The sequence below is a fragment of the Ruegeria sp. O4 genome, from assembly GCF_056535125.1.
Genome location: NZ_JBQERO010000016.1, coordinates 1 through 57,671, shown reverse-complemented (window position 1 = coordinate 57,671; position 57,671 = coordinate 1). Strand labels below are relative to the sequence as shown.

The following is a 57,671-nucleotide window of genomic DNA, read 5'->3' as shown; positions in this document are numbered from 1 at the left end:
GATGACCCCGAGATCCCGTTCATCTCATATCCCCCAGATGTTTTCCTGGGGCGCCTGTTCAGCCAAAGCATTCTGCCCCTGTTGCCCGAAGGCGTGATGCTGTCCCCAAAGGCGGAAACTGCACTGACGCTTGCCGCCTGTGAATACGCGCTGGATGGCATTGGGGTGGCGTGGTTGCCGCTGACCCTGGTCAAGCAGCATTTAACCGAAGGGCGGCTGCGGCGGTTACATGACCTGCCGCATCAGGATCTGGGCATCATGCTGATCCGCCTCTCTGATCAACAGGGCGAGGGGACCGCGCAAATCTGGTCTGATCTGACAAATATTCCCGAACCGTCCGTGGGACTATAGCGCGTTCCAGACCTGCTCGCCGGTTTTGTCCAGACGCTCAAGCGAGCAGAACAAGGACAGGGTCAGCGTGGCCGGCCAATTTTCCCCGCCAACCTGTGTCATTACCGGGGATCAACTTAATTGAATTTACGCGTTGGGATAAGGGCGGAGGGTGACGGCATTAACCAGGCGACGTCCTGAGCAGAAAAACGACCGCCCTTTTCGGGGCGGCCGCTGTGATGTGCTTTGTCACTTACGCCCGCGAAACGTCGGGTGATTTTAGCACATGGGGCGTATCGTAGGCATCCAGATCCAGTTGATCTTCGGATTTCGCAATAATAACGGTGCAGGCTGCGTCGCCCGTAATGTTGAGCGATGTACGTGCCATGTCGAGAATGCGGTCGATGCCTGCGATGATGGCAACACCTTCCAAAGGCAGGCCAACCGAGCTCAGAACAAGCGACAGCATCACCAGCCCGGCACCCGGCACACCAGCGGTGCCGATGGAGGCAAGTGTCGACGTCAGAATGATTGTGACATATTCCGACATGCCCAGCTCTATCCCAAAGGCCTGTGCCACGAAAAGAGCCGCAACGCCTTGGTACATGGCGGTTCCGTCCATGTTGATTGTCGCGCCAAGCGGCAGCGTAAAGCTTGCAACCGACCGGTTCACGCCAAGGTTCTGCTGAACCGCCGTCATCGTGACCGGCAGTGTCCCCGAAGAGGAGGTGCTGGTGAAGGCCACGATCTGCGGCTCGATGATGCCTTGGAAGAAGCGAATTGGGTTCAAGCGCGCAAAGATCGAAACAAGCCCGCCATAAACAATGACGGCATGCAGAACGCAACCAATATAGAGCGCAGCAATCACGGTTCCCAAAGGCAACAGGAGATCCAGACCATAGGTTCCGGCGACCCAGGCCATCAGTGCAAACACACCATATGGTGCAAAACTGATCACAATCTCAGTCAGCTTCAAGATGACGGAATTTAGGGCTTCAAAGAAATCCCTGACCGGCTTTCCAGCGTCACCCACCAGGTTGATGGCCAGACCGAACATAATCGCAAAGAAAATGATCTGAAGCACGTTGCCATCCGCGGCAGCGGCGATTGGGTTTTTGGGAACGATCCCGATAAGTTGCTGGATGAAAGGCGGAGATGCTTTGGGTTCCATTGCGGCTGCGGTGCTCAGATCAATTCCTGCGCCGGGTTGCAACAGCAGGCCCAAAGCGAGTCCAATCGTGATCGCGAATGCAGTTGTGCCCAGATAGAATACAATCGACTTCAGGCCAATTCGCCCCATGCGGGCCATGTCGCTGACCGATGTCATACCGCAAACGAGCGATACGAAGATCAACGGGACAATCAGCATTTTGATAAGCGACAGGAACAGGGTTCCAATGTTCTTGATCATGCCCGCAATTGCTGCGTTTCCGGTTGCGTTCAGCAACACGCCCGTAACCACCCCAAGAACAAGCGCGATCACGATTTGCTTCCAAAGAAGCATATTCCTCCAAGGTGCCATAAACCCTGTTTTGCGACTGGTATTCATCAATAGGTCCTCCCTTTCCATGGCAGTCAGTTGGAATGAGCTGCCAGCAGTCGCCGCAAGGTAACACTGTCGTGCTGGTCATGGTCGCGCAAATAGAGAAACGGCGTTGCAATATTTGCAATGCCGTTTCTTTTGTCGGATAAAGTGCCGGTGACGCCTAGAATTTTGCGAGCTGTACACATTTGCGGGCGAGCACATCGGTCGGGTCGACAGGAAGCGCCCCCAATGCGTCTGCGCTTTCAGTCACGATGAGCGGCAATTCCGTACAGCCGAGAATGATTGCCTCGGCTCCGCGCGCAACCAGATGGGAAAAGGCCCGGCTAATCTGTTCTTTGCAGAGGCCGTCGGTATATCCAGCTTTGACGCCAAACGGGCCATAAATTGAATCCATGACCAGGTTTTGATGATCGTCATCGGGAATGATGTGGGCAAGGCCTGCCTCATCAAGTGCTGTCTGGTACAAGCCACTTTGTATTGTTCCATCCGTGCCGAGGACCCCGACCACACGCGTCTCTGGGGCGGTTTCTTTAATGTGTTCAGTGGTCGCGGCAAGGATACTGATGATCGGAATATCAAGGTGGCGCTGAATCCGATCGACATACGCGTGGGCGGTGTTGCAAGGGATGACCAGCATATCAGCACCACCGCGTTCCAGTTTTTTGCAGGTAGAATAGAGGGCGACAGTTGGATCAGTGCCTGCGCGGACCAGATTTTCAGTGCGGTCAGGAATTTGCGGGTTCTGTTCAACCAAGACTTTTATGTGATCCTGATCGCGGGTCGCCTCGGTCCCTTTGACCAGTTTGGCAAGGAAATCTACGGTTGCGGCAGGTCCGACACCGCCGACCACTCCAACTTTGAACCGGTGACGGCGGTCTGGCTGGGTCTCTTGCAGGGCGTAATCCGCGTAAACCGCCGCCGTGTCTATGGCCGTCATGTTGTCTGGCAGGTCAAGCTGGTTGAGCAACAAGGGCAGTTCAGAAAGACCGGGCACAAACACGGTCGCGCCTTGTTCGAATAGGTTGGTCAGGGCGGCATTTATGGGTCTCAGAACGTCTTCATTGCAGTGTCCTGCTTTGAAGCCGATGCGCCCATATACAGCCTCCATGACGGCACTTTCCAGATCTTCCCGGGGATGGAGGATCTGTATCTCCCTGCCAAACAGGTTCTCGAACAAACCAGTTTTCCTGACAAAAGACGTCGTGATGACACCAATCTTTGTCGGCTCGGGACGCAGTCTGTTAACGGCGGCGGCGATCGCCTCTGTCATGCTGACTAGCTTCAGTTCAAGCTCGTCCTGCAGTTCATGCAGAAAGCTATGGGTGACAAAACATGGAAGCAGCGCCACGTCACATCCATCCCGTTCCATGCGGGACAGTGTGTCAAAAACATAGAGTTTTCGGTGTGTTGGGCTGTAGCTCAGCTCTTTGGGGGAGGCTGGTTCGCGCAGCGGTTTCTGGTGAAATATCAATTCCCTGTGGTCTTCTTCCGACCTGACCGGTGTCCCTTGAACAATTCTGTTCAGCAGGTCGGCTCCGGCAAGGGCGCCCAGGCCGCCAACGATTCCTATGCGTAAAGATTGGTTTTTGTTCATTGGGCAATCTCCGGAGCCCTGCCGTGAATGTGCTGCAATGCAGTCTCGGCAAGCTCTTCTGGCAAAGCGGGTTTTGCGGCCTCTTGCAGGTTCAAGCCATGCGCCTGTGCATATTTTGCAAGTTTGGTGGCAGCCTCATATCCGATCACCGGGGCCAGTGCGGTGACATGTACAAGGCTGTTGCTCAGTAACATCTCGCATCTTTTCTCATCCGCAACGATACCGTCCACGCAGCGGGTGCGCAGCACATTCATTGCATTGGTCAGAGACCCCATGGTTTCCAACACTTTATGGATGATGACCGGCTCCATCGCGTTGAGCTGGAACTGGCCGGCCTCGGCGGCCATTGTGACGGTTAGGTCATTTCCGATTGCCTGATAGCAAACCTGATTTACAACTTCGGGAATAACCGGGTTTATCTTGCCGGGCATAATGGACGATCCTGCCTGAACCGCGGGCAGAATGATTTCTCCAAGCCCAGCCCGCGGCCCAGAGGACATTAGGCGTAAATCATTACAGATCTTAGACAGTTTGATGCCAACCCGCTTGAGCGTGCTTGAGAACATCACAAAGGCACCCAGATCAGATGAAGCCTCAATCAGGTCCGGGGCCAGTTTAAGTGGCTCGCCGGTAATGTCGCGCAAATGCGCCAAAGCGACTTCGCCAAACCTTTCGGGGGCATTGATGCCGGTGCCAATGGCCGTGCCTCCAAGGTTCACTTCTGTCAGAAGGCGCGACAGGTCCCTCAACCGGTCGGCATCCTCGTTGATTGTTGTGGCAAACCCCCGGAACTCCGCACCAAGTGGCATGGGTACAGCGTCCTGAAGTTGGGTACGCCCGACCTTCATAATATGCTGAAACTCACATGCCTTTTGGTCGAAGGATTTGGTTAGAAGATGCATTGCTTCAATCATAGGCGCGATCCTGGACAGAACAGCCAGACGGATTGCTGTGGGGTAAACGTCATTTGTGGATTGTGACCGGTTCACATCATCATTCGGATGAAGCTGGCTGTAATCGCCATGATCTGCCCCAAGCTTTTCCAGCCCAAGATTTGCAATGACTTCATTGGCATTCATGTTGGTCGATGTGCCAGCACCACCCTGCATGACATCAACAACAAACTGATCGTGATGGCCCCCGGCAATGATCTTGTCACAGACATCCGTAATGGCCGACGCTTTCCGGTGGGGCAGGACGCCCAGGTCCTTGTTGGCCATAGCACAGGCCTTTTTGACCGACGCCAGTCCGACAATCAATTCCGGATAGTGGCTGATCGCCACCCCCGTAATCGGGAAATTTTCCAGTGCCCGCTGGGTCTGGCTGCCCCAGGTCGCTGCCAGTGGGATCTTTACCGGGCCAAGGCTGTCGGATTCTGTTCTGTGTTGTTTCATGATCTGAGACCTTTTTGTGGTCTTGCGGCCTGCATCAAATGCGAGGGGCCGAGACTCTGTGAGTGTGTTGGTCTGACCGTACCGCCATCAAGTCCGTCCACCCATGACAACTTTCGCAAAGGTGTTGCGAATTTTGCAACATGCTTCTACCGTGTGAAGTTTCTGCAATTGGAGAATTTTGATGGAGATCGATTGGCTGGAAGACTTCTTGGCACTTTCAACTGCTGGGGTATTTGCCCGCGCGGCGGATGCGCGAAACATAAGCCAGTCGGCTTTCACGCGGCGGATCAAAAACTTGGAAAACTGGACCGGTACCCCATTGTTTGACAGGAGCGTACACCCGGTTGAGCTTACGTCAGCAGGTCATGCATTCAAGCAAACCGCAATCGACACGGTTGCCGCATTAAAACAATCCAAAAGCGATATCCGTGGCTTATCTCGCCAGGAAGCATCGGTGCTTGATTTCGTCGCGCTTCATTCTTTGGCAATTTCCTTCTTCCCGAACTGGCTGACACGAATGTCCAGCCATCTTGGTCCCACCAAAACCAGGCTGGTCGCGGAAAACTTCTCCGGCTGCGCCGAGGCAATTTTATCCGGAAGCGCAGACTTTATGTTGTGCTATTCCCATCCGACAGTGCCCACTATTTCAGATGAAAACCGATACCCGTCTTCGACCATTGCAAAAGACCGGATCATAGCCGTCAGCGTTGTCAATGCTGATGGGCGTGCCAAATACAGCCTCGAAGGGAAAAACCCGGTTCCGTTCCTGTCATACACTCCTGACAGTTTTCTGGGCCGCGTGTCCCAGGTTTGTCTGGATCGCGGAGGTCTGAGTCACATTGTGAGCCCCATCTATGAAAACTCCGTTGCCGAGGCGCTTAAGTCCGCTTGTCTTGCGGGAATTGGCGTTGCATTCCTTCCCGAAAGCGCGGCGGATCGAGAGTTGAAAGACGGGAGTTTGCAGAAGATCAGCCAACCAGAATTCGAGCTTTCAATCGACATCAAACTCTACCGTTCGATCGAGAGGTCCCGAGCAGAGTTGGAACGCTTTTGGATGATGGCTCAAAACCTGTAAGGCACATCGCAAGTCTGTAATGGAGAAGGGTGATGCTTACGGCGGGTTTCCTGGCCCTTACTCTGTTTCGGCGACCATCTTTCTGAAGTTCGTACCGCGCGGGTTGGAAACGTGGGTGTATAGAACAATATCCAGCGGCAGGCGGCCGTATTCCGGAGAGAGGATGACAGCATCGCCAGTAATTATGTGATTCTGGATGAGCGAGTGAGGAACCCAGGCAGCGCCGCTTCCTTCCAAAACCATCTGGGAGATCCCCACCGAAAACGCGCTTTCCACAGCCGATCTTCCCGTCCAGGCACGGTCCGCTTTAGCTTGATGCAGTAACACAATCTGCCCAAAAAAGCTGTCTGCGGGGAAATCAATGCAGGGGGCTTCCGGTGGTAGGATCTGACCTTCCAGCAGCTCATATTTTAGTGCGCCTCCGACGACCGGAAGCAAAGTGTCCCGCCGCCAAATGTAACGATCAACGGTGTCATCGAAAGGCACCTGGGGCAGCTCACGGAATTCATAGCTCACCAGAATGTCGCATTCATGGCGCAGGAATGTGGACATTGCTGTCACCTGGTTCTGCGTGCGCAATCGGATTTGCGGCAATCCGCTGCGTGCGCGGAGTTTGCGAAGAATCTCTGGAACGACGGACACCGAAAGCGAGTGCTGCGTCGCCATCACCAGCGGTTCTCCGATGCCTTCCGGGTTATTAAGATGCCCATGCAATTGCCGCAAATGCGCGAGCAGCGACCGGATTTGAGGTTCGCTTTGTAGTAGCGTCGGAGACAGCTCTACCCGGTTGGCCTCACGGACCAGCAAGCTTTTTCCGATCCAATGTTCCAGTGATCTAATGCGCCGTGAAAAGGCGGGTTGTGTTACATTCCTACGCGCGGCAGCGGCGGTCAAGCTGCGCTCTTCCAACAGGATCAGAGCGTCTTCTAGAAGGCGTGTATCCATGCTTACCCATACCTTATGTACGGGTACACTGCAATATTGGCATTATCCAACACGATTTTTTGCGTTTAGCCTTACTTAGAATACGTAAAGGGAATGTACACAATGCAAACCGCAGCGGCAGAAAGTGCTATGGCAGTGGGCGGCAACCTCGCGCTTGTAAGGCGCGCGCTTGAGAACTTTCCACGTGTGCGTTTTGGTCATTTTCCGACCCCGTTGGAGCCGCTGGAAAGGTTGAGTGACGAGCTGGGCGGGCCGCGCATCTGGGTCAAGCGCGATGACTGCACGGGCCTTTCGTCGGGCGGCAACAAGACTCGCAAACTGGAATTTCTGATGGCCGACGCCATGAAGCTGGGTGCTGACACAGTGATCACGCAAGGCGCCACCCAGTCCAATCATGCACGACAGACAGCAGCCGCAGCAGCCCGGTTGGGGCTGAACTGCCATATCCTGCTTGAGGATCGCACCGGGTCGAATGACGAGACTTATAACTTCAACGGTAATGTTCTGCTGGATCAGCTACATGGCGCAACCGTTTCCAAACGAGCAGGTGGTGCCGACATGAACGCTGAAATGGAGGCCTTGGCCAGCACGCTGCAAGATCAGGGCCGCAAGACCTACATTATCCCGGGCGGCGGCTCCAATCGCGTTGGGGCGTTGGGTTATGTGAATTGTGCCGCCGAGTTGGAAGAGCAAGCCGGAAACATCGGTCTCAAGATTGACGCCCTGGTTCATGCCACCGGCAGTGCGGGAACCCAAGCAGGGCTGGTGGCTGGACTTGCTGCCCTTGGCAGCAACATTCACTTGCTTGGGATCGGTGTTCGGGCACCTCAGGGGAAACAGGAAGGCATGGTCTATGACCTGGCCTGCAAGACCATGGATTACCTTGGAATGGGGGCCGTGATTGAACGTACCTCGGTGCGCGCGAACTGTGATTATGTTGGCCCAGGCTACGGCCTGCCGACCGACGGCATGCGTGCGGCGCTTCTGAAACTGGCTCAACTCGAAGGGCTTTTGTTTGACCCGGTCTATTCGGGCAAAGGGCTCGATGGCCTGATTGATCAAGTTCGCAAAGGCTACTTCGAAGGAATGGATAATGTTGTGTTTCTGCACACCGGTGGAAGTGCAGCGTTATTTGGATATTCCGGCATTTTCGATCTGCCGGGCTATCAGGACTAACAAAAGCAACAGAAACTAAGGGAGAAAACCATGAAATATATGAAACCAGCGGCCGTATTGGCTTTTGCCTTGGCCTTTTCTGCTCCGGCTGTGGCTGAGGATCGCACAGGAACTTTGGCCAAGATTGACGCCTCGGGCGAAGTTGTCATTGGACACCGGGAAAGCTCTGTTCCGTTTGCCTATCTGGACGAGAACCAAAATCCGGTTGGGTATTCGATCGACCTTTGCATGAAGGTGGTCGAAGCGGTTTCCGCCGAACTGGGTAAGGAACTGACGATCAAATATGTGCCGGTGAACCCCAAGACCCGGATTGCACTGATGGCCAATGGCACGATTGACCTTGAATGCGGCTCGACCACGAACAACCTGACCCGTCAGGAGCAGGTCGAGTATCTGCCCACGACCTTCATCACCGGTACCAAACTGATGGTCCGTAAAGACTCCGGCATCAATTCGGTTGCAGATCTGGGTGGCAAGGCCGTTGCGTTGGCGCAGGGCACCACCAACGAGCGTGCCGTCAAGGCCGCAATTGAAGAGCTGGGGCTGGACGTGAAGGTTCTTCCGGTGCGGGATCATGCCGAGGGCATGTTGTCTTTGGAAACTGATCGTGTGGATGTCTATGCCACGGATCACATCCTTCTGTTCGGGCTCATTGCAAAATCCAAGACCCCCGAAGATTTCGCGGTGGTCGGCGATTTCCTGTCTTTCGATCCCTATGCGTTGATGGTGCGCCGCGACGACAGCGCCTTTGAACTGATCGGCAAGAAGGCTATGGCAGATGTGTTCCGCTCGGGTGAGATCAACGACATCTATGCCAAGTGGTTCGATCCGCTGGGTGTCGGTCAGACAGACCTGCTGAAGGCTGCGTTCCAGCTTAATGCGCTGCCGGAATAACCTCCTCCTGTAGCAACACTGTCGGGCCTGCACCGTGCGCGGGAGGCCCGGCACCATTTTATCAGGGTAGAAAGCATGAACTACAACTGGAACTGGGGTGTCCTCTTTGAAGAGGAATACCTTGGCTGGCTGATATCGGGGCTGGGGTGGACCTTTGCGGTCGCGCTTGTGGCCTGGGTTCTTGCGCTGGCCGTCGGTGTTCTAATTGGCGTCGGGCGCACACTGCCATCGCGGCCTGTTGCCTTACTTTGCACCACCTACGTTGAACTTTTTCGTAATGTGCCGCTTCTTGTACAACTGTTCCTGTGGTACTTCGTCATGCCTGAGATCGTTCCGGATGATCTGGGTCGTTGGATGAAGCGGGACATGCCAAATCCCGAGTATGTTACGGCTGTTATCGGTCTAGGACTTTACACCGCAAGCCGCGTTGCCGAACAGGTTCGTGCCGGGATCAATGCCGTCGGTCACGGGTTGACCAGCGCAGCCTATGCCAATGGCTTCTCGACTGCGCAGACATATCGCTACGTGTTGTTGCCGATTTCCTTCCGGCTGATCGTGCCGCCGATGACCTCTGAATTCCTGACCATCTTCAAGAATTCCTCACTGGCGCTGACCATCGGCCTTCTTGAACTGACGGCGCAAAGCCAGCAGATCGCGGAATACACTTTTCAAGGATTTGAGGCCTTTACCGCAGCGACGGTCATCTACGTCGTCATCGCACTTGGTGCGACAGTCATCGCGCAGACACTTGAAAAATACACCCGCATCCCGGGTTTTGTCGGAAAAGGCTGAATTATGGGTGATTTTGATCTTTCCGTCATCTGGAACAATCTTCCATTTCTGTGGCAGGGGTTGCAGCTCTCGCTATGGCTTACCTTTCTTGCTGTGATCGGCGGTATCATTTTGGGGACCGGCCTTGCCTTGATGCGGCTATCTGGTATCGCGCCATTGGCTCTGCTCGCCGCAGGTTATGTGAACCTGATCCGCTCGGTGCCGCTGATCTTGGTGATCTTCTGGTTCTACTTCCTGGTGCCTCTTGCTTTGGGTCGGCCGATTGGCGGCTTCTATTCGGCGCTGATCGCCTTTGTCATGTTCGAGGCGGCCTACTATTCAGAAATTATCCGGGCAGGCATCCAGTCAGTCCGCAAAGGACAGGTGCATGCCGGACAGGCCACTGGCCTCAGCTACTGGCAAATCCAGCGCTATGTGGTTCTGCCACAGGCGTTCCGGAACATGATCCCGATCCTTGTGACGCAGGGCATCATTCTGTTCCAGGATACCAGCCTTGTCTTTGTTGTCAGCTTGCGCGACTTCATGACCGCCTCATCTATTGTCGCCCGAACCGAGGGCCGGCTTGCTGAGATGTATATCTTCGCCGCCCTTGTCTACTTCAGCATTTGCTTCGCCGGTTCACTTGTTGTCCGGCACCTTCAGAAGGCCAAAACAGCATGATCAGCATTGAAAACATCTCTAAATGGTACGGCAACTTTCAGGTGCTGACCGATTGCACCACCAACGTCAAAAAAGGCGAGGTTGTAGTGGTCTGCGGTCCGTCCGGATCAGGAAAGTCCACCCTTATCAAATGCGTTAACGGGCTGGAGCCGGTGCAGCAGGGCCGCATTCAGGTTGAAGACGTGGATGTTACCGCAAAAGGCACCAATCTTACCAAGCTGCGCTCGCGCATTGGTATGGTGTTCCAGCACTTTGAACTTTACCCACATATGAGCGTGCGCGAGAACCTTTGTCTGGGTCAGCAGAAAGTCCTGGGCCGGTCACGTGACGAGGCCAACGCCAAAGCTGAAGCTCTGATCAATCGGGTTGGGCTCCTGCCACATATCGAAAAATTTCCCGGGCAGCTTTCAGGTGGACAGCAGCAGAGGGTCGCCATCAGCCGGGCGCTGGCTATGGATCCGATTGCGATGCTGTTTGATGAACCGACTTCGGCCCTTGATCCGGAAATGATCAATGAGGTTCTGGATGTGATGGTCGAACTGGCAAAGGACGGTATGACAATGATGGTTGTTACGCACGAGATGGGCTTTGCACGCAAGGTGGCGGATCGGGTGGTGTTCATGGATGCTGGTCTGGTAATTGAAGACCGTCCCACCGAGCAGTTTTTTAGCAACCCGGAAAGTGATCGAGCGCAGGATTTTCTGAGCAAGATTCTGAACCACTAGGCCTGCGATAGCGTGTATACCACTGAAACTGGTTCAGTTTTTAAGAGACACACAGCGTGTTGATGAGTAAACTTTTCCCCTGCTCTCGCTGGAAAAGAGGTTGAAGATGACAAGGGATACAGCCAGCCAATCAGATATGCGGGACGCGCTGGCAGCACGACTAAACCACCTCGCCAAACAGGTTGGGTCAGTGAAATTCTTGACTGATGTTGCAGGTGTGAACCGTACGCAAATGAGCCGATACTTGGCCGGAACTTCGGTGCCCAGGGCCGAGCTTTTAGCTCAGGTTGGAAAGCGCCTAGCAATCCCCTTGGATTGGTTTTTTGAAACTGGAGAGCCGGGTAGAGACCTTGCAGAGCTCAAATTTGGGATGTCTTTCCGGAACGCAGTTGTCGATAGGAAATTTGGTTGTGTCGCGAATTTTGACCGAGGTTGACGAAATCGCGTGCCCTGGTGCTTGTTGCTTTCAAATCAATCGCGAACAGGTTTCAGAATGGTTTCTTTGAAAGGCTGCCACTTCCCGAAGGATGTGGTTTTGTACGCTGTGTTTTTCTATTTGCGCCACACTGTTTCCTATCGCGACCTTGAAGAAATTATGGCTGAACGGGGCGTTTCCGTCGATCACGCCACGTTGAATAGATGGGTTGTAAAATATTTTCCGATGATCGCTGCGCGGGCGCAATCGAAAAAGCGTCCAACACAGAAATCTTGGAGAATGGACGAAACCTACCTCCGTGTGCGCGGTAAGTGGGTGTATCTCTATCGGGCCGTCGACAAAGCAGGGAACACCCTTGATTTTATGCTGTCTGAGCGAAGAAACGGTCCCGCAGCAACCAGGTTCTTTACCAAAGCGCTGTCATCAAACGGAATCCCAGACAAAGTCGTCATCGATAAGAGCGGAGCCAACGCAGCCGGCATTCGAGAAGTGAACAGGATTCTGAAGCGGTTTGGTTGCCAAGCCAAGGTGCAGACAATCAGGTCCAAATTTTTGAACAATATGATCGAGCAGGATCATCGGTTCATAAAACGGCGTGTTCGACATATGTGTGGGTTCAAATCATTCGCATCCGCGTCCGCTACGTTGGATGGCATCAAAGTCGTCAACATGATCCGGAAACAGCAATTCTTCAGCGCAGCCACCTCTGGCTTTCGGGTGTTTGCTGAGATCGTAGGATAAGTGTGCCTGGTAAGACGCTTACTTTGATCGTTCCAAAAATTTGCAACACAACCGTTCCAGGTTCTGATGGAATGGACATCCCCTGATCTCTCATCTGGTAGGTTTTGGAGATGGAAACCATCAGGAGGGTAGCAAAATGGCGAACTTGGACCTTGTCGGCATAGATCTGGCGAAGAATGTGTTTCAACTTCATGGGTGCAGCTCCACGGGCGAGGTGGTGTTTCGTAAACAGCTGAGACGCCACAAACTTCTGACGTTCATTGCTGAACTGCCAGCGTGCACCATTGCGATGGAAGCTTGTTCTGGGAGCCATTATTGGGGCCGGGAATTTGAAGCACTCGGACACACGGTTCGTTTGATCGCGCCCAAATATGTCAAACCGTTTGTGAAACGCAGCAAGAGTGATTTGATCGACGCTGAAGCCGTTTGTGAGGCAGCCCTGCGACCAACGATGCGGTTTGTGCTGGTCCGCAGCGAAGACAATCAGGCTGCGGCCCTGGCATTCAAAGCGCGGGATTTGTTGGTCCGGCAACGCACGCAAATCATCAATGCCTTGCGCGGCCACCTGTCCGAGTTCGGTTTTGTGGTTGCCAAAGGCCCAACACACGTCCGTAAACTTGTTTCTGCAGTCGAAGACGGCACCATTGAATTGCCGGAGATGTCCCGCCCTCTCCTGAGCATTTTTGTCGATACGCTTGACGCTTTGAATGGCCGCATCAGACAGCTGGAGGCGCAAATCGCACAGCGTGCCAGGGAAGATGAAACATGTCAGAGGTTGACCGCGATACCAGGCGTTGGCCCGATAATTGCGACCGCGCTTGCTGCACTTGCGCCACCCCCTTCGACATTCAGACGGGGGCGCGATTTTGCAGCATGGGTAGGCTTAACCCCACTCCAGCATTCGACTGGTGGCAAGCAGCGCCTGGGGCGCACGTCAAAAATGGGAAACCGGACGTTGCGACGCCTCCTCATTATTGGCGCCAGTGCCGTGGTTAGGTGGGCTGAACAAAAAGGAGCCGTCCCGGGATCCTGGCTCGCAAGGATGCTGGAGCGCAAGCCACCCATGTTAATCAGGGTAGCACTGGCCAATAAAATGGCGCGTATCGTCTGGGCGCTGATGGCACATGGCGAAGAATACCGGGATCAATCGTTACACGTTAGAGCCGTGCAAACGATCTGATCTCGGAGGCGTGGGAAGGTCAAACGGAAGGTAAGGCGCAACAGTCGAAGAGACGAGATCAGGAAAACCAGCTTGCGACACAGTGCCTGCAGCACGTGGTTCTGAATTGGACTTGATCCGAGAACTCCATACGGGCCCGCGGCATGTGTAGGCCGCACTATGAGGCCGCATACATGTCAGCACCCGACTACGCGAATTGCCAACCAAAGATTCTTCTTGCCCAAAGGGGGATGTCCATACATGTCGCAAATTTTGCTCCCAACTGTCAGTTCGAGCGCATTTCTGCTAGCGCTCAAACGAACATATCTTCGGCAACCTGGCTGAAGCCCGAAAGATCATCAAAAACTGGAGGATTGACTACGATACACAGCGACCGCACATTTCTCTCGGCGGACTGGCACCAGCCGTTTACGCTAATCTTAACCGTACCGCCCGGCCTGCTTCGCTTGAGTTGCGCAACGGTTCCGCTCAGCAGGCCTTGACCGCAACCTAATCACGAGAAAGAAACGGGAACGGATTCTACATCCGATCGGCCCGGATCAAGGGGCCGAGTCATTGAATATCACTCTCAGGGCACCTCGAGATCATAGAAGTGTGCGGCGGTTTCTCTGAAAACCGCCGATTGTGCTTCAGCCGGAACCAGATCACGGTAAGCCTTTACCAGCGATGTGTAATTGCCATAGAGTTTGTCGACCGGGAAATTCGAGCCAAACATGACCCTTTTAGGTCCGAATTGTTCAAGGCAAATCTCCACGATCGGGCGAATACTCTCAGGCGCCCAGTTGTGATCGAACATGCCCAGACCTGAGAGCTTGCATGAGACGTGCGGCAGATCGGACAGCGCGCGCAATCTTTGAGCCCAGCTTTTCAGGCCCGCCGGAGTGCGGTCATATGGTGATCCGGCATGGCATAGAGCGACTCGTGTATTCGAGGCTTGAGCGAGAATTCGCGCGGTTTTTACGATCAAATCAGGAATGAGCTGCAGATCAAAGCTGAGGTCACGCCGTCCAGCCTCCTTCAGTCCGTCCAGAAACCGCGGATCGTCCAACAGGAAATTGGTTCCCGTCTGCGCGTCCTCTCCGGGTGCGCGCCCGACGATCTGGCGCACACCGCGTACAGTTGGAAGGGCCTGAAACGTATCAAGCTGGGCGTGTAGGTCAGCCGAGGTCAGGTCACAGAACACAACCTGCGCCATTGGCCAGTCTGGATTGGTTTCGGCGACAGCTTGAACCCACCGGGCTTCGTCCAGACCGTTTTTGGCCCCCACCTGGATATGGATCGAGGCACCGACTCCGCAGGGCGCGGCTTCGGACCGGAACTCGCGCAGCAGATAATCCCGTTGAATCGGCGTCGGGTCGCCAAAGAACCTTTCCACCCCGCGCGCCATCAGCCAGGGGTAGTTTACAGCTTCAAGGTCCCAAAGGTGGTGATGGGCATCGATCCAGCCGGTCATGTTCGCGGTACTTTCGACATGCGCCCCAAAATATCGACACCCTGTTGTTTCCAGAAGTGCAGCAGGTCAATGAAAACCCAGTTCTCGGCCAGCTTGTCACCCGCGCGACGATAGATGTCGATCACACGGAATTCACCGGTCTTGTCTGTGGCGGGCATACCCATGAACCCGCCGGTGGGCCGCGCCGTGAAATTCGGCCAGCCGAAAAAGCCGCCATAGTGACCCTCAGCCAAGCGGCAAATGTGCTTGGTCTTCGAGCGGTCCGTTAAGGATGCGCGGAACGGGCCTGAGTGCTGCTTTGCATAACGCTCAATCGTATAGGTCGCACCGATCCCGGCGGGCCCCCACCAAATCATGTCTTCGCTCCATGTCTGGCGCAATTCTTCCTCAAGGCTCAAGCCGCTGTTCCATTGGCCGAGATCGGAAATCATGGCATTGATCGTGTCGAGAGTTTTCTCGCCTTCTTCGGCAGGCTGCGGGCTGAACATCAACCCGTCATGCGTCATCGGTCCGGGTTGAACCAGATGGGCTGCAGTTTGAGGCGGGAAGGGCTGCAACCCGACCTGCATCATGAAATGCGGGATGTCGAAATACATCGCCGTTTCGGCGATCTTGCCATTCTCGATCTTGTTGAACTCACAATAGCGCAAAAACGCCATCTTGCCCGTGGGGGCGATGCCCAGCCACGCATTGTCGAACAGGCCCATCAGATGCCCCATTGAAACAACCCAGACCGAGGTGAATCCGTCCATCTCGTTTTTTCCGGCCATGAACACGTCCATCCGGCGCTGCATTTTCCTTAGACTTTGCTTCAGGGGACGCCAGAATGCCTGTGCTACGTCATGGGTGCCCCGAAGCTCATCAAACGGGTGGAAACCGCGCCACAGGTAGTCTTCTGTGCAGAACTCAGACAACGTGTTGGCGATATCCGATTCTTTTACGCTGCTGAGCGCCGTGTAGTAATCCAAGATGATCGATTTTTGGATTTCATAGGACATTATTATTTTCTTTCAGTTCTTTAGTCGCTGCCAAGGGGCGAATTGTGAGGAAGATGAAGTCGGCTTTTGCACACGCATGCAAAAAAAGCTTGCCAGATGTTTCTTTTGTTGTCTATGGTTTTGCAAGCGTATGCACTACGAGTGCAGCAGGGAGGACAGAATGGCCGAAATTCAACTTCGCAATGTTGGAAAGCGTTGGGGATCGTTTGTCGGAGTTGACAATTTTGACCTGACAATAGCCGACAAGGAATTTCTGGTACTTCTTGGGCCGTCAGGTTGCGGAAAGACCACGACAATGCGCATGATAGCTGGTCTCGAGGACGCGTCTGAGGGCGATATCCTGATCGATGGCGCCCGAGTAAATGACATGGAGCCCAAAGACCGCGATGTTGCGATGGTGTTCCAGTCATACGCGCTCTATCCGAATATGAATGTATATGAGAACATTCGCTTCCCGCTGAAAGTTCGCGGTATTGACCCTGCTACCCATGACGAAAAAGTGCGGCGCGCTTCGGCGATGGTTGAGTTGGATGACTTCCTGCACCGCAAGCCAGCGGAATTGTCTGGCGGTCAGCGTCAGAGGGTTGCCTTGGCTCGTGCCATAGTGCGCGAGCCGAACGTGTTTCTTATGGACGAGCCACTATCCAACCTTGACGCAAAACTGCGCGTTTCCACCCGCGCACAGATCAAGAACCTCAGCCACGAATTGGCGGTCACCACGATCTATGTCACCCACGACCAGATCGAGGCTATGACACTGGCTGATCGGGTGGTGATTATGAAGCAGGGTGTCGTGCAACAGGTCGGTACTCCGGTCGATATTTACGACACCCCCGCCAACACCTTTGTCGCCAGCTTTATCGGCAACCCGGCAATGAACCTTGTCGATGGCGAGGTTCAGGGTGGCGTGTTCCGCGCCAAAAGCACTGAGGTACACGGGTTGAACGCGCCCGACGGTCCTATCACGCTGGGGTTTCGCGCCGAGGACGCCAATGTTGTAGAAAGCGGCGGCGAGATCAATGCACCGATCTATACACAAGAGCTGTTGGGCGACAGCACCATGGTTTCGGTTCGGATCGGTGGAGCGCTGGTCTCTGTCAAGGCCGACAAAACCTATCGGGCCGAAATCGACGATCAGGTCTCGATTCATATCCATACCGATCACTGCCATCTGTTTGATGCGAAAACCGGGGCTCGCCTGGAAGGCTGAGAACCGCAAACAACACCCGTTGGGACGGGGTAACTAGGGTGCAGACTTCGAAGATGCACCCATCCATCTAGGGAGGAATATTGATGTTTCTGAAGAAAATTGCATTGGCCGGCTCGGTAGCCGCCTTTGCCGCAAGCGCGGGATATGCCTGCGAAATCGGCGCACGTGTCAACATAGTCGGCAATGAATTTGCGGCCATCCAGGCCGTCGCAGCCGGAGCGAAGGAATGCACCGGGGCGTCGGTAGAATCCAACCTGACATCCGAGCACCAGACCATCAACGTGGCTGGCCTGTCGGGCAATCCGTCGGAATATACGACCGCAATCATCGCCAATAGTTCGGTTGTGGCACTGATGAACGAAGACGTTATTCGTCCGCTCAATGATCTGGTGGAAAAGTATGGCCAGGACCTGCAGCCTGGGCAGCTGATCAAGATTGGCGACAACATCATGGCTATCGCCTTTATGGCGAACGCGCAGCATCTGATGTTCCGCAAGGACATCCTTGAGCAAGCCGGTGTGGAAGTCCCGACTACCTATGAGGAAATGCTCGAGGTGGCCGAGGCCATTCGTGCGCAGGGCATCATGCAAAACCCGGTTGGTGGGGCCTATGCATCGGGTTGGAACCTGGCGCAGGAATTCAACAATATGTTCCTTGGTTATGGCGGCAGCCATTTTAAACCCGGTACGGCCGAACCCAACGTGAATTCTGAGGCCGGTGTCAACGCCCTGAATATGATGAAGGCTTTGTCGGAATACATGAACCCCGACTTCCTGACTCATGACTCCAACGCCACCAATGCCGAATACCGTGCTGGCAACGTTGCAATCATGAATATGTGGGGTTCGCGCGCATCGCAGCAAACCACCACCGAAGGTGTGTTGCAGGAGGTAATCGACGGCCATGCGATTGGCGCGCCGCTGACAGTTGGTGGCGGAGATATCCCTGCAACGACCCTGTGGTGGGACGGTTGGACAGTCGGAAAGAACATCTCAGATGAAGAGGCCGAGGCCACCTTCATCGCAATGAAACATGGCATCCGTCCTGACATGCTGAACGATGAAACCACTCCGTTGGCGGTCTGGCTGATTGAAGGCTACCAGCCGGGAAAAGATGCCGAGGGCGTGTTTGCTGCGGCCAAAATGGGCACACCACCCTATCCGATGCTACCCTACATGGGGCTCATGCACAGCGCACTTGGCAACGAACTTGCTGATTTCATGCAGGGCAAGGAAAGCGCGGAACAAGCGTTGGCTGATGTAGAAGCCGCCTATCGTGCCGCCGCCATCGAGCAAGGCTATCTGCAATAAGAAGCCCATTGCGCGGGTGCCTTTGATACCCACCCGCGCAATCCCACTGACACGAGGATTGCAACATGCGCCATAAGACATTCCTTTGGTTCTTCCTGCCCACAGGACTCGCGATGCTGCTGTTCATTGCAATGCCAATTGTCTCGGTGGTGACTCAATCGATCTTCGCACCCCATCCGGCTGTTCTGTTAGAGGTCGAAAACTGCACCCCGCTTATCGGATGCACAACTGAGACCACTGTTGATCAAGAGGCCACCGCGGCGCTTCGCGCCGAGCAACCTCTGGGCCGGTTTGTGGGATTGGACATTTACTTTAACCGAGGCCATCTGGCGATACAGGAAATTGGTCAAATCTGGGCCGCGAATGAAACATGGGGCGGCTTCTTCACCGAGCTTGGTAATCTGCCCTTCTACCGGGCGATGGCATTCACGCTGACCTTCGTCGCTATCGTGACACCGCTCACAATTATTTTGGGGCTGGTGATTGCGCTGGCAGTAAACTCCCTGCACAGGCAACTCAAAGGTCTGATGATCTTTTTCTCTCTTCTGCCCATGATCGTGACCCCGCTGATCGGCTCGCTCATCCTGTTTTGGATGATTGACAGTCGCGGGGTGATCGGCAACGCCCTCGTATATCTTGCTGGAGATCCGGATTTCAGCCTGAAAGCATCAACAGGGCTGATGTGGGTAGCGCTGATGGTCTATGGTGTTTGGCACGCTGCGCCTTTTGCCTTTGTCGTGTTCTATGCTGGCCTGCAAACCTTGCCCCAAGACCAGATTGAGGCCGCCCAGATAGACGGGGCGACGCGCTGGCAGCAGGTCAAATTCGTGGTTGTTCCCCATCTCATGCCCCTGGTCACATTTGTTGCACTGATCCAGTTGATGGACAATTTCAAGGTGTTTGAACCTATCATCGGCTTCAGTGCACAAGCGCATGCGCAATCACTCAGCACCTTCATCTACTACGATCTCGGTGGCGAGACTCGGCAACTGTCTTCCGCTGCAGCTACCTCTGTGATGACGATTTTTGGGGTCGCAATTCTTCTGTCGCCCGTGCTTGTCCGCACCTGGCGCGATTTCAAAGGAGCAAGATAATATGGCCAGCCGCGCGCAAAGAATGCCTACAAGCCTTCGGATCGCCTCATCCCTGTTTGTGCTCCTATGGTTTATCCTGGCCGCCTTTCCGTTCCTCTGGACGGTTTGGGGCTCGTTCAAGGTCGAACTGGATTTCTTCTCGATCGCTGACTGGACCAATGCCCTGACTGGTGCCCGAACCGAAGCGGTTTATGGCTCGCCGTTCACCACCACCGGATATGAGGGTGCTTGGATTCAGGAAGAGTTCTGGCGCAATGTTCTGAACACCGGGATCGTCTGTTTCTTTGTTGTTACCATCTCACTGACTATCGGGACGCTAGGAGGCTATGCCCTTTCGCGGTCTACTTACAACTACACATTCTGGCTGTTGATCACGGCGCTTATCTTCCGCGCGATGCCGCCAATCACTCTGGTCTCGGGTTATCTGTTACCCTTCTTTGAATGGAATGTTTGGGGAATTCTTCCAACCACCATTATCGTGCTTGTGGCGATCAACCAGCCGTTCACTCTTTGGATGTTGCATTCCTTCTTCAAGAACATCCCGAGCGAGTTGGATGAAAGTGCCAAGGTCGACGGATGCAACCAGTTTCAGGCTTTCCGACGTGTGATCATTCCGGTGATGTGGCCAGGCGTCATCACGACCGGGCTGTTCTCGTTCCTTCTGGCCTATAACGACTTTGCCGTCGGGGCGATGCTGCTGTCCGAAAGCAACCGCACCATGGTGCCCGCAATCGCCGCCTTCCTTGGTACAACACAAACCGAGGGCAACGTGATGTTCGCCGTTGCGGCGGTGGTTTCAGCCACAGTTCCACTGTTCATCCTGGTGATGTTCTTCCAACGCCAGATCGTCGGCGGCCTGACCGCCGGGGCTGTGAAAGGCTGACATAAATGGGGCGCACTCATCCTCAGTCCGTATCTGCCCATGCGCACGCAGCCAGCCTGAACTTGGCTGCGCGCCGGGCCCGACGGCCGGGACGAATTCCATTTGCCTTGATGCGCGCGGGTCCTCGTGCCTGCACACCGCCACAGCGAATAGGAAAACGTCCTAAAAAGGAAAGCGCCATGAACAAGCGCGTAAATCGCCCAGCGATGGGTATTGCCACCGGAACCACGTTTGAAAACAAACAGCTTTATCGTCAGTTTCTCGAAAGCTTTGATAAGGGCCTAGACGAGACCATGGAGACGGCCGCCAGCGAGATTTTCGCCGCAACGGCCACTACCGAAGCGAGCCATCCGATCAATGCAGCCCCTGATGGCAACGGCTACGTCAGCTCTGTCATCTTACCGATTTCAGAGGCGTTCGAGGGGCTCACCCGTCAGAACTATGTGGTCACAGGTGGCGAATACCTGGGAAGCGAGTGGGTCACCTCGACCGGGTATTTCCACGGTCATTTCAAGCGACCGCTTTGTGGTATTCCACCCAGCGGCAAACTGGCATTTCTGCGATTTGGTGAATTCCACCGAATGGAAGATGGCAAGATCGTCGAATCCTATGTCTTCCTCGGCTTTGCCGAGTTGATCATCGCGCTTGGCCTCTGGCCGCTGGAACTGCAGGGCTATGAAGGTGTCGTGCCAGGTCCGGCAACGCATGACGGCATCGTCATTGGGCCTTCAGACCCAGCGCAGTCACGCGCCACAGCAGATCTGGTCGAGGACATGCTAAAACAGCTAACGACCGAGGACCAAAGCTGGCGGCCTTATTGGGATGACCGAATGGTGTGGTACGGTCCCGGCGGGCTGGGATCCTATGCCACGGTCGATGCCTTCGCCGAATTCCAATCCCCCTTCGAGGACACGTTCGAAGGCTGGGGCGACGGCAAGGACGCAGGCGTCACCGGCGTCGGTTCGAATTGCAAAGCCGGGGATGGCGACTATGCATTCCTGTGCGGCTGGCCGCAGATCACCGGCGTCCACGTCAAATCCTTCCTGGGCCTGGAGCCAACGGGAAAGCGCGTTTTTATGCGTGACTGCGACTGGTGGCGCTGCGCAGAAGGCAAGATCATCGAGAACTGGTGCATGCTCGATATTCCACATCTGCTGTTGCAACTGGGTTACGACCTTTTTGCCCAAATTTCTGAACAGACCCGATGAGCTGTTCCGCCAGACATAACGCCATTGCGCGCCACCCGGCGCTCAACCGGATGCCAAGGGATTTTCTGACGGCCGACCAACCCTCCCCGTCCAGACAGAAAGCCCCTTGGTAACCATAAAAGGAAAAGACACATGAAGGGCTCCCGCCCCGAACAGGCCGTGCTGACACGTAACACGGACATGAGAAAAACCGACGAGACCCGCGCCGTGATCGAGGGGATGGTCGATGGTTTGAACGATCACCGCATCGACGATATCGGCGAATTCTTCGCAGAAGGGTTCCGCTGGATCGGCAACCGGGGCTGCGGCACCAAAACTGGGCTCAAGGAGTTTCAGGAAAACTGGCAACGCCCGTTTCAGGCGGCGTTCTCGGACAAGACCTGCATTGATGAGGCCCGGCTTTATATGGGCGAATGGGCTGCGGCCTTTGGCCGCCAGGAGGCAACCCACTCGGGCGAGTTTCTGGGCATCGCGCCCACCGGCAAGCGGGTCGAGATCCGATACATGGATTTCTGGAAAGTCGTCGATGGCAAGATCGTTGACAACTGGGTGAACGTCGATTTCGCCCATGTCGCCGCGCAGCTTGGCGTTGATCTGTTCAACGGCGAAGGCTGGGAAGCATTTGACCGGGGAGAAAAAACTCCACCCCGGCCCGAAAACTGAGGATAGAGACAATGGCTATTGATTACCTGAAACGCGGCAAACCTGAAGCTGACCGGGCGGAAGACGATGCCAAAACCCGAGCTGTTGTCGAAGAAACGCTGGCGGATATCGAAACCCGCGGCGATACCGCAGTGCGCGAGCTGTCTGAGAAGTTCGACAATTACTCGCCGGAAAGCTTCCGCCTGAGCCAGGATCAGATCGACGAGTTGATCAACTCGCTGACTGAACGCGAACTGGCCGATATCAAATTCGCGCAGAAGCAAGTGACGAACTTTGCGCAGGCACAACGCGACTCGATGCTGGATATCGAGGTTGAAACTCTGCCAGGAGTGATCCTTGGTCACAAGAACATCCCTGTTCAGTCAGTGGGATGCTATGTCCCCGGTGGCAAATTCCCGATGGTGGCTTCGGCGCATATGTCAGTGGCAACTGCCAAGGTCGCCGGTGTTCCGCGCATCATAGCTTGTACCCCACCCTTCCAAGGCAAACCCAATGCGGCCGTGATCGCAGCGATGCATCTAGGAGGCGCGCATGAGATCTATGTTATGGGCGGTATCCAGGCCATCGGTGCCATGGCGATAGGGACTGAGACCATTGATCCGGTTCACATGCTGGTTGGCCCCGGCAACGCCTTTGTGGCCGAAGCCAAGCGCCAGCTGTTTGGCCGGGTGGGCATCGACCTGTTCGCGGGTCCGACCGAGACGATGGTCATCGCCGACGAAACCGCAGCGGATGCGGAGCTCTGTGCGACCGATTTGCTGGGACAGGCCGAGCATGGCTATAACAGCCCCTGCGTTCTGGTCACCAACTCGCGCAAACTGGCCGAAGAGACACTGAGCGAGATCGACCGTATCCTCGAGATCCTACCCACCGCCGGCACTGCCAAGGTCAGTTGGGAGGAATACGGCGAGGTCATCGTCTGCGACACCTATGACGAGATGCTTCAAGTGGCCGATGACATCGCGTCAGAGCATGTGCAGGTCATGACTGACCGCGACGACTGGTTCCTGGAAAACATGACCTGCTATGGCGCGCTGTTCCTTGGTCCGCGCACCAACGTGGCCAACGGCGACAAGGTGATCGGTACCAACCATACACTGCCGACCAAAAAGGCCGGGCGCTATACCGGCGGGCTCTGGGTCGGCAAATTCATGAAAACCCACAGCTATCAGAAGGTCGTCACTGATGAGGCCGCAGCGATGATCGGCGAATACGGCTCACGTCTGTGTATGCTGGAAGGCTTTGTCGGCCATGCCGAACAATGCAACATCCGTGTCCGGCGTTATGGGGGCATCAACGTGCCCTATGGTGAAGGCGCACCATACCGCGAGACGGCCGATGCGACTTCGTAAGCGTGACGAATCTTGCGCAGGGATTCGACCGGGGCCCTACAGAATTTTTTGGATAAGAAGTTAAAATAATGCGAGATTTCGCAATGGATACTCACTCTACCCACAAGGTCCTGATCGCGCCCCTGCGCGAGGCAATGTATAAATTCGACGAAGCCGGAGTACGAGCGGCGCTGGAGGCGGTGATCGCGCCCGATGCTGCCATCCACATGTTGTATCCATTCGGAGATCTGACCGGCCCGCAGGAACTCTATGACACCTGTTACGCGCCACTTCTGAAATCCATGCCCGATCTTGAGCGTCGCGATTGGATCGTCATGGGTGGTCGGACAGAACAGGGCAACGACTGGGTTGGCTGCGGCGGCCACTACTTCGGCACCTTCGTCGCCCCCTGGCTGGACATCCCGCCGACCGGGCATCTGACCCACATGCGGTTCCACGAATTCTACCGCTTTGAAAATGGCAAGGTTGTCGAGATTCAGGCACTCTGGGACGTTCCCGAAGTCATGATGCAGGCGAATGCCTGGCCAATGGCCCCGTCTCTGGGGCTGGAGTTCTGCATTCCCGGCCCGGCGACTCTGGATGGCGTTGTGTCCGGACCGTGGGATGAGGTGAAATCTCTGGCCTCGTGCAATCATATCGTCGACATGCTGAAACATCTTGAGAAACACCCCAGCCAGGGTGGGCCCGAAGTGATGGAGATGGAGCGGTTCTGGCATCCGCGCATGAACTGGTACGGTCCCGCAGGGATCGGGACAGCGCGCGGTATCGCGGGATTCCGCAACTGGCACCAGATTCCCTTCCTCAACGGAATGCCCGATCGTGGTCAGTATGCCGACGAGATCACCTTTCACTTTTTTGGTGATGGCGACTACGCCGCTGTGACCGGCTGGCCGAACATGATCCAGACCGTCATCCATGACGGCTGGATGGGGATTGCGCCTTCGGGCAAACGGATCACTTTGAAGTCACTTGATTTCTGGCGTCTGGAAGGTGGGCTGATCCGCGAGAATTGGGTGTTGGTCGATCTGCTGGATGTGTATCGGCAATTGGGCGTAGATGTTTTTGCCCGACTGCGTGAGTTCAATAAGGCACGTGTACCCGGCACCATCCCATTCCCGGTCGGCGAGGTCTGATATGCCACATTTTCCCAGCACCCCCAGTTTCGACCTGAGCGGCAAGCGAGCTTTGGTCGCCGGAGCCTCGTCGGGCATAGGCATGGCCTGCGCTGTGGCGCTGGCGGAACATGGTGCTGAGGTCACTTTGGCGGCGCGCCGTGCTGGTGCGCTTCAGGATATTGCAAAAGATATGTCGGCGCAGGGATGGTCTGCCAGAGTTCTGGAACTGGATGTTTCGGACGTGGCGGCAACCGCTGAAGCCGTAGCGCAAAATGGGCCGTTCGATATTCTGCTGAACTCAGCCGGGCTTGCCCGACACAGCAAGGCCGTGGAAACACAGCCGGAAGATTTCGATGCGGTGATAGGCGTCAATGTCAAAGGTGCTTATTTCCTGACCCAGGCTGTTGCCAAAGGCCTGCTCGACGCTGGCCGCCCCGGTTCGCTGATCAATATCTCTAGCCAGATGGGCCATGTTGGTGGTCGCGAACGCGCGGTTTATTGTGCGTCGAAATTCGCGGTCGAAGGCTTCACCAAGGCGATGGCGCTTGAGTTCGGACCGGCAAAGATCCGGGTTAACACGATTTGCCCCACCTTCATTCTGACGGATCTGACAAAGTCGACTTTTGACGATCCGGACAAGCGGGCCTGGATTCTGGACAAGATAAAACTGGGTCGCCCCGGAGAGGTTGAAGACATCATGGGGGCGGTGGTTTATCTGGCATCGGATGCGTCGGCGCTGGTGACGGGCACGGCATTGATGGTTGACGGAGGTTGGACGGCAGACTGATGGCGACACAAAAAGTTACATCACTGGAAGTTGCCCGTCTCGCCGGGGTCAGCCAATCTGCGGTCAGCCGTGTGTTCACCCCCGGCGCGTCTGCGTCGAAAAAAACCGTTGAAAAGGTGCGCAAGGCGGCCAAGGAACTGGGCTATCGCCCGAACGTTCTGGCCCGCGCTGTAGTGTCCGGGAAAAGCCGGATCATCGGGCTTGTCGTGGCCTATCTGAACAACCAGTTCTATCCCGAGGCGCTGGAGAAGCTGACAAACACGTTACAGGAACGTGGATACCACGTGCTGATATTCATGGCCTCGCATGAGTCTGGAAACATCGACAATGTGGTCGAAGAAATACTCGACTTTCAGGTCGAAGGGATTATCGCCGCTTCGGTGGCTTTGTCCTCAGATTTGTCAGACCGCTGCCGAACGGCCGGTATACCGATGGTGTTGTTCAATCGGGCACAAGACGACACGGCGATGTCGTCAGTTACATCTGACAACGTTGCCGGTGGTCGAAAGGCTGCCGAGTTCTTGTTGGCAGCTGGGCACCAAAAGATCGGATATATCGCCGGGTGGGAAGGAGCTTCGACCCAGCGTGACCGCGAAACAGGGTTTGTTGCGACCTTGCAGAAAGCCGGGGTTACGCTGCACGCCCGCGAAGTAGGAAACTTTTCGACGGAAGAAGCCCGGCAAGCCACGCTGCGGATGTTCGAAGCCGATCCGCCTGATGCGGTGTTTGTCGCCAACGATCACATGGCCGTTTCCGTGATGGACACGCTGCGGTTCGAATTGGGGCTGAATGTTCCGGGGGACGTTTCGGTCATCGGGTATGACGATGTCACTGTCGCCTCATGGCCAGCCTACAACCTGACCACCATTCGACAGCCCGCCAATCGCATGGTCACCGAAACTGTCGATATTCTGCTCGGCAAGATCGAGGACCCCGATGCCGGCCCGCGTCGGGTCGAGATTGACGGACCGCTAATTGTGCGCGGCTCCGCCCGCATACCTGAAGGATGGAAGACATGAAGGGATTTGATCCCAAGTTTAAAGATTTCCCCGACTACATAATCGGGATTACCAAAGAAATCTGGGAAGATCGTGGCATTGCCACGCTGCACGACTATTACGCCCCGGACATCGTCGTGCGATCACCTGGGTCGGTGGTTGTCGGAAACCAGAATGTCATTGCTGCCACTATGGCAACTCTGGCAGAATTCCCTGATCGAACGCTGTTGGGTGAGGATGTGATCTGGTCGGGAACGCCGGAAGAGGGCATGCTGTCGTCGCATCGCCTTTTGTCCACAGCGACCCATCTAGGTGACGGTGTGTATGGCAAGGCGACCGGCAAGAAACTGGTCTACCGCATTTTGGCCGACTGCCACGCCATCAACAACCAGATCAACGATGAGTGGCTCATCCGCGACCAGAGCGCGATCGTGCAGCAGATGGGTTGGGACCCCAAGGAATATGCCCGCGATCTGATCGCGCGCGAGGGTGGGGCTGACGCCTGCGTGCAACCTTTCACACCGGCGAACGATCAGCCCGGCCCCTATAAAGGCCGTGGCAATGACAATGAATGGGGCCAGAAATACGCGGATATCCTGACCCGGATCATGAATGCCGATATGAGGGTGATCGAGGCTGAATACGACCGCGCTGTTCTGTCAGAATATCCCGGGGGCAAGACCGGCCACAGTTGGGGGCCGGTTGATCGGTTCTGGATGGGCCTGCGCGCGGCGTTCCCACTTGCCGAATTCAAGATCCACCACCAGATCGGCCGTGATGACCCGATGATGCCGCCGCGCGCCGCGATCCGCTGGTCTTTGCATGGCACACATGACGGCTGGGGCGTGTTCGGTGTGCCCACAGGGGCCGAGGTCTTTGTGCTGGGCATCAGCCAGGCCGAGTTCGGTCCATGGGGTCTGCGCAAGGAATACACCTTGTTTGACGAAACCTCGATCTGGAAACAGATTCTTCTGAAAACCGGCGATCTCTAGAATGTCGCACCGTATCTCAAATCTGGATGCCGGGCAGGCGTTGCGGCGGTACCACGCCCATCGCGCCAGCCTACGCGCCCGGCGACTGAACAATCGTCCGCCGGGTGGTTTGGTTTGATCCGATCAAACCCAAATCAAAAGGAGAAAAGATATGAGTACCATCGAAAGCCGCATCGTCCGTTATGGCGAACTGAAGCCATGTAAAACCGCGTTCATCGACGCGCACACTCCGGGCTCGAACCAGAAAGAAAATTTTACCATCATTGGCGGTGGAGTCAGCGAAAGCCCGGATCAGCACGTCCACATCACCGACAAGATCGGGTTCAACATCGGTGCAGCGGGTCAACCGCCGAAATGCCGCAACTCGCTGCACAGCCACACCACCGCCGAGGTGTTCTTTGTTGCTAAAGGTCGATGGCGGTTCTTCTGGGGTCGTTATGGCACGGCTGGCGAGTTCATCGCCGAAGAAGGCGACATCTTCAACATCCCGACCGGGATCTTCCGCGGCTTCGAGAATGTCGGCCAGGACTATGGCATGATCATGTCGATGCTGGGTGGCGACGATGCCGGTGGCGGCGTGACCTGGGCTCCGCAAGTCATTCAGGATGCGCAGGCCCACGGCCTGATGTTGGGCAATAACGGCGTCTTGTACGATAGCAAAAAGGGCGAGGAACTGCCACACAATGTGCAGCCGATGCCGCTACTGACCGAGGAAGATCTGAAAGCCTTCCCCGAGGTTCCCATTGATGCAGTGATCGGCAAATACGTCGCTCGCTACTGGGACCTGATGGCGCTGGCAGCGGACAAGCCTGCGGTTGTGATCGGTGAAAATGGTCTGATCAAGGACAAGCCCGGTTTCGAGGTTGATTTTATGACGCGCGGTTCGGCAGTGGCTGAACTGGTCAAGGCGGACAAACCCGTGGTTCTGATGCCGGCGAGCGGCCATTGGCGCATCAAGATCAATGAGGTCGAGGTTACCCTGTCCAACGGCGATACCGCTCTGGTTCTGCCCGGTGAAAGCTACAGCGCTGAACCGTCTATGACCGGGCAAGCGGGTCTGTACCGGATCACCGCAACCGACGACCCTGCTGGGGCGACTTGGACAGGAGCATAACGTCGAAATTACACGTCCCGGTTTCAATCGGGGCGCGCGCAGCACATCCATCGCCGGCTTTCCGGCCCGGCGATGGACCTAGATTTGAATGGAGATCCTAACATGACCCGCGTTTCAACCACCCATGTGGGAAGTCTGCCACGAAATCAGGAGGTCGTTGACTTCATCTTTGCTCGCGAGCGAGAGGAACCGTTCGATCAGGCTGCATTTGACGCCTGCATGACAGCGGCCGTGTCCGAGACCGTGCGGAAACAAGTCAAGGCTGGGGTAGATATCGTCTCGGACGGTGAGACCTCAAAGATCTCTTACGCCACTTACGTCAAGGACCGCTATACCGGCTTTGCAGGTGACAGCGCGCGCAATGCGCCAGCTGACCTCAAGATGTTTCCGGGCTTTCTGCAACGATTGGCCGATGACGGTGGAACGCCCCAGTATGCTCGACCCATGTGTGTGGGCGAGGTGCGCTCAAAAGGGCAAGGTGAGCTGCAGAAGGACATCGACAATCTCAAAGCCGCGATGGCCGAGCACGGGGTCGAGCGCGGTTTTATGAACGCCGCCAGCCCCGGAGTTATTTCCCTGTTTCTGCAAAATGATTTCTATCCGACGCGCGAGGCCTATCTGGCCGCGCTGGCCGATGCGATGAAGGAAGAATATGAGACCATCGTTGGTGCGGGTCTGGATCTGCAATTGGACTGCCCCGATCTGGCCCTGTCGCGCCATATGCTGTTCACCGATCTGTCCGACGACGAGTTCGTGAAAATCGCCAACATGCATGTTGAGGCATTGAACCACGCATTGCAGAATGTCCCATCTGACAAAGTGCGTGTCCATATCTGCTGGGGCAACTACGAGGGGCCGCATTGCTGCGACATCGGCATGGACAAGGTGTTTTCGACGCTGATGTCGACCAAATCGCGCTATGTGCTGTTCGAAACCTCTAACCCGCGACACGCGCATGAATGGACGGTGTTCCGTGACCGCAAGGGTGAAATTCCGGGTGACAAGGTTCTTGTGCCCGGTGTGGTGGACACCACGACGAATTTTGTCGAACACCCGGAACTGATTGCTCAGCGTACCGAGCGGTTTACGAACATAGTTGGAAATGAGCGTGTAATCGCCGGATCAGATTGCGGCTTTGGCACCTTTGCGGGCTTTGGTGCGGTAGATCCGGATATCGCCTACGCCAAGCTGGGCGCGCTTGCCGAAGGGGCTGCCCTGGTCAAATGACGCCGCTTATCCTCCTGCCCGGAATGATGTGCGATGCGCGGTTGTTCGCACCGCAGATTGACGCTTTGTCAGGCAAATACCCGATCCTGTGCGCACCAATCGGAGGACAGGACACAATGCAGGCGCTGGCCGCCGATGTGTTAGCCTATGCGCCCGAACGCTTTGCTCTGGCGGGACTCTCGATGGGTGGCATTGTGGGGATGGAAATCCTGCGTCAGGCACCGGACCGTGTGGCTGGTTTGGCGTTGATGGACACGAACCCGCTTGCTGATTTGGACGAGGTCAAAGCCAGGCGCGGCCCTCAGATCGATGCGGTCGGACGTGGCAACCTACGCAAGGTCATGGCCGAAGAGATGAAACCGAACTACCTGACTGAAGGTCCGCGCCGCGCCGCCATTCTGGACCTGTGCATGGATATGGCCATGGATCTTGGCCCGGACGTTTTTGTCAATCAATCTAAAGCTCTGCGTGATCGCCCTGACCAGAGCAACACTCTGCGCAACTTCACCGACGCAGCACTCATTCTCTGCGGGCGCGACGATGCCCTGTGCCCTGTTTCAAGGCATGAATTGATGCACGATCTGATGCCACAGAGCCGGTTGGAAATCATAGAAAACGCCGGCCACCTGCCGACACTGGAACAACCGCGACAAACAACGGCGGCTTTGATCCGCTGGCTGGAGTTGATATGAACCAATCCTTGCTGGACCTGCTGAAAAAGATCGACACGCCGACTGTTTGTAACGCAATCGAAGTGGCGCAGGGCAAGCGCGGATTCAATGAATTCACCCGGGGCACGATGTTATGTTCTGATCCCGATGCGGGCGCGATGGTTGGATATGCCCGTACCGCGAAGATTGCCGCCGTGAACCCGCCGTCAGAACCGCCTGAGGAGATCCGCCAACGTCGGATGGATTATTACAGGCATATGGCAACTGGGAGCGGCCCGGCTGTCACCGTGGTTGAGGATTTGGATTATCCAGATTGCATCGGCGCCTTTTGGGGTGAGATCAATACGACGATCCACAAGGGCTTCGGCATCAGTGGTGCGCTGACCAACGGGGTAATGCGCGACCTGGGCGATCTACCCGGTAACTTCCCGGTTGTTGCCGGGTCAATCGGGCCCAGTCACGGGTTCGTACATGTGCGCAAAATCGGCACCTCGGTTTCTATCTTTGGTCTGAAGATCCAAAACGGCGATCTTGTGCACGCGGACCGTCATGGTGCGCTGGTTATCCCGCCCGAAGTCGTGGGCAAGCTTGAACGGGCGATCATCAAATTGCTTGAAACCGAAAAACTGATTCTGGATCCCGCCCGCGCAACCGGGTTCGATTTCGATGCCTTCGAAAAAGCATGGGCGGCGTTTGAAGCCTCTCGGACTTAAACTTGCGATCTGTATTCCCCGGTTCTGAAGGTGTAGACCCCGCTGGGATCTGTTGCAAATCTTCGACTTCAATATTCCGATATCCATTCACTCGAAGCACTTATGAGCGTCAACAGTCAAAGGTTTGCAACAGATCCCCGCCCCTGCGCATGGGACGCACTGCTAGCTTCTGTTCCTAAATCGTACCAACGCCGCGAATTGCAGCTTTGGCAACCTGTTCAAACATCGATCGATCGTTTGACGCTGATGCGACGATCATGCCCCCTTCAAGGGCGGCGACGATGAGGTTTGCCTTGTCAGCGGCATCCTTGACCCCATGCTTGACGAGCAGATTTTGGAGCCATGCCTTGTTCATCTCGAAGAAGGCTTTTGTGCGTTGGTTGATGTTTTCCGGCAGTCCGATGGCCTCGGCGCCCATGACGGCGCAAAGGCATATCGATTCGTTCAGCACAAGCGCTTTGGAGTAGAGCGAAACGAAGCAGTCCAGAGCGGTTTGCAGATCGTTCAGGTCAATCTTGTCCAGTTCTGCCTTGAATTGCTCGGCGTAGCGGGTGACGAGAGCCTCCCCGAGATCCGGTTTGGTGGGGAAATGGTAGTGTACGCTGGCACTTTTGATTCCCACATCGTTCGCCAGGTCACGGAAACTCATCTCCGAAAAGCCCGCACTGCGCACGCGTTTCTCGGCGGCGATGAGAATTTTTTCTTTCATTGTCAGTGGCATGACTACCTCCAATCTACCGATTGATAGATAAACGTTGACAGCCCAGGAATCAACTTCTAACTGTTATCTACCTAGTGATAGATAGATATTGATGAAAGGATCACGCTGATGGCTACTGGAAACAAACAAAAACGCGTCTTGCTGGTCATGTCGTCCGTTGACGAAATGGGCATCTCGGGCAAGCAAACCGGCACCTGGTTCGAAGAGGTCGCAACCCCGTATTACGTCCTGACGGAAGCGGGCTATGAGGTTGTCTTTGCCTCGCCCAAAGGCGGCAACGCGCCGATTGACCTGCTGTCGATGAAGGCTCCGTTCACTACCGAAAACACTGACCGCTTCTTCAACGATCCGGTGGCCATGTTCGCGGTACAGAATACCCGCAAACTGCGCGAGATCGACTATTCGACCTTCGATGCGCTTTTCGTACCCGGCGGTTATGGATTGATCTGGGATCTGGCGTCGGACAGCCATGCTATCAAGATGATCCGGGAGTTCTACGAATCCGAACGGCCTGTCGCGATGGTCTGCCACGCGCCGGCCATACTGCGGGATATCAAGAAGTCAGACGGCAGCTACCTGGTTGAGGGCCTCAGCCTGACCGGTTTCAAGAACGACGAAGACAGTGAGATCGAGCTTCTGCATCACCTTCTGTTCTCTCTCGAAGATGAACTGAAACGCCGTGGCGCCACCTACGTCAGCAAGGCCAACTGGGAGGCCAACGTGGTCGAAGATGGCGCCCTGATGACCGGCCAAAGCCCGGCGTCGGCACCACCACTCGCGGAAGCGCTCAAGCAGCGCCTGGCTGCCTGACGCCTTACGTCGGGGCGGGCACCTGTCCGCCCCGGCAATTCGAAATGGAGAAGTCCCATGTCCGCCGATCTGCAACCCATCGACAGTGTCGAGATTCTCGTTCTCATCGACAACCGGACGGACAGCCTGTCCAGCGTGCCCGAGGGGTTCACCCATGAGTGGATCAACCTCCACAACGTCGGGATGAAGCAAATCTCGGGCGCCGGTCAGTGTTGTGCCAATCACGGCTTGGCGTTGATCATCACAGCCCGGCGCGGTGTGACGGAACATACATTGCTCTTTGACGCCGGGCCGGTGGATTTTGCCGTCGAGTTCAACGCATCACGCCTTGGCAAATCCTTTGCAGCCATCGAGGCGATCGCCCTGTCGCATGGGCATTGGGACCATGCAGGCGGCATTCCAGCGGCAATCGACCTGATCCGCAAGGACGGCCAGACCGGCGAGTTGCCGGTTTATCTGCATCCCGGGATGTTTGCCAAACGCGCCTTTCCGCTTTCATCGGGGGAACTGATCGAAATTCGCGAAATCGCCACGCCCGAAGCCCTGGCTGCGCAGGGGGCTACACCCGTTGTTACGGATCAACCGGTCAGCGTGCTGGACGATATGTTCTATATTTCGGGCGAAATTCCCCGTGTCACGGATTACGAGGTCGGATTTCCGGGTCATGTCCGCCGCACCGAAGACGGCGCGGGTTGGGAAGACGACCCGTTGCTCATGGACGAACGCTATGTGGCGGTGAACATCGCGGGCAAAGGGCTGGTGGTGTTTTCGGCCTGTAGCCATGCGGGTATCGTCAATGTCCTTCATGCCGCTCAAAGGGATATCCCCGGAGTGCCGATCCATGGCCTAACCGGCGGCTTTCACCTTGCCGGTGGCAACGAAAAGATCATCGACCGGACCGTCGCCGACTTTGCGCAGTTCGACATCGACCTGATCATGCCCGGCCACTGCACAGGTTGGCGTGCGACAAACGCGCTGGAACGCCAATACGGCGAACGGGTTGTGCCGATTGCCGTCGGCATGAAGATCAACCTTTGAGAAAGGGAATGAGCCATGGAAATCAATGCAAACTTTGATGAACGCGCTGTCGTCCACTCGGAGAACGAGCCCTGGGTCCCCTCGCCAATGAAGGGTGTCGACCGTCGCATGCTCGACCGGATCGGCGACGAGGTTGCACGGGCAACAACGATTGTCCGCTATGCACCAGGCAGCGCCTTTTCGGCCCATACCCATACCGGTGGCGAAGAGTTTCTGGTGCTTGACGGCGTCTTTCAGGACGAGCACGGGGATTTTCCCGTCGGCACCTATGTGCGCAACCCGCCGACCACGTCGCATACGCCAAGCGCGGCGGATGGGGCAACGATCCTGGTCAAGCTTTGGCAGTTCGACCCGGATGATCGCACCCAACTGACCATCGACACTACCGCTGAGGCGCCGCGCCCGGTCACTGAGGGCGTGTCCGAAATCCCGTTGTTCGAGGATTCCCGTGAAAGGGTTCGGATCGAGCTTTGGGATGCATCGGCCAATGTGAATGTGACCGACCACAAGGGGTTCGAGGCACTGGTGATCGAAGGCAGCTTTACCGAAGGCGGAGAGGTCTTCGGGAAAAACTCGTGGCTGCGTCTGCCGCCGGGTATGGCGCTCGATGCCACGGCCGGGCCGGAAGGTGCCCATCTATGGGTCAAATCCGACCACCTGGCAGAACCGCCGGTCATCCCGGGCAAAGGATAGGATCATGGGCAAACCCCTTGCAATTGTCGCTGGCGCCGGTCCGGGGCTTGGGCAGACGCTGGTTTCGGCATTTGGTCAGAATGGCTATACGTCATTTGGTCTGAACCGGACGATCCCGTCGGGTGCCGACCAAATTCTGCAAGTCGACCTGGCGGATCCGAAACACACAAAGGCCAAGCTGCGCAACATTATCTGCACCCATGGCGCGCCGAAGCTTGTTGTTCAGAACACCGCGAAACTTGTGATTTCGCCGTTCGAGGACACCAGCATCGAGGATTTCGAGGCCACCTGGCGGGCCATGGTCCTGTCCACCGTCAACCTGGCAAACCGGGTCCTGCCGGCGATGGTCGATACCGGGGGCGGCACTTTCATCGTCTCAGGCGCTACGGCCAGCCTGCGCGGCGGCAAGAACTTTGCAGCCTTCGCTTCGGCAAAGGCAGGTTTGCGGGCGCTGACCCAATCCCTGGCCCGCGAATATGGGCCGCAAGGCGTGCATGTGGTGCATGTGATTCTGGACGGGATCGTCGACACCAGGGCCAGCCGGGATCTGCACAAGATGGATCCGGCGCGGATGATGAAACCTGTGGACATCGCTCAGACCTATCTGGCGCTGGCCAACCAACCGCAATCCACCTGGACCCACGAATTGGATCTCAGACCCAAAGGGGAGGCATTCTGATGCAAACCGATACTCTGATTGTTGGCGGAGGTCTCTCCGGCCTTGCCCTTGCCGATCAGCTGACACGAAACGGCACGGATTTCCTTCTGATCGAAGCGCAGGACCGCCTGGGCGGGCGCATCCTGACCAAAGACCTGTCGGGCGGAAAGTTCGACCTTGGCCCGGCCTGGTTCTGGCCCGGCCAGCCGCGAATGGCCGCCTTGGCCCGGCGTTTCCGAATCCCGGTGTTCGAACAGTTTGCCACCGGCGATCAGATGTATCAGGACCAGTCCGGCGCCGTCCAACGTGCCCGCGGCTATGCCTCGATGCAGGGCTCCTACCGGCTTGCCGGGGGCATGGGCGCCATGATCGACGCGCTTGCCGGATCTCTGGATGCCGGTCACGTCTTGACACAGGCGAGCCTCAAATCGGTCAATCATTCTCCGGGCATGATCACTGCATCTCTCGACCATGACGGCACGGCCCTTTCCGTTGAAGCCCGGCAAATCATGCTGGCGATCCCGCCGCGGGTGATTGCGGAAACCGTCAAATTCGAGCCGGCGCTGGATGCAGCACAGATCCAGGCCTTGAAAAACGTCCCGACCTGGATGGCGGGGCAGGCCAAGATCCTCGCGGTTTACGATGAGCCCCACTGGCGCAATGCCGGGCTTTCGGGTGACGCCATGAGCCATCGCGGCCCTATGGTCGAAATCCACGACGCCTCTCCCATGAAGGGCGGTCCCTACGCGCTGTTCGGTTTCGTCGGCTATCCCGCCGACACGCGCGAGGCACACAAGGACGCCATGATGGACGATGCCCTGGCGCAACTTACGGCGATGTTTGGCCCCAAGATGGCGCAGCCCCTCGATCTGGAACTGCAGGACTGGGCCACAATCTCGGAAATCTCCCGCACGCAGGATCGCGTTCCGGTGCGCTTCCACCCAAGCTACGGCTTGCCTTCTGTCCTTGGCAGCCTTGCGGAAAGAGGTGTCCATTTCTGCTCAACCGAAACCGCACGCGGGTACGGCGGATTTCTCGAAGGTGCCCTGGAAGCTGCTGAGAGAGTTGCAGCATTCGCAGATGAAACCATCATAGCTGAGGCCTGACCGAGCTTTCACTGTCGCCCTTTGTCTTGAATGATCGCTCACGTATGGAAGATGGTTCGATGGCGGGATATCACGGCGCTGCTACAAAGACCGCTCACAACCGCAGTTGGAGGTGGTTAAACATCAGATCGAATGCCTACTATATTTCGGCCCTCGTGGACGGCCCAAACCAGACCTGCGTTGTACCTTCGGAACGCTGCAGCGCAGCCCGCATTGCCGACATTCGCTGCACCGCCAAAGTTTGGGTTGTCATAAACTAATAGTCTACGGGTTAACCAATCATTTATGCCTGTGGAACGAGCAACCGCTTCTTGACCAAAAAATTCCCAAAAGGATGACAGGATACGGATATCTTTTTCGACGGCGATCAATGGTTTCCCCCATCGGAGGCTTGTAAATAAGCGATATTCACGCCGCCTTTACATAGGGCTACGTTACATAGGTGCGCACCGGAGCATATCATACATAACGTTTCGATCCTCTTACACACGCGCATAAAGGGCAGATTCTTCAATCTGCCCTTCTCTATTGCACCAATTAATAAGAAACGGCGCAATTCTGTTCTCTTGTTCCGAATTAGGCTGCTAAGGCTTTCTTTGCAGCGGCGGATTCTTTGGTGATGTCTCTGCCGGCGGTCATCAGCAACTCGACAGTGTCTATCAGGGCTTTCTTGGCGATCTCGGCAAAAGCAAACATCATTTCAGTGGCGTCTTCGGTAGCGCCCGACAAAAAATCTGTGGCAGCTTTTGCGTACTCAGTTGGCTCCGCCTTGGCTTTTGACACTTCGGTCAGCTTGACAATGGTATCTTTGGTCCACACGCTGGAAATATCCGTTGATTTTTCAGCCGCTTCTAATGAAATGCGCGACAGTTTTTCGCTCAGCGATGTGGAAGTTCTGAACGCATTTTCGAAGACTGCGGCTTTGAGGGGAAATTCGCCCATCGCATCTTTCCAAATCGCTGTGAAGTTCTGGATTTTTTCCATTGTCTTAAGTCCTAGTGTTTTGCGGGCCCACCCCGCATTATCTCCAATTGAGATTTTATCCTTTCTGCGACACAGCAATGCAAGGAGATAAGTTTACGCTAGGGAAAGCAGTGGAACGGAAGCGTTTTCAAAAACTTGCTTGCAAGCAACTTAGTCTCCGATGCCGGTGTCAACGGCATGGAACCCGAATCGCTAGTATCACTGGCCGCGGGTGCTTGACCGGTGCTGTCAGACAAAGGTGCTGTCAGACAAATTCGAACCTGTCTCCGTTAGGCCAAAAGAACTGTCCTTTATACAGCACCAATATACAGCACCAAGTTTGCGCAACTCGGCAAGAGCGGCGGACCGTGTCAGCTTGAGGGTGTCTCGGCTGGTGAGCGATCTTTCCTGGTTGAAATGGTTTTAGACGGAGGAGTGGACGGAGGCGAATTTCAGCAAACTTCGCATACGCTTGAAACGTTGCATGGTGCGTTCTCTTCGTCGGAACGGCAGGGGCATTGCTAACTTGATTGCACGCGGCTGATGGCTGTCTGGCCCGCGTCCGTCAAGCGGTCATTTCGAGAGCGTACGTTCACCCCCGTCGGCCAGCATCCATCTGCCTTCCGGCCAGAAGGCGTGGAATGCAAAGGCGAACATGACATCATGGGCGATATCCTGTCCCGATGCGTTACGCACCCGGACTGAGCCTACATCGCGCCCCTTGGCGATGCGCCCGGTGTCGAGGGCCGAGGCCTGCCCCGCGCGCCAGGAGAGCGTTATCCCGGCCTCAGAGATCTCGCCCTCTGCTCTCAGCCTCTCCAGAGTCCAGGCTTTGTCGCCGACGCGGATCACGCGCGCCAGTGGGTTGATGCCATGGGGCGGGTTTTCACCGGAATAGAGAAAGGGCCGCGACAGGGTGTCATAGCCGCGATAAGGGTTGCGCCCATAGTCGCGAATATAGGCCGGTTCGTTCATCACCAGCCCATCCGGGTTACGGCTGCTGAACTCCTCCCAGCTTTCCATCCAAGTGGGCAGGGTCTTCAATTCGGTGCCTGTCAGATCGCCGACGATGGCCCGGCCGATGGCCTGCTGCCACCAGCTTTCAGTTTCGCGGTCATACATCACCATGTCGGAATGGCGCAGCTTACCTGAGACGCCGAATGTGAGCGTGCCCGCAGCGGTGCGCCGATCGAAGCTCATGCCGGAATTGCACAATGGGCAAAAGGTGACGGCCACCGGGATACCGCCGACGCTGTCATTCACGATCTCGTGCCATACCAGATAGCGTATCGGATAGGCTCGAGGCTCGGCCCCGTCGATCTCAAGCGTGATTACTGGCTCGCGTTTACCCAGTCTCGTTTCGTCAGAAACGCGCAGGAAATTGGGATCGCTGATCGCAGGGATTCCGTCCTTGGGCGGACCGCCGGACTGAATCTCGGACCAATCCGTGACCGCACTGCGGCTGAAATTGGTCTGCGGCCACTCAAGTTCCCAGCGGTCGGGGCTGGCGAGCGCTGTACCGGCGACGAAGAGAAAGGCGAACAGGACAGGACGGCGCATTGGAATCTCCGGTCGGGGGATGCGCAATCCTGACGGCTGGACACCTGTCTGCAAAGGGCTGGCACAGGAATGTGAAGAGAATTCATGCCTCCGGTATCAGGTTGCCCCCTCGGGGCGTCGGCAAACCAGGGTGGAGGCAAGGGCCGAGATTCCGGCTAGGGCCTGCCCCGCATGGTTCACTGCACCCCGAAACCGGCAAAGCGCCAGCACCGCAAAGCCCGACCGGGTCGTAAAAACTACGTTGCCCGTCCGTACCATGGGCCACGTTTGGAACTACCACCGCCGCCTCGTAATAGCGGATTGTATCGATTTTGGGCCCTGACCGGGAAGCGGCTTCCGAAATACGCACAAAGGATGCCCTCCAACCTCCAAAGCGGTACCGGCCTCAAGTAACTCAACGTCGAAAGGAAACTTGGAGAACGGCCCAATCCGGATGAGGTGGGTGGTTCCTGCTCCACCGGCATCGAATGTGCCAAAGTGCAGTTGTCAAAGACTGCTAGGAAAGGAGCCACCCAATGACAGTAAAGACCGTCGGCCTCGATCTGGCCAAGGATGTTTTTCAAGTACACGGCATTTCGGAGAGCGGCTGCGTCATCTTCAACAAGGCGATCAAACGCGCGAAGCTGCTGGCGTTTTTTGAGACACTGCCACCGTGCACGGTTGGCATGGAAGCCTGCGGTTCATCCCATCATTGGGGTCGTCAGCTGCGCAAGCTCGGGCATGATGTGAAGCTCATGCCTGCCGGATATGTCAAACCATATGTTAAGCGCGGAAAAAACGATGCTGTCGACGCAGAAGCGATTTGCGAGGCGGTCCGCCGTCCGACAATGCGTTTCGTAGATATCAAGACGGAAGACCAGCAGGCCATATTATCCATTCACAGAACGCGCGACCTGGCCGTCCGACAGCGCACACAGTTGGCCAACATGATCCGCAGCCTATTGCGCGAGTTTGGGCAAATATTGCCCATCGGGATCGAAGCGGTGACGGCTTTTGCGAAGCGCCATCTGAGCGGCGATCATCCCGACATGCCTGAAATCGCGAACGGCATGCTTGGCATACAGTGCTATCAGTTCATCGGCCTGAATGAACGCATTGACGGCTATTCGAAGATGATCGAGCAACATGCATTGCTGAGTGCAGATGCACGCCGATTGATGCGCATGCCTGGCATCGGGCCGATCACAGCGTCAGCAATTGTCGCCACAATCGGTGACGCGCATCAGTTTCGGACAGGAAGAGATCTGGCCGCATGGCTGGGCCTCACCCCGCTCAACAAGTCGAGCGGCGGCAAGGAGAAGCTGGGCAAGATCACAAAGCAAGGCGATCGTTACATTCGCAAACTTTTGGTCGTGAGCATGACATCGCGCGCGGTCATGGCGAAACGCTCACCCGAGAAGGTCGATCTCTGGACTGCCAAAATCATCGCTGACAAGCCGTTCCGGCTGGCAACAGTCGCCATGGCAAACAAGGCAGCGCGGGCCATCTGGGCGATGCTCACGAAGAAACAGGAATACCGGCAGCCGGCGTTCTAACCACACCGACTGCCCACGAGATGCAAGACGTTGAAGTGATGATGCGGAAGTAAGTCAACCAAGAGCAAGGACACTCCGGGAATGGCAGCGGCCCTCTTCCGAGGCCGATAAGCCGATTGGAACCTCGCTCGCGGAATTCATCAGGGCCAGCGGAACACCACCGCACGAACAGGCCGGACAGACGACAGTACTGACGAAATCGACCGCAGAAATCGCCAAAAAACTCTTGCAATGCAGGAGCCACCCACAGATGCCGTTCGACCTTAGTCCTGAATTCTGCGGTTGCAGCCCGCTTTCCGGACATTCGCCGCAAGCGCGAACTCCGGGCCTCGTCGAACTCACAGATTGCGGGACTTAGCTGCCAATAGCGTTCACCGACGCAGTGTCCGCACCCAGACAATTAGGGAACATTCAAGTTCGCGACCCAGGGCTGTGTATGTCTATCTCAGCAAGTGCAGTACTTGTACGCCTAAAAATAGGAAAGCGGACGTTAAGAGTTGAACTTTAGGAAAGTGTCTGCGTCCGCTTATGCATGCTTCGCGAGGTTGGTGTGGTGTTAAGTCCCTGCGCTAGATGCTCCACAGATCATTGACCAATGGTCGCTCCCAGATCACTGTCAGTCATGACTCATGAGTCATGAGTTAGGCAAAGCGCAAGTTGCGACCAGACTCCACCGACCAAACAGCTTGAGCTTGCGCGAATGGCGCACTGATCCATCGGTTGCGAGTGTTTTGGGCATTTTGCATGGCATGCGGACAAGACGGAGGGACTGTCAGGCATCTGCACTTATCAAGTCGCTTGCCTTTTCGCCTATCATAATTGCTGGCGCATTAGTGTTGCCACTGACGATATCCGGCATAATGGAGCAATCAGCTACCCTTAGGTTCTTTATTCCATGCACATTTAGTTTTGCGTCGACAACGGACATGCCATTGCTTCCCATCGCGCAAGTTCCGGTTGGGTGATAGATTGATGCGGTGTTGGATCTGGCCCAATCTAGCGTGCCTTCGTAATCGTCGCAACTCAGCTCTGCCGTCGGTCGAAATTCCTCGGAAATTTTTGAAGCCAGAGGGGCCAGTTTGGCAATCCCACGTGCGATATTCACGCCATCGACGATCGTTTTGCAATCCGTTTCCGTGGACAGGTAGTTAGGGACGATTTTGACGTGTTTAGACGGATCGGGACCGTTCAACCGCAATTCTCCGCGGCTTTCCGGGCGCAGTTGGCACACCGACATCGTGAACGCTGAAAACGGATGCACTCCCTCGCCAGGACTGTCAGCGGACCAGGGTTGGACGTGAAACTGAATGTCGGGGGTTTCAACCTCGGGGCGGGTTTTCATGAAACCGGTGGCAAGGCTGGCGGCCATGGTCATCGGGCCTGCGCGGAACAGCGCGTATTTCAGGGCAATTCGCGCCTGATTGAACAGGCTGCGGACTTCGTCATTCAAAGTCGGCTCGTTACATTTAAACACAAGCCGCGCCTGTAAGTGATCCTGCAAACCCTTGCCGACACCCGGCAGGGCGTGCAGCGGTTCGATACCGTTTTCCTTTAGATGATCTGGGTCTCCGATTCCCGACAACATCAGAATTTGGGGGGAATTGATCGCCCCACCGGACAGAATGATCTCGCGCCGGACTTTTAGAGTTTGTTCAGCACCCGAACGATCCCGATAAACCAGTCCGGTTGCCTTTTTCCCTTCTAAAACCACCCGCGCTACCAAGGCATTGGTAATGATGTTGAGGTTCTGACGACCCCGGATAGGTTTTAGATACGCCACGGCTGCGCTGCAGCGTCGACCATTGCGGGTGGTCAACTGAAAGTACCCGACGCCCTCTTGTTCGGCCCCGTTGTAGTCTGGATTGAACGGATAACCTGCGGCCTGCGCTGCAGCGACCCATGCGTCGCAGATGGGACGTTGGATGCGCATGTTGGACACAGACAAAGGTCCACCGACACCGTGGAATTCATCCTCGCCGCGCTCTTGATCCTCGCAGCGTTTGAACAGTGGCAACACGTCCTCCCAGCCCCAACCTTCGTTGCCCATCTGACGCCAACGGTCGTAATCCTCTTTCTGGCCGCGCACATATAGCAACCCATTCAAAGAGGATGACCCACCCAGCACCTTACCGCGTGGCCAATCGATGGATCGACCGTTCAGGCCGGGATCGGGTTCGGTCCGATAACACCAGTCGACCGATGGATTGTGCATTGTTTTGAAATAGCCAACAGGGATGTGAATCCACGGGTTCGTATCGCGGCCACCAGCCTCAAGCAGCGCAACCGTCGTATTGGGATCAGCGCTTAGCCGATTGGCAATGACACAGCCCGAAGACCCCGCGCCAACAACCGCATAATCCACCTCCATGACTGCCTCCTCCGAAAGTTGCTGAAAAAAACTCTATGCAAGTTGATCGAATTATACTAGCCTTTTTTGATACAAAACGTCTCAATAATTGTGATCAGGGAGGTAAGCAATGGAGATTGGTCGGAAACTAAGTGGTATTTCGCGTCGGAATTTCTTCCGAGTTGCGGGCCGTTACGGCATGAGCTCGACCTTATTGGCAGCAGGCGGGTTCGGTGGCGCAATGAGCCTGGCGAATCTGGCACAGGCTGCCGAATCAACTTACGAGAAACGCTTTTCGAAAGAACCGAAGCACACGCTGAAATTCGGCGCGTCGGGCTTCAACACCCGCAACCTGCTGATTGAACGCGCAGGCGCAATCGAGTTCGCACGGGATCTGGAAGAGCGAACGGATGGCGAGATTCGGATTGAATTCATCGGTGACAATCAGATCTGCGGACAGTTGAGCTGTGTTGAGAAGACACAGCAGGGTATCGTCGACATCTATGCGGCATCGACCCAGAACTCTGCCGGCGGTGCGCCCTATCTGAACGTGCTGGATTACGCGTATATGTTCCCCAGTCGCGCGGCACAGTATCATTTCTTCTACAGCCCGGCGAGCCAGCGCATCCTGCGTGATCCGCTGGAGAAACGGCATGGGCTGAAGTTCCTGTTCACTCATTGCGAATTGCGCGGTCTGCAAATGGGATCGACCTTTTCAGACAAACCGACCGTCACCAAACTGGAAGAACTGTTTGGCACCAAAAACCGCGTGACCGGCACGCAGTTGGGCCGGATTGCGATGCAGTTATTGAACCTGAACCCGGTGCCGGTGGCATGGGAAGAGACTCTGGACGCGCTCAAGACTGGTCTGATCGACGGGGCCGAAACATGGGCCTCGGCCGTTGCCTATGCCAACATGGCGCCGGTGGTCTCGCAGTCAGTGAACCTGAAATTCTTCTGCGGAACCGAACATACCTCAATGTCAGCAAAGGTGTTTGATGGGCTGAGCGGCGAGTTACAGGATGCTGTGATGGAATCTTCGTACTTTACGCAGGCGCTGATTCAGGGCGCGAATGAGGCGGCGCTGTTGAACACCGTGGGCTTCTCGGACCCGCAACTGCCTGACACGATCTTTGCCGAAAACGGCGTGCGCCCGGCATTTCTGGCGGATGATCAGATCAAACTGGCCGAGGAAATGTGCGCCCCAAACTACAACCCCGAGCCCTGGGCGCAATGGCGTGAACGCCTGAACAAATGGGCAGGTGGCATCGATACCTATCAGGAAATCTATGACATCGCGCGTGAGATTCCAGCCGATACACTACCGGAAAATGTCGAGCCGCGCCGTTGGTGGAAAGGCCAGGCCTGATAGACTTACCGAACCGGCCCCGCTGGGCCGGTTCAACAAATACCGATTAGGAGGACGGGGTAGATGTCATTTTGGGCAGATATCGGCGCGATATTCAGCGCCTTTCTCAGCCAGGATTCGTTCGAGATTCAATCCGCACTGGAATCCAACGCAACCTGGGTGTTAGGCGCGATTGTCTCGGCCCTGGGCGGGTTCGTCATCATGCTGATCTATCGGGCCGTGCCCTTCATCGAACGGCATCTGGAACGATCGGTGATGGTGTACTCCTACCTTGCCATTGCCTTGATCATCTTTTGGGGCGTGATCGACCGGTTCGTATTCAACGATCAAGAGCCCTGGTCGACTACTATTCCACCGCTGCTGTTCATGGTGATGGCGTGGTTCGGGGCCTCGTACAACGTCCGTCTACGCACACATTTGAGCTTTAGTGAATTCCGCTCTGCCATGCCGCGCGGCGGGCAATTGGCCTGCCTGATCCTTGACGCCGTGCTGTGGTTCATATTCGCAGTGATCGTCATCGTGACCACGTCCAGGCTGGTCGCCCTATCGGCATCGAACTTTCAGATCGTTCTGGGGACCGACAACATCATGCAGTGGTGGTTCCTTCTGGCCGCACCACTGTCGTTCTTTCTGATGGTCGGGCGGGTGTTTCAAAACCTCGCCGACGATCTGCACAACTGGAAAACAGGTGAGCCGCTGATCAAGCAGGCAGTGATCGGAGCAGACTGATGACAGATGGAACCATGGTCACACTGATCTCGCTTGGGGTCACTTTTCTGTTCATGTTGGGCGTGCCGGTCCTGTTGGTGATCGGCTATTGGGTCATAGGCTGTTCATTTGTCCTTGGTCTGACGCTGGACAACATGGGCGCCGAGTTGCTGAACGTGTTCAACAAGGGTTTTGCCCTACTGGCAATGCCCCTGTTCATCCTGACCGGAGACCTTATCAACAAATCGGGCATTGCGCGGCGTCTAAGCGATTTTGCCTATGCCTGTCTGGGCTGGATACGCGGCGGGTTGGCGATGGCCTCGCTTGGCGCCTGCGGGTTATTCGCAGCAATCTCGGGATCCAACTCGGCGACGACAGCCACAATTGGTTCGATGTTACATCCTGAGATGGTGAAAGGCGGCTATGACGAACGATTCAGCGCGGCCACAGCGGCGGCGGGCGGCACGGTGGGCATCATCATTCCTCCGTCGATCATCTTTATCGTCTACGGGTTTCTTATGAACCTGCCGATTTCCGAACTGTTCGTTGCGGGCATCCTTCCTGGCGCACTGATGGTCTTTGGCATGCAGTTCGCGTGCTGGATCATTTGCCGCCTTAATGGTTGGGGGCATCTGATCCCGCTACAGCTGAACCGAGTGTTGAAAACCGCCTTTGGCGCATGGCTTGGGTTCTTCGCCATCGGACTGGTGCTTTGGGGCATCTACACGGGCAAATTCTCTCCGACCGAAGCAGCGGGCGTGACAGTTGGCTTCTGCGTGATCGCAGGATTGGTCAGCTATCCGATCAACCGGATCATGGGCGCGCGGAATGATATATCGCCAACCGAGAAGAGCTATGCCGAGATGTTCGTAGTCGAAGGGTTTACGATCCCTGAGATCCCATCGATCGTTATCCGTTCGGCCCAGATCACCGGAATTCTTGCACCGCTGATCGCGATTTCGGTGGTGATGCAGCAGATCCTGTCATTGCTTGGCGCACAGCAGACCATTGGGGATTTCGTGACCTCAATGGGTGGGTACCATGCGGTGCTGTTCACCTCGATGGTGATCGTCTTCTTCTCGGGCATGGTGCTGGAAAGCCTACCTGTGACGATCATCCTGGCCCCGATCCTTGCCCCGATAGCGGCGTCAGTCGGAATTGATCCGATCCATTTCTCGGTGATCTTCCTTGTTGGGGCATCTATCGGGTTCATCACTCCGCCATATGGCTTAAACCTTTATGTGGCTTCAGGCGTGACCGGCGTGCCCTATTTCCGGCTGCTGCGGTACACTGTGCCCTATCTGGTCGCATTGCTGTCAGTGTGGGTTTTGGTGTCGCTAGTACCCGATCTGGCCTTGATCCTGCTGCCAAATAACTAGACTGTTACGGAATGGCCGCGACGGAAACAAAAGACAAAGAAACTCAGATACCGACCAACTTGCGCCTTCTTCTCATCCTTGAGGAGGTGGCGCGACGCGGGGTCGCCGTCAAACCGTCAGACCTGATCGAGTCACTGGGCCTGGCCAAGCCAACCATCCACCGCCTGTTGCAAACCGCAGAAGCCGAGGGCTTCCTGCAGCGCGATCTGGATGGGCGTTCATACGGCCCTGGACACCGACTGCGATTGCTTTCAGTTAATACGATGTCTTCCGAGCACCTGCGTACGGCGCGTCTGGCGATCTTGCGCAGCGTCGCCGAGCAGGTTGGTGAAACCTGCAATCTCGCCATTCCAGACCGCGAGGGGATGATCTATCTGGACCGGGTGGAAACGAAGTGGCCACTGCGGATTCAGCTTCCGGTTGGTACTCAGGTACCTTTCCATTGTACGGCCAGCGGCAAGATGTACCTGTCCACACTGCGGCAAAAAACGCTGGACGGTTTTCTTTCAGCGGGAAATCTACAACCACAGACGGAGCGCTCGCTGACTGATCCCAAGTCGCTGCGAGCGGAGATCCAACGTATCTCTGAGAATAGTTATTCCACCGATGACGAGGAATTCATGACCGGAATGACTGCCTTAGCTGTACCCGTTCAGGATGGGCAAGGCCGATTGGTAGGCACGCTTTCGGTTCATGCGCCGACACAACGTCATGACGTCAACAGTCTGATGTCGTTTCTGGGAATACTGCAAAAAGGGGCGGATGAGCTTTCGGCTCTTTTGACCGAGTGACTAGTACCGGAGATGACAGTCAAAACGTAAACTATTTTACCAACTGCGAATTCGGCAATCGACCGGTTTGGAGAATTCTGCACCTCAGTGAGTGAGAGTGTGATCAAAGTCCAGTGTGCGCCGTTCGTTCAGCGTTGTAGAGTCAACATTTTGCGCACTGCTGCCATTCCTGGCTGGTGCAGCATCTGCCGCTCTGGGCTCACTGCCGCCGTAAGATCGACTGCAGCATCTTCGGACTAGGCCAAGATTACAACGATGAGGACGGCCCGAAGCGGACGTTCATCGACACATGTCGCCGCTGCGGTGCGGCCCGTCGAACCGGCCGTTCGCTGCAGGCGCAAATTTTCAGGGTGCACGAACTCACAGTCTGCAGGACTTTGCTGCCATTCGAGGGGAGCCTGCCAACGGCCGGTTTTGCACGTGCCGATTGGTGAAAGCCACGCCCAGCGGAGCTCGAAAACGCGTCGTTCGAACTTTGGGGCGTTTCACCAAAGCGTAGGCAGGAATGGTCACAGATTTGTCTTACGATCCTGAAGCGGATCGGATGCGAAGTTCTTACGCAGGCTACGCGTCAGCGTGGTCGCATTCGCAAAGCCGCAACGCAGAGCGATTTGATCGAGTGAGAGGTCGCTGTATCGAAGCAGTTCGCGGGCGCGGGCCAGACGAAGAAGCAAGTAGTATCGCCCCGGCGTGGTCTGCAATTCCGTCCAGAACAGACGGCGCAAGGACCGTTCGGATATGTGTGCCTGTTCCGCGAGGGCGGGGATAGACCGTGATGTTTCGAGCGCTTCGGACATGAGCACGACAACGCGTTTCAGCTTTGGGGACACCGCTTGCGACAATGCCTGATCGGGATAAGAGGCACCGTGCCGCCGGGAGTTGTCGTGCAGGAACATTGCACCGGCGTCGAATGCGATGGAAGCGCCGAAACGATCCCGAATGAACTGCAAAATCAGATCGAAAGCCGCGGCCGCACTGCCACATGTCCAGAAACGGCCATCCTGCACATGGCGATCGGAAAGGACCTCGACCTTGGGAAACTCCTCGGCGAATTCCTCGAGAATCTGCCAGTGTAACGTGGCCTTCCGACCGTTCAGGAACCCGCCTCGCGCGAGCACCCAGGCTCCGGTATCGGCGGCAATCACAACGGCCCCCTGCATCAGCCGGCCAAGGATGCGAGGCGCTGTTGCTTCCTTCCTGTCGCGAAAGGTGTCTCCACCGATGATGATGACCAGATCGGGAGCAGGCGCCGCGGCTATGGGCATTTCGGGAGAAACGCTGAGCCCGCTGGAACTTGCGACGGCGCGGTCACCCTCAGTTAGAATGCTCCAGCTTATGTTGGCGCCCGTCTGATCACGGACAACGCGCAGGGGCTCAAGAAGACATGCCAGCACCATGTTGGAAAAGGCATCGCACAGGAAGACACAGACATTGATGGAACGCATTGGCAGAACTAATCCGGTTTTTGGCAGTATGAGTATGATCTTTGGCGGCTCAGGTTTCTAGAGTGCTTGGTAGACACATCCAGATCAGGAATCTGCGACAATGCACAATCGCCCCCTTTCCCACATCCGTGTCCTTGATTTCGGGCATTACCTTGCAGGTCCGCTGGTTGGCATGATGCTGGCCGATCTTGGCGCCGAGGTGATCCGGATCGACCCGCCCGGCGGGCCGAAATGGCAGGACCCGGCCTTTGACATGCTGTCGCGCGGCAAACGGGCGCTGACACTCGATCTCAAGACAGAGGCCGGGTGTGACACGGCGCTCGAGCTGGTGCGCCGTGCCGACGTGGTGATCGAGAACTTCCGACCCGGCGTGATGGAGCGGTTGGGGCTAGGCCCGGAGGCCCTCAGGCAGGCAAACCCAAGCATTGTTTCGCTCTCGCTGCCCGGCTTTGCCTCCACCGATCCGGAGTTCGCGGGTCTTGCCGCATGGGAGGCCGTGATCGCGGCGCGCACGGGACAATTCACCGACATGGGCCTGAACCGGCGGCTGATGGGGATCAACCCGTCCTTCACGCCGCTTGGGCTGGCCTCTGCCTATGGTGCAGCATTCGGTGCGATGTCCGTGCTGTTTGCCCTGACTGCAAGAGAGCGGATGGGGGGCGAGCATATCGAGGTGCCGCTGGCCTCGGCCTTGCTGGAGGGGCTGGTCTACAATTGCGAGCAGATCGAGGACTATCCCGATCGCTACAAATCCCCGCGCGAGCTGGAGCTGGAGCGCCGGGCGCGCGAAGGGCTGCCCAACGATCTGAGCTTTGCCGAGCTGTCGGAATTTCTCGATCCGTTCTACAGCACCTATACCTGTGCTGATGGGCGGGGATTCTACATCGTTTCCTGCTCGATTGTGAACCATCCCCAACGGGTGCTGGAGGTTCTGGGGCTGGCCGATCTGCTGAAGGAGCTGCCGGATTTCGATGTCTATGTCGATCGTTCGGACTGGCCCGCTGACTGGGCCTTGCGCAGCTATCCTGTGGGCAAAAATGATCGCAAGCGGCTTTCGGACGCGATGAAGGCGGCGTTTCTGACCCGCCCGTCGCATGAGTGGGAAGCGTTGTTCGGGGCCGCCAAAGCTCCTGCCACGGCACAGCGGAACACCGCCGAATGGCTGTCGGACGACCATGCGCTGGCGTCAGGGCTGGTGATCGAACTGGACGATCCCCGCCACGGGCGGATGCGTCAGATGGGCAATGTGGCCTGGCTCGCTGATGATCCGGGCGCGATGGACAAGACCGCAGGACCCGTGGCCGATGAATTTCGCGGCGCGCTTGCCGGCGTTCTTTCGGAACCGCCTCGAACTCCCACTGGCGGCGATGGCAAGAGCGGTTGGCTCGATGGGCTGAAGGTTCTGGACCTTACAAACGTCATTGCCGGGCCGACCATCGGTTCGACGCTGGCGCGCTTTGGGGCGCGGGTCACGCTGGTTCAGCCTGTAAAGCCCTCTGTCGATCCGTGGAACGCGGTGGTGTTCGGGCTGCACGCGCAGCGCGGGAAAGAGAGCGTCTTGCTCGATCTGCGCTCGGAGAAAGGACGGGAGGTGTTGTGGCGGCTGGTGGCCGAGGCGGACGTGATCACCATGAATGGCACCGATCAGCAACGCGCAGCTTTGGGCCTGACCGAAACGCGCCTGAACGACATCAATCCACGCCTCATTCTGGTGCAGCTTGATGCCTGGGGCGGGCCGCGGAGGGGGCCGAAATCGGATCATCTTGGCTATGATGATCTGGCGCAGGCGGCGACAGGGGTAATGACCCGCTTTGGCGGCGGGCCGGAGACACCGGAGGAGCACGCCCATTTCGGTACAATCGATGCGCTCACGGGGCATTGCGCCTGTGTGGCGCTAGGTGCTGCGTTGGAACGGCTGCGGCTGACCGGCAAGGGCGGCATCGCCCGCGCCTCTCTTGCTGCGGCGGGCGAAATGATCCAGGCGCAATTCATGTATGATTTCGATGGCCGGCCCGCGTTTGACGAACCTTCGGGGCGCGAAACACGCGGTTGGGGGGCCTTCTATCGCTGCTACGCCGCATCTGATGGATGGATGTTCTTTGCCGCGCCGACGGAACGTGAAACAGCCTTGGCCCGCGTTCCGGAATTGTCCGATCTTGCAGCAAGCGCAGACGACATCGAGGCCGCGCTTTCCAGCCGGTTTGCGCAAAGACCAGCCGCCCACTGGGCACATGCCTTTGCCGGCAGTTCGGCCGGAGTTACGCCGCTGGGCTCGCTGCATGACACCCGCGATGTCGGGCTCCAACGGGAAAGCGAAGGCGCGATCGACATTCGCAACGCAACCTTCCGCGCCGTCCGCCACGACCGCCACCCAATGGGCCGTTGGGTCGATCTAGTTGCGCCCAATGCGGTGCGCCCGGGCAACGCGAAGATCACTATCCCCGGCCCTGCGCCGAAATACGGACAGAACACGCGCGCGATCCTTGCGTGTCTGGGTTACGGTGACACCGACATTCAAGACATGATCGACACAGGCGCCGCCGCCGAGAGCTGGTCGGAACGCTATCTGCCGGAGTAGACACATGACCCAGGATCAGATCAGCCCCGTCATCACACCGCGTACACGGGCAAGGGCGCGCCATATCCTTGATCATTATTACATAGGACCAGCCCGCGATGACCGGGTGCTGGAAATCTGGGGTTACACGCCCGAGATGAGCTATGCCCCGGGCGACCGCGTCGCGCTTCATGTGTCTACAACGGCTACGGAATGGGATCTTGAAATCGGACGCGACGGGCTGGTCTATCAACCGCTTCTGACGGAAACGGGCCTTGAGGGGGTGCACCATCCCACACCGGCTGACTGCTCGGTCAATGGTTGCGGCTGGCCCGAGACTTTCACCTTCACAATCCCCGAAAGCTGGACGCCCGGCGGCTATCTGATGACACTTCGCGCCCGTCGCGGTGATGATCTGGTCGAAGAGCACCATATTATCCTGGTCAGAAGCGCGTCCGACGCCCCGCCACCGCCCTACGTGCTGGTTTGCGCAACGGGCACATGGCTGGCCTATAATTGCTGGGGCGGTTCGAATCATTACGAGGGCATCACAGGACCGGACGGCAACTCCTTTTCCCCAGTTGTCTCGACCCAGCGTCCCTGGACGCGCGGCTTTTGCAAGTTGCCCGAGGGCGCCCCCCGTGCGCTGCGCGAACAACCGACCAGACCCGGCGAGATGGTGCGCTATCCCTACATGGAATGGGCCTATGCCTATGGCTACTCCAAGAAATACGCCTCGGCGGGCTGGGCCAGTTACGAGCGTCACTTCGCCCGCTGGGCCGAGGGTGAAGGTTATGACTTCGACGTGATCACGCAGCATGATCTGCATCGCGAGCCAGACGTGCTGAACCGCTACGCCTGCGCCGTGTTCGTCGGCCACGATGAATACTGGAGCGCGGAGATGCGCGATGCGGTCGACGCCTATGTCGACGGTGGCGGCAATGTCGCGCGGTTTGCGGGCAATTTCCTGTGGCAGACTAGGATCGAGAACGAGGGTCGCACGCAAGTCTGTTACAAGTATATCGCAGATCAGGATCCGCTGATGGGCACGAATCAGGAGCATCTCGTCTCGGGCGCCTTCGAGGTCGCGCCGGTGGGCCGCCCCGGTGCCCTGACCTTCGGGGTCAACGCCCTTCGCGGTGTCTATGCCGGTCTTGGCAATTGCGTGGGCGGCGGAGCGGGCGGTTTCACGATCTATCGCGACGATCATTGGGCGTTTGACGGAGCAGGTGTCGGCTATGGCGACGTGCTGGGTGCCCGGTCGCGGATATTCGGGTACGAGGTCGACGGGCTGGACTACCGCTTCGAAGATGGGCTGCCATACCCGACTTGTACCGACGGGGCCGTTCCAGAGATCGAGATCCTTGCAATGGGGCTGGCCACCAACATCGAGGCGGATCACGGCATCTGGGGCGAGACGCCTTACATCGGGTCAGCCGACGCGGCGTTCAAGGCGCAGGTGCTGTTCGGAGCGGTCACACCCGAAACTCTGGACGCCTGCAAACGCGGCAACGGAATGATCATCTCGTGGCCGCGTGGCAAGGGTGAGATATTCACCGCTGCGACCTGCGAATGGGTAGCGGGCCTGATCCGACAGGACAGACAGGTCGAACAGATCACACGCAACGTGCTAGGCAGGTTTGGCAAGTCGACAGGGTGCTCACGATAGCTTCTGCATCTTGTCTAAAGCGGACCTCTGTTCAAACCGCAGCATCCGGTCAAACGGGCTCAGTGTTGCCGTTCTCCGCAGCAAGCATGATTGGCTGGTCCCAGCCTGAAGCAGGCATTCACAATCACGCTTTTCAGTTTTGCACCAAGCCATTGACTAGGACATGCGCGACGTTCAGGAAATCATGTTGTCTGCTGTAAACGACTGAATTGGGCTCGGTGCCATCGTTGTCTGCTGTTAGCATGATTGGCCGCACGCAGCCCAAAGCGGATATGCCCGGCCTGAAGGCAGGACGGGAAGCAGTCCATCGTTTTTGGGAAACAAAGCGCAGACTTCTGAGTTCAAGCATACTTCCAGGCGCACATATATCGTTACTCGTCAGACACTTCTTCTAGCCTCACAATATTGGGATAAAAGAGAAGACTATGAACTAGGACAAACGCGAGATTTGTCGCAGTAAACCAAAACCAAAGCCCCCAAGATAAAATCTCTGATCGTAAATTTAAACTCACCCGTTTGCGCATTGTACAGTGATGGTTCAGCGGGATCAGCGGCACAAAAGTTGCCCAAATCATAAGAATCGCGCTAAAGTTGCTTTGGCGAAAGCTACAGCTTCTTTATTTTGTTACATTTTCAATGGCTTGTGCGTTTTTTGGGGAGGTAGGCTTGAGTAATATTAATAGAAAATTCTTTTTTGATACGGTGCGCCTCACACTATTCGATGGCTTACTTCGCAAAAAACAAGTCCAGGGTTTGATTGCCCTTCTGGACTATTGGGAGAAGCACCATGCTGCAAAAGATGACAGATGGTTGGCGTATGTTTTGGCCACCGCCCATCATGAAGTTGATCGCAAGATGCAGCCAATCAAAGAGTATGGCAGCGATAGCTATTTTTTTCGAATGTATGACATAGAAGGGGACCGCCCTAAGGTGGCGAAGCGCCTAGGGAACTTAGCCAAGGGAGACGGAGTTAAGTTTCATGGGCGAGGTTTTGTGCAGATTACTGGGCGTTACAATTATGCAGATTGGGAAAACCGGCTAGGGACAGATTTGACCAGCAGCCGCGCTAAAGCAGATAAAGTGCTTAATCTGCCCCGCGCAACTGAGATTATATTTGAGGGAATGATCAAGGGAACATTCACTGGCAAGAAATTATCTGACTATTTTGTTAACGTGAAACAAGATTGGGAAGGCGCTCGGCGGATAGTGAACGGAACCGACAAGAAAGCCCTAATCGCATCGTACGCAAAACGTTACTACGCAGCGATTTCGTATACCACAGCGTAGCGACATTCAATTTGGCTGACCGCGAAGTTAGGAAAATGCTGAAAAGATCACGTAAGCGTCTGGAGAGATAGAATGAAGTTAGAACTTGAGGTCCAAGGCAATTCAACCAGAGAACAAGATGTTGCGGATGCTAGAGATTTACTGGCTTGGCTAAAGGCCTCTCGGATTCAGAGCTTAAACGACCTCTCATTGAAAGAAATACCTCCGCAGCCAGGCGAGATGGGTCCAACTGTACTAGCGATTCTTGGAGCGATTCTTGGAGCTGAGGCTACCGTCGAACTAGTCAAGCAAGTTTTCTCATGGCTCGAAGCGAAGAAAAAAAAGATTGAGATTTCTGTCACACGAGGTGACGAACAGGTAACTGTCAAGTCAGATAACCTGACACCGGAAGAGTTGGTCCGCGTCGCCAATACCTTAGGCTTGGGTAGTGAATAATGCTATCCTTTCAACCCGGTAGTAAGGCGATATTGATTGGGACATCGGTCTCGGCATCGGACTCTGAAAACCTCCCGGAAATCCCTCAAGTATCAGCCAACTTGGCCGACTTTCAGGAAATTTTGTCTGATGTCTCAGTTGTAGGACTAGAACCTGGGGACATTGAAGTCGTAGAAAACGTAGAATCGAGAGAGGTTTTTCTCAAGAAGCTGAAGGACATAGCGCAATCCGCAAAGGACACTCTTCTGGTTTACTATTGTGGGCACGGACTATATGGAGATGCAAAGGAACCGCTCTATTTCTGCACTACGGGAACTACTTCTTACGACAAAGAAATAGATGGTGTGCCAATATCAGCCGTCAAGTCTGCCATTGCTGAATCTACTGCAAAGAAAAGAATTTTCTTGCTGGACTGCTGTTATGCTGGCCAAGCCATCGAAGGAGAAATGGATGCTGTTGACGGCATCGAGGCTCAGCTGGATGTTGAAGGTACTTATGCAATAGGTGCTGTTCCACGAGACAAGAAAGCCATCGCTGAGCCAGAGGCGAGAAACACCGTTTTTTTTGAGCACTTCAAGGAAGCAATAAGTTCAGGAGTGGATAACGGTAAAAATACGGTATCAATTGCCGAACTGCATCAAGAAACAGAGAGGTCGATTTCCAGAACAGCGAAGTATTCACTTCCGGTAAAGAGAGTCTGGGAAGATGGTGACAAGTTTGAGTTTTGCATTAATCAATTCAACAATACAAAGCTCACTAAATCAGATATTGAGAAAATCATTGAAACACGTTTGCAAGGGATCGTGGCAAGAAAGGCCAAGGGGTTAAGAAGATTCATCTTCCCATCATTTGTCGGAGCGGGAGCGATAGGTGCAGTGATCGCTATTGTGGGACTAATTTGGCTAAGCAATTTGTCGTTTAAACACTCAAGCCTTAGTAGCAACGTTAGCGGTTTATCCACCAGTGTTGGTGAACTGGACGGCAGCGTCAAATCGTTGTTTGAAACCGATACGTCCCAATCTGCGGTTTTGGGGGCTATTGGAAATACGGTGGACGGAGCCTTGCGGAACTTAGAGGTTCTTCTAGGCTCGGAAAAAGAGAAAGAAGAGCGTATAAGTCAACTGGCGGGTGCGGTTGTTGAGCCAGATGATCAAACAGAATTTAGTCTATTTCGAGTAAACACCTTTTTGAAGCACGAAGAATTCCCTTTGAACCAACTGCGTATCGTCCTGTCGCCCGAACAGTTTCGAAGAACCGAGGTGCATCAGTTTAAAGACAACGACGGGCGGGAAGTTACCTACATTCAAAAAATCTCACATCGGGTAATGTACAGATCTGGATATAGGCTGCATTTGTTTCTCCAACCTGAGCGGCGAAATCCATACAAAAAACGCGATAACCTCTACGATGTACAGGAAAATGAGGTTACGTATGGGATAAAAGTGGCTGATGGACAGCCAAAGGCTTTCGATCCCACAAACACAAACCGGTTGCGAAAACACTTTGATTTCACGCAAGACGCTTGTGCACACCTGGCACACGAAGAGAGCGAATGGGGTTACATACCGATAAACCTTTGCTTTGGTGGGAGCGACAGTAGTAACCCTTGCCAAGGTCCTGGTATCGACCAACAGACACAGTTTGAATTTAGGGTTACTGCCGTTTTGGAGAAGTCGCTCGCAACAGAAGAGGTTTGCAAGAGTGAAGAATAAACTAATCAACCTTCTGGTTGGGGCACTGTCATACGCATTTCCAGCGAGCGCAGAGACAGTTTGGAGTAGTTTGTATCCTGGGGTGGATGTAGCTCGCAATCAGTCATTCATCTCTGCTCAAGGTGAAATGTTACAATGGTCCGGCATTCGAATAATAACTGGTAACGCACAACTTGAACTCGTTGATACGCAGCAGTTCTTGGAGCGGCGAATTTCATCAGAGGCGGGCGGTAAGACAGTCTCCGGCGATGAGTCCGGGCTTATATCATCCTTTGGATACTCGCTGGACGAGATATGGGATGAAGTCCAAGCGGACTCCAACGTCAAAGCGATAGTACCGATTGGCTACATTGAGGAAAGCGGAAATCCCCAAGTCGCTGGGTTTTTTAAAAGACTTGGCGTTGTTCGCAATCCATTGATGAACGCGCCGAATCTGACGGCTGTCTTCTGCTTGAATGCAGAAGCATTTAGGACATCCAGCAACCCCGAGCGAACCTTAACCGAGACTGGTGTAGCACCATACTTGTTTGACGTTAAAACTCAGGATTCACGACGATATCAGTATCTGAAGGGATTAGATCAACTTGAGCTAAAGGAACACTACACGGACGACAGGATTCAGAGATATTTCGACTCGTGTCGTGATGCTGTTCAAGTAGGGCCCAAGGTTGTTTTTCCTCGCCGTCAAGAGCTATTGGCAGGACATGAACCAAGTCTTGCTGGCACACGACGTTCTGTAGACACAGATTATTTCCGTGGTGGACGGAATGCTTACCGAACTTACTTCGTCTGGGACCTTCGTGGCGACATCACGATATTCACAACACACACCCGTTCTTCTTTGGATGTTGTATGGGAACTGGTGTCTAATAAAGACTTCTTCAGGTCAAATGCGAGTTGTGGGGGCGCAGATGATCTAAGTCAGGCGTGTGAATACTGGGCGGTTGCACTTACCTCCTTTGAGCACAGTGGTCTAATTTATCGAGATGATACAGGTGACCGTGTTACCTTGCAGCGAACAGACTCCATTATCCCGGCGGCATTGATAGTTAGGGTGAAGTCAATATCCGAGTGATCAGCCAGAGCTTGAGCGTAAACGGTCGTTTTTCACCGTTCCCGCCGTTAAACGTTATCTCCGAGGCTTGGCACTGACAAAACCCTCGGGCGAAACCTCATTGGTTTAGACAGGATTTTGTCCTTATCCGCGAAGGAGAACCGCTACTTGCCAGTGTCCGCTTCTGGGAAGAAGCGGTGCAGCACCAAATGCAAAACTCAATGCCTTGTTTGGGCCTAGCTTGACTTTGCAAAGTCTGCTTTCTGCGCATCGCTGACCTTAAAGCGCGTTGAAGCATTTTGTATTTTGGGCTCGTTCCAGACCTCGAATGCGGCGCAGCATCCTGTGATATGTTGCCTCGGTCAACGTCGGGTTGTCGTTGTGGGAGGGCATGGCGGATCGGAGGATCAGTCATGGAAACACCAAACTTACCTGCCATTCGTGCGCTTCGTCCCGCCTGGAACAAATGGACCTGTCCCGTTTTTGTGCCGCCCCAAGTGCTCGTTTAAGCCACTTTCCTTTCGAATGCGACAGGGCTTTTCCAGCCCAATGCTGAGT

At 55.7% G+C, this 57,671-nt stretch carries 52 protein-coding genes and 1 pseudogene (1 of these 53 running past the window's edge); 41 read left to right on the top strand and 12 right to left on the bottom strand.

The genetic code is table 11. From position 1 onward, the window contains the following. Positions 1-351: the final stretch of a LysR family transcriptional regulator gene (locus ACR0J7_RS16040; protein WP_480914899.1), read on the top strand. The gene continues 546 nt to the left of window position 1, outside the view; only the last 351 of its 897 coding nucleotides appear in the window; its start codon lies beyond the left edge, outside the window; its stop codon occupies positions 349-351. A 232-nt stretch (positions 352-583) separates the two neighbouring features. On the opposite strand, the gene ACR0J7_RS16035 is transcribed toward ACR0J7_RS16040, so the two are convergent. From ACR0J7_RS16035 to ACR0J7_RS16025, 3 genes are all read right to left on the bottom strand, one after another. Beyond that, complete coding sequence (locus tag ACR0J7_RS16035) at positions 584-1,834, bottom strand: dicarboxylate/amino acid:cation symporter (protein ID WP_480914897.1); 1,251 nt, start codon at positions 1,832-1,834, stop codon at positions 584-586. A 202-nt stretch (positions 1,835-2,036) separates the two neighbouring features. After that, a complete protein-coding gene (gene cuyB / locus ACR0J7_RS16030; protein ID WP_480914895.1) occupies positions 2,037-3,470 on the bottom strand; it encodes a cysteate racemase in 1,434 nt (477 codons plus the stop codon). Further along, positions 3,467-4,864 (bottom strand): aspartate ammonia-lyase, encoded by a 1,398-nt coding sequence (locus ACR0J7_RS16025; RefSeq protein WP_480914893.1) that lies wholly within the window; start codon positions 4,862-4,864, stop codon positions 3,467-3,469. The genes cuyB and ACR0J7_RS16025 overlap by 4 nt, the downstream gene beginning before the upstream one ends. A 181-nt stretch (positions 4,865-5,045) precedes the next feature. Here ACR0J7_RS16025 and ACR0J7_RS16020 point away from each other — a divergent pair, with 181 nt between their 5' ends. Further along, positions 5,046-5,939, top strand: coding sequence for a LysR family transcriptional regulator (locus ACR0J7_RS16020; protein ID WP_480484730.1), 894 nt, complete (start codon positions 5,046-5,048; stop codon positions 5,937-5,939). Between the two features lie 57 nt (positions 5,940-5,996). On the opposite strand, the gene ACR0J7_RS16015 is transcribed toward ACR0J7_RS16020, so the two are convergent. Beyond that, positions 5,997-6,884 carry a LysR family transcriptional regulator gene (locus tag ACR0J7_RS16015; protein WP_480484729.1) on the bottom strand — a complete coding sequence of 296 codons (888 nt, stop codon included), beginning with the start codon at positions 6,882-6,884 and terminating at the stop codon, positions 5,997-5,999. A gap of 129 nt (positions 6,885-7,013) precedes the next feature. On the opposite strand from ACR0J7_RS16015, the gene cuyA reads away from it, so the two are divergent. The 8 genes from cuyA to ACR0J7_RS15975 all read left to right on the top strand — a co-directional run bounded on the left by cuyA (position 7,014) and on the right by ACR0J7_RS15975 (position 13,981). Next, positions 7,014-8,060, top strand: a complete 1,047-nt coding sequence (gene cuyA, locus ACR0J7_RS16010; RefSeq protein ID WP_480508395.1) for a D-cysteate sulfo-lyase — start codon at positions 7,014-7,016, stop codon at positions 8,058-8,060. Positions 8,061-8,090: 30 nt separating this feature from the next. Continuing rightward, positions 8,091-8,954, top strand: a complete 864-nt coding sequence (locus ACR0J7_RS16005; protein WP_480914891.1) for an amino acid ABC transporter substrate-binding protein — start codon at positions 8,091-8,093, stop codon at positions 8,952-8,954. A gap of 75 nt (positions 8,955-9,029) precedes the next feature. Continuing rightward, complete coding sequence (locus ACR0J7_RS16000) at positions 9,030-9,746, top strand: amino acid ABC transporter permease (protein ID WP_480484727.1); 717 nt, start codon at positions 9,030-9,032, stop codon at positions 9,744-9,746. A gap of 3 nt (positions 9,747-9,749) precedes the next feature. After that, positions 9,750-10,406 carry an amino acid ABC transporter permease gene (locus ACR0J7_RS15995; RefSeq protein ID WP_480484726.1) on the top strand — a complete coding sequence of 219 codons (657 nt, stop codon included), beginning with the start codon at positions 9,750-9,752 and terminating at the stop codon, positions 10,404-10,406. After that, entirely contained in the window at positions 10,403-11,131 is a 729-nt protein-coding gene (locus ACR0J7_RS15990; protein ID WP_480508367.1) for an amino acid ABC transporter ATP-binding protein, read from the top strand. The genes ACR0J7_RS15995 and ACR0J7_RS15990 overlap by 4 nt, the downstream gene beginning before the upstream one ends. A 493-nt stretch (positions 11,132-11,624) precedes the next feature. Beyond that, entirely contained in the window at positions 11,625-12,308 is a 684-nt protein-coding gene (locus tag ACR0J7_RS15985; RefSeq protein WP_480773478.1) for an IS6 family transposase, read from the top strand. A gap of 136 nt (positions 12,309-12,444) precedes the next feature. Then, complete coding sequence (locus ACR0J7_RS15980) at positions 12,445-13,488, top strand: IS110 family RNA-guided transposase (protein ID WP_480871577.1); 1,044 nt, start codon at positions 12,445-12,447, stop codon at positions 13,486-13,488. A gap of 304 nt (positions 13,489-13,792) precedes the next feature. Then, entirely contained in the window at positions 13,793-13,981 is a 189-nt protein-coding gene (locus ACR0J7_RS15975) for an integrase core domain-containing protein (protein ID WP_480484748.1), read from the top strand. 75 nt (positions 13,982-14,056) lie between these two features. Here ACR0J7_RS15975 and ACR0J7_RS15970 read toward each other — a convergent pair whose 3' ends face one another. Both ACR0J7_RS15970 and ACR0J7_RS15965 read right to left on the bottom strand, forming a co-directional pair. Continuing rightward, entirely contained in the window at positions 14,057-14,941 is an 885-nt protein-coding gene (locus ACR0J7_RS15970) for an amidohydrolase family protein (RefSeq protein ID WP_480488919.1), read from the bottom strand. Beyond that, positions 14,938-15,939: a nuclear transport factor 2 family protein gene (locus tag ACR0J7_RS15965; protein ID WP_480914889.1), complete on the bottom strand. Its 1,002-nt coding sequence runs from the start codon at positions 15,937-15,939 to the stop codon at positions 14,938-14,940. The genes ACR0J7_RS15970 and ACR0J7_RS15965 overlap by 4 nt, the downstream gene beginning before the upstream one ends. A gap of 160 nt (positions 15,940-16,099) precedes the next feature. On the opposite strand from ACR0J7_RS15965, the gene ACR0J7_RS15960 reads away from it, so the two are divergent. The 15 genes from ACR0J7_RS15960 (at position 16,100) to ACR0J7_RS15890 (ending at position 31,276) form a co-directional block, all read left to right on the top strand. Then, positions 16,100-17,149, top strand: a complete 1,050-nt coding sequence (locus tag ACR0J7_RS15960) for an ABC transporter ATP-binding protein (RefSeq protein WP_480833446.1) — start codon at positions 16,100-16,102, stop codon at positions 17,147-17,149. Between the two features lie 83 nt (positions 17,150-17,232). After that, the gene (locus ACR0J7_RS15955; RefSeq protein WP_480477924.1) at positions 17,233-18,459 is read left to right on the top strand and encodes an ABC transporter substrate-binding protein; all 1,227 of its coding nucleotides are present in this window, start codon (positions 17,233-17,235) and stop codon (positions 18,457-18,459) included. Between the two features lie 65 nt (positions 18,460-18,524). Next, positions 18,525-19,553: a carbohydrate ABC transporter permease gene (locus ACR0J7_RS15950; protein ID WP_480914887.1), complete on the top strand. Its 1,029-nt coding sequence runs from the start codon at positions 18,525-18,527 to the stop codon at positions 19,551-19,553. A gap of 1 nt (position 19,554) precedes the next feature. After that, positions 19,555-20,436, top strand: a complete 882-nt coding sequence (locus ACR0J7_RS15945) for a carbohydrate ABC transporter permease (RefSeq protein WP_209507350.1) — start codon at positions 19,555-19,557, stop codon at positions 20,434-20,436. A gap of 179 nt (positions 20,437-20,615) precedes the next feature. Further along, positions 20,616-21,644: an ester cyclase gene (locus ACR0J7_RS15940; RefSeq protein WP_480914885.1), complete on the top strand. Its 1,029-nt coding sequence runs from the start codon at positions 20,616-20,618 to the stop codon at positions 21,642-21,644. A 132-nt stretch (positions 21,645-21,776) separates the two neighbouring features. Further along, positions 21,777-22,307, top strand: coding sequence for an ester cyclase (locus ACR0J7_RS15935; RefSeq protein ID WP_480914883.1), 531 nt, complete (start codon positions 21,777-21,779; stop codon positions 22,305-22,307). Positions 22,308-22,318: 11 nt separating this feature from the next. Further along, positions 22,319-23,659, top strand: a complete 1,341-nt coding sequence (hisD, locus tag ACR0J7_RS15930) for a histidinol dehydrogenase (protein WP_480911668.1) — start codon at positions 22,319-22,321, stop codon at positions 23,657-23,659. Between the two features lie 83 nt (positions 23,660-23,742). Further along, on the top strand, positions 23,743-24,792 hold the full coding sequence (locus ACR0J7_RS15925) for an ester cyclase (RefSeq protein WP_480914881.1): 1,050 nt from the start codon (positions 23,743-23,745) through the stop codon (positions 24,790-24,792). Position 24,793: 1 nt separating this feature from the next. Then, the gene (locus ACR0J7_RS15920; RefSeq protein ID WP_480484716.1) at positions 24,794-25,561 is read left to right on the top strand and encodes an SDR family NAD(P)-dependent oxidoreductase; all 768 of its coding nucleotides are present in this window, start codon (positions 24,794-24,796) and stop codon (positions 25,559-25,561) included. Further along, positions 25,561-26,580, top strand: coding sequence for a LacI family DNA-binding transcriptional regulator (locus ACR0J7_RS15915; RefSeq protein WP_209599322.1), 1,020 nt, complete (start codon positions 25,561-25,563; stop codon positions 26,578-26,580). The genes ACR0J7_RS15920 and ACR0J7_RS15915 overlap by 1 nt, the downstream gene beginning before the upstream one ends. Continuing rightward, on the top strand, positions 26,577-27,551 hold the full coding sequence (locus ACR0J7_RS15910) for a nuclear transport factor 2 family protein (RefSeq protein WP_480914879.1): 975 nt from the start codon (positions 26,577-26,579) through the stop codon (positions 27,549-27,551). The genes ACR0J7_RS15915 and ACR0J7_RS15910 overlap by 4 nt, the downstream gene beginning before the upstream one ends. Before the next feature lie 151 nt (positions 27,552-27,702). Further along, positions 27,703-28,665: a cupin domain-containing protein gene (locus ACR0J7_RS15905; RefSeq protein WP_480508343.1), complete on the top strand. Its 963-nt coding sequence runs from the start codon at positions 27,703-27,705 to the stop codon at positions 28,663-28,665. A gap of 102 nt (positions 28,666-28,767) precedes the next feature. Then, on the top strand, positions 28,768-29,892 hold the full coding sequence (locus tag ACR0J7_RS15900; protein WP_480914878.1) for a cobalamin-independent methionine synthase II family protein: 1,125 nt from the start codon (positions 28,768-28,770) through the stop codon (positions 29,890-29,892). Continuing rightward, complete coding sequence (locus tag ACR0J7_RS15895) at positions 29,889-30,584, top strand: alpha/beta fold hydrolase (RefSeq protein WP_480773467.1); 696 nt, start codon at positions 29,889-29,891, stop codon at positions 30,582-30,584. Before ACR0J7_RS15900 ends, ACR0J7_RS15895 begins: the two co-directional genes overlap by 4 nt. Next, a complete protein-coding gene (locus ACR0J7_RS15890; protein ID WP_480900629.1) occupies positions 30,581-31,276 on the top strand; it encodes an RraA family protein in 696 nt (231 codons plus the stop codon). The genes ACR0J7_RS15895 and ACR0J7_RS15890 overlap by 4 nt, the downstream gene beginning before the upstream one ends. Before the next feature lie 175 nt (positions 31,277-31,451). Here the strand turns inward: ACR0J7_RS15890 and ACR0J7_RS15885 are convergent, their stop codons facing one another. Further along, positions 31,452-31,997 (bottom strand): TetR/AcrR family transcriptional regulator, encoded by a 546-nt coding sequence (locus ACR0J7_RS15885; protein WP_480484710.1) that lies wholly within the window; start codon positions 31,995-31,997, stop codon positions 31,452-31,454. A 108-nt stretch (positions 31,998-32,105) separates the two neighbouring features. Here ACR0J7_RS15885 and ACR0J7_RS15880 point away from each other — a divergent pair, with 108 nt between their 5' ends. From ACR0J7_RS15880 to ACR0J7_RS15860, 5 genes are read left to right on the top strand one after another with little or no spacing between them, the layout of a single operon-like run. Continuing rightward, positions 32,106-32,807: a type 1 glutamine amidotransferase domain-containing protein gene (locus tag ACR0J7_RS15880; protein WP_480474287.1), complete on the top strand. Its 702-nt coding sequence runs from the start codon at positions 32,106-32,108 to the stop codon at positions 32,805-32,807. Positions 32,808-32,864: 57 nt separating this feature from the next. Further along, positions 32,865-33,845 carry an MBL fold metallo-hydrolase gene (locus ACR0J7_RS15875; RefSeq protein ID WP_480914877.1) on the top strand — a complete coding sequence of 327 codons (981 nt, stop codon included), beginning with the start codon at positions 32,865-32,867 and terminating at the stop codon, positions 33,843-33,845. A 15-nt stretch (positions 33,846-33,860) separates the two neighbouring features. Then, positions 33,861-34,538: a cupin domain-containing protein gene (locus tag ACR0J7_RS15870; RefSeq protein WP_480488934.1), complete on the top strand. Its 678-nt coding sequence runs from the start codon at positions 33,861-33,863 to the stop codon at positions 34,536-34,538. A 4-nt stretch (positions 34,539-34,542) separates the two neighbouring features. After that, a complete protein-coding gene (locus ACR0J7_RS15865; protein WP_480488936.1) occupies positions 34,543-35,217 on the top strand; it encodes an SDR family NAD(P)-dependent oxidoreductase in 675 nt (224 codons plus the stop codon). Then, on the top strand, positions 35,217-36,302 hold the full coding sequence (locus tag ACR0J7_RS15860) for a flavin monoamine oxidase family protein (RefSeq protein ID WP_480914876.1): 1,086 nt from the start codon (positions 35,217-35,219) through the stop codon (positions 36,300-36,302). Before ACR0J7_RS15865 ends, ACR0J7_RS15860 begins: the two co-directional genes overlap by 1 nt. 576 nt (positions 36,303-36,878) lie before the next feature. On the opposite strand, the gene ACR0J7_RS15855 is transcribed toward ACR0J7_RS15860, so the two are convergent. From ACR0J7_RS15855 to ACR0J7_RS15845, 3 genes and pseudogenes are all read right to left on the bottom strand, one after another. Then, positions 36,879-37,286, bottom strand: coding sequence for a phasin, PhaP (locus tag ACR0J7_RS15855; protein ID WP_480478556.1), 408 nt, complete (start codon positions 37,284-37,286; stop codon positions 36,879-36,881). Positions 37,287-37,595: 309 nt separating this feature from the next. Next, positions 37,596-37,778 (bottom strand): annotated as a pseudogene (locus tag ACR0J7_RS15850) (IS6 family transposase); the annotation flags it as partial. A 60-nt stretch (positions 37,779-37,838) separates the two neighbouring features. After that, complete coding sequence (locus ACR0J7_RS15845) at positions 37,839-38,825, bottom strand: DUF3179 domain-containing protein (protein WP_480900620.1); 987 nt, start codon at positions 38,823-38,825, stop codon at positions 37,839-37,841. Positions 38,826-39,340: 515 nt separating this feature from the next. On the opposite strand from ACR0J7_RS15845, the gene ACR0J7_RS15840 reads away from it, so the two are divergent. Next, positions 39,341-40,360 carry an IS110 family RNA-guided transposase gene (locus tag ACR0J7_RS15840; protein WP_480900618.1) on the top strand — a complete coding sequence of 340 codons (1,020 nt, stop codon included), beginning with the start codon at positions 39,341-39,343 and terminating at the stop codon, positions 40,358-40,360. Between the two features lie 772 nt (positions 40,361-41,132). Here ACR0J7_RS15840 and ACR0J7_RS15835 read toward each other — a convergent pair. Continuing rightward, entirely contained in the window at positions 41,133-42,728 is a 1,596-nt protein-coding gene (locus tag ACR0J7_RS15835; protein ID WP_480483846.1) for a GMC family oxidoreductase, read from the bottom strand. A gap of 109 nt (positions 42,729-42,837) precedes the next feature. Between ACR0J7_RS15835 and ACR0J7_RS15830 the strand changes: the two genes are divergently transcribed. From ACR0J7_RS15830 to ACR0J7_RS15815, 4 genes are all read left to right on the top strand, one after another. Next, positions 42,838-44,076 carry a TRAP transporter substrate-binding protein gene (locus ACR0J7_RS15830; protein ID WP_480914874.1) on the top strand — a complete coding sequence of 413 codons (1,239 nt, stop codon included), beginning with the start codon at positions 42,838-42,840 and terminating at the stop codon, positions 44,074-44,076. 63 nt (positions 44,077-44,139) lie between these two features. After that, entirely contained in the window at positions 44,140-44,805 is a 666-nt protein-coding gene (locus ACR0J7_RS15825) for a TRAP transporter small permease (protein ID WP_480483848.1), read from the top strand. Then, positions 44,805-46,163, top strand: a complete 1,359-nt coding sequence (locus ACR0J7_RS15820) for a TRAP transporter large permease (protein WP_480483849.1) — start codon at positions 44,805-44,807, stop codon at positions 46,161-46,163. The genes ACR0J7_RS15825 and ACR0J7_RS15820 overlap by 1 nt, the downstream gene beginning before the upstream one ends. A gap of 11 nt (positions 46,164-46,174) precedes the next feature. After that, positions 46,175-46,954 carry an IclR family transcriptional regulator gene (locus ACR0J7_RS15815; protein WP_480483850.1) on the top strand — a complete coding sequence of 260 codons (780 nt, stop codon included), beginning with the start codon at positions 46,175-46,177 and terminating at the stop codon, positions 46,952-46,954. Between the two features lie 509 nt (positions 46,955-47,463). Here ACR0J7_RS15815 and ACR0J7_RS15810 read toward each other — a convergent pair. Beyond that, positions 47,464-48,399, bottom strand: a complete 936-nt coding sequence (locus ACR0J7_RS15810; RefSeq protein WP_480914872.1) for a GlxA family transcriptional regulator — start codon at positions 48,397-48,399, stop codon at positions 47,464-47,466. 100 nt (positions 48,400-48,499) lie between these two features. Here ACR0J7_RS15810 and ACR0J7_RS15805 point away from each other — a divergent pair, with 100 nt between their 5' ends. The 6 genes from ACR0J7_RS15805 to ACR0J7_RS15780 all read left to right on the top strand — a co-directional run bounded on the left by ACR0J7_RS15805 (position 48,500) and on the right by ACR0J7_RS15780 (position 57,134). Further along, positions 48,500-50,977, top strand: a complete 2,478-nt coding sequence (locus ACR0J7_RS15805) for a CoA transferase (protein ID WP_480914870.1) — start codon at positions 48,500-48,502, stop codon at positions 50,975-50,977. A 4-nt stretch (positions 50,978-50,981) separates the two neighbouring features. Beyond that, positions 50,982-52,625 carry a N,N-dimethylformamidase beta subunit family domain-containing protein gene (locus ACR0J7_RS15800; protein ID WP_480914869.1) on the top strand — a complete coding sequence of 548 codons (1,644 nt, stop codon included), beginning with the start codon at positions 50,982-50,984 and terminating at the stop codon, positions 52,623-52,625. Between the two features lie 666 nt (positions 52,626-53,291). Then, the gene (locus ACR0J7_RS15795; protein ID WP_480914868.1) at positions 53,292-53,912 is read left to right on the top strand and encodes a hypothetical protein; all 621 of its coding nucleotides are present in this window, start codon (positions 53,292-53,294) and stop codon (positions 53,910-53,912) included. A gap of 72 nt (positions 53,913-53,984) precedes the next feature. Then, positions 53,985-54,347, top strand: coding sequence for an effector-associated constant component EACC1 (locus ACR0J7_RS15790; RefSeq protein ID WP_480914866.1), 363 nt, complete (start codon positions 53,985-53,987; stop codon positions 54,345-54,347). After that, a complete protein-coding gene (locus ACR0J7_RS15785) occupies positions 54,347-56,059 on the top strand; it encodes a caspase, EACC1-associated type (protein WP_480914864.1) in 1,713 nt (570 codons plus the stop codon). The genes ACR0J7_RS15790 and ACR0J7_RS15785 overlap by 1 nt, the downstream gene beginning before the upstream one ends. Beyond that, on the top strand, positions 56,049-57,134 hold the full coding sequence (locus ACR0J7_RS15780) for a hypothetical protein (RefSeq protein ID WP_480914862.1): 1,086 nt from the start codon (positions 56,049-56,051) through the stop codon (positions 57,132-57,134). Before ACR0J7_RS15785 ends, ACR0J7_RS15780 begins: the two co-directional genes overlap by 11 nt. The last annotated feature ends 537 nt before the right edge of the window (positions 57,135-57,671 follow it).

Coding starts and splice junctions, on each gene's coding strand:
- ACR0J7_RS15870 (WP_480488934.1), top strand. CDS start 33,861: ATGGAAATCAATGCAAACTTTGATGAACGCGCTGTCGTCCACTCGGAG.
- ACR0J7_RS15950 (WP_480914887.1), top strand. CDS start 18,525: ATGCGCCATAAGACATTCCTTTGGTTCTTCCTGCCCACAGGACTCGCG.
- ACR0J7_RS15875 (WP_480914877.1), top strand. CDS start 32,865: ATGTCCGCCGATCTGCAACCCATCGACAGTGTCGAGATTCTCGTTCTC.
- ACR0J7_RS16025 (WP_480914893.1), bottom strand. CDS start 4,864: ATGAAACAACACAGAACAGAATCCGACAGCCTTGGCCCGGTAAAGATC.
- ACR0J7_RS16005 (WP_480914891.1), top strand. CDS start 8,091: ATGAAATATATGAAACCAGCGGCCGTATTGGCTTTTGCCTTGGCCTTT.
- ACR0J7_RS15940 (WP_480914885.1), top strand. CDS start 20,616: ATGAACAAGCGCGTAAATCGCCCAGCGATGGGTATTGCCACCGGAACC.
- ACR0J7_RS15810 (WP_480914872.1), bottom strand. CDS start 48,399: ATGCGTTCCATCAATGTCTGTGTCTTCCTGTGCGATGCCTTTTCCAAC.
- ACR0J7_RS15815 (WP_480483850.1), top strand. CDS start 46,175: ATGGCCGCGACGGAAACAAAAGACAAAGAAACTCAGATACCGACCAAC.
- ACR0J7_RS15925 (WP_480914881.1), top strand. CDS start 23,743: ATGGATACTCACTCTACCCACAAGGTCCTGATCGCGCCCCTGCGCGAG.
- ACR0J7_RS15785 (WP_480914864.1), top strand. CDS start 54,347: ATGCTATCCTTTCAACCCGGTAGTAAGGCGATATTGATTGGGACATCG.
- ACR0J7_RS15880 (WP_480474287.1), top strand. CDS start 32,106: ATGGCTACTGGAAACAAACAAAAACGCGTCTTGCTGGTCATGTCGTCC.
- hisD (WP_480911668.1), top strand. CDS start 22,319: ATGGCTATTGATTACCTGAAACGCGGCAAACCTGAAGCTGACCGGGCG.
- ACR0J7_RS15895 (WP_480773467.1), top strand. CDS start 29,889: ATGACGCCGCTTATCCTCCTGCCCGGAATGATGTGCGATGCGCGGTTG.
- ACR0J7_RS15830 (WP_480914874.1), top strand. CDS start 42,838: ATGGAGATTGGTCGGAAACTAAGTGGTATTTCGCGTCGGAATTTCTTC.
- ACR0J7_RS15845 (WP_480900620.1), bottom strand. CDS start 38,825: ATGCGCCGTCCTGTCCTGTTCGCCTTTCTCTTCGTCGCCGGTACAGCG.
- ACR0J7_RS15985 (WP_480773478.1), top strand. CDS start 11,625: ATGGTTTCTTTGAAAGGCTGCCACTTCCCGAAGGATGTGGTTTTGTAC.
- ACR0J7_RS15820 (WP_480483849.1), top strand. CDS start 44,805: ATGACAGATGGAACCATGGTCACACTGATCTCGCTTGGGGTCACTTTT.
- ACR0J7_RS15915 (WP_209599322.1), top strand. CDS start 25,561: ATGGCGACACAAAAAGTTACATCACTGGAAGTTGCCCGTCTCGCCGGG.
- ACR0J7_RS15965 (WP_480914889.1), bottom strand. CDS start 15,939: ATGTCCTATGAAATCCAAAAATCGATCATCTTGGATTACTACACGGCG.
- ACR0J7_RS16035 (WP_480914897.1), bottom strand. CDS start 1,834: ATGCTTCTTTGGAAGCAAATCGTGATCGCGCTTGTTCTTGGGGTGGTT.
- ACR0J7_RS15835 (WP_480483846.1), bottom strand. CDS start 42,728: ATGGAGGTGGATTATGCGGTTGTTGGCGCGGGGTCTTCGGGCTGTGTC.
- ACR0J7_RS15910 (WP_480914879.1), top strand. CDS start 26,577: ATGAAGGGATTTGATCCCAAGTTTAAAGATTTCCCCGACTACATAATC.
- ACR0J7_RS15990 (WP_480508367.1), top strand. CDS start 10,403: ATGATCAGCATTGAAAACATCTCTAAATGGTACGGCAACTTTCAGGTG.
- ACR0J7_RS15945 (WP_209507350.1), top strand. CDS start 19,555: ATGGCCAGCCGCGCGCAAAGAATGCCTACAAGCCTTCGGATCGCCTCA.
- ACR0J7_RS15905 (WP_480508343.1), top strand. CDS start 27,703: ATGAGTACCATCGAAAGCCGCATCGTCCGTTATGGCGAACTGAAGCCA.
- ACR0J7_RS15865 (WP_480488936.1), top strand. CDS start 34,543: ATGGGCAAACCCCTTGCAATTGTCGCTGGCGCCGGTCCGGGGCTTGGG.
- cuyB (WP_480914895.1), bottom strand. CDS start 3,470: ATGAACAAAAACCAATCTTTACGCATAGGAATCGTTGGCGGCCTGGGC.
- ACR0J7_RS15980 (WP_480871577.1), top strand. CDS start 12,445: ATGGCGAACTTGGACCTTGTCGGCATAGATCTGGCGAAGAATGTGTTT.
- ACR0J7_RS16020 (WP_480484730.1), top strand. CDS start 5,046: ATGGAGATCGATTGGCTGGAAGACTTCTTGGCACTTTCAACTGCTGGG.
- cuyA (WP_480508395.1), top strand. CDS start 7,014: ATGGCAGTGGGCGGCAACCTCGCGCTTGTAAGGCGCGCGCTTGAGAAC.
- ACR0J7_RS15800 (WP_480914869.1), top strand. CDS start 50,982: ATGACCCAGGATCAGATCAGCCCCGTCATCACACCGCGTACACGGGCA.
- ACR0J7_RS15900 (WP_480914878.1), top strand. CDS start 28,768: ATGACCCGCGTTTCAACCACCCATGTGGGAAGTCTGCCACGAAATCAG.
- ACR0J7_RS16000 (WP_480484727.1), top strand. CDS start 9,030: ATGAACTACAACTGGAACTGGGGTGTCCTCTTTGAAGAGGAATACCTT.
- ACR0J7_RS15825 (WP_480483848.1), top strand. CDS start 44,140: ATGTCATTTTGGGCAGATATCGGCGCGATATTCAGCGCCTTTCTCAGC.
- ACR0J7_RS15885 (WP_480484710.1), bottom strand. CDS start 31,997: ATGCCACTGACAATGAAAGAAAAAATTCTCATCGCCGCCGAGAAACGC.
- ACR0J7_RS15860 (WP_480914876.1), top strand. CDS start 35,217: ATGCAAACCGATACTCTGATTGTTGGCGGAGGTCTCTCCGGCCTTGCC.
- ACR0J7_RS15790 (WP_480914866.1), top strand. CDS start 53,985: ATGAAGTTAGAACTTGAGGTCCAAGGCAATTCAACCAGAGAACAAGAT.
- ACR0J7_RS15995 (WP_480484726.1), top strand. CDS start 9,750: ATGGGTGATTTTGATCTTTCCGTCATCTGGAACAATCTTCCATTTCTG.
- ACR0J7_RS15840 (WP_480900618.1), top strand. CDS start 39,341: ATGACAGTAAAGACCGTCGGCCTCGATCTGGCCAAGGATGTTTTTCAA.
- ACR0J7_RS15890 (WP_480900629.1), top strand. CDS start 30,581: ATGAACCAATCCTTGCTGGACCTGCTGAAAAAGATCGACACGCCGACT.
- ACR0J7_RS15970 (WP_480488919.1), bottom strand. CDS start 14,941: ATGACCGGCTGGATCGATGCCCATCACCACCTTTGGGACCTTGAAGCT.
- ACR0J7_RS15855 (WP_480478556.1), bottom strand. CDS start 37,286: ATGGAAAAAATCCAGAACTTCACAGCGATTTGGAAAGATGCGATGGGC.
- ACR0J7_RS15955 (WP_480477924.1), top strand. CDS start 17,233: ATGTTTCTGAAGAAAATTGCATTGGCCGGCTCGGTAGCCGCCTTTGCC.
- ACR0J7_RS15920 (WP_480484716.1), top strand. CDS start 24,794: ATGCCACATTTTCCCAGCACCCCCAGTTTCGACCTGAGCGGCAAGCGA.
- ACR0J7_RS15935 (WP_480914883.1), top strand. CDS start 21,777: ATGAAGGGCTCCCGCCCCGAACAGGCCGTGCTGACACGTAACACGGAC.
- ACR0J7_RS15960 (WP_480833446.1), top strand. CDS start 16,100: ATGGCCGAAATTCAACTTCGCAATGTTGGAAAGCGTTGGGGATCGTTT.
- ACR0J7_RS15805 (WP_480914870.1), top strand. CDS start 48,500: ATGCACAATCGCCCCCTTTCCCACATCCGTGTCCTTGATTTCGGGCAT.
- ACR0J7_RS16015 (WP_480484729.1), bottom strand. CDS start 6,884: ATGGATACACGCCTTCTAGAAGACGCTCTGATCCTGTTGGAAGAGCGC.